The sequence below is a fragment of the Paracoccus yeei ATCC BAA-599 genome (assembly GCF_000622145.1).
GTDB classification, from domain to species: Bacteria; Pseudomonadota; Alphaproteobacteria; order Rhodobacterales; family Rhodobacteraceae; genus Paracoccus; species Paracoccus yeei.
Window position 1 is genome coordinate 1 of sequence record NZ_JHWH01000008.1, and the last position, 57,196, is coordinate 57,196.

A 57,196-nucleotide genomic window follows, 5' to 3' on the forward strand; every position below is an offset into this window, starting at 1 on the left:
GCTTGACGTTATCACGATTGGCCGTGCGGGGGTTGATTTGTATGGCCAGCAGGTCGGGGGCCGGCTTGAGGACATGGGGTCGTTTGCGAAGTATATCGGGGGCAGTCCCACGAACATCGCCTGCGGGACGGCGCGGCTGGGGCTCAAGTCGGGGCTGATCACGCGGGTGGGCGACGAGCACATGGGCCGCTTCATCCGCGAGCAGCTGGTGCGCGAGGGGGTCGATGTGCGGGGCGTCAGGACCGACCCCGAGCGGCTGACCGCGCTGGTGATCCTGGGGATCCGCGACGAGGACAGCTTTCCGCTGATCTTCTATCGCGAGAACTGCGCCGACATGGCCTTGTGCGAGGACGACATCGACGAGGGGCTGATCGCCGAGACGCGCTCGGTGCTGGCGACGGGGACGCATCTGAGCCATCCGCGCACCGAGGCCGCGGTGATCCGGGCGCTGGAGCTGGCCCGCAAGCACGGGGCGCGGACGGCGCTGGATATCGACTATCGCCCGAACCTCTGGGGCGTGGCAGGCCACGGCGCGGGCGAGAGCCGCTTCGTCGAAAGCGCCGCGGTGACGGCGAAGCTGCAATCGACGCTGCATTTCTTCGACCTGATCGTCGGCACCGAGGAGGAGTTCCACATCGCCGGCGGCAGCACGGACACCATCGCGGCCTTGCGCGCGGTGCGGGCCGTGTCGGACGCCACGCTGGTCTGCAAGCGCGGCGCCAGGGGGGCGGTGGCCTTCGAAGGCGCGATCCCCGCGAGCCTGGACGACGGCGAGACCGGCCCCGGCTTTCCGATCGAGGTGTTCAACGTGCTGGGCGCCGGCGACGGGTTCTTTTCGGGGCTGCTGAAGGGCTGGCTGGACGGCGAGAGCTGGCCCCGGGCGCTGGAATACGCCAATGCCTGCGGCGCCTTCGCGGTCAGCCGCCACGGCTGCACGCCGGCTTATCCGAGCCTCGAGGAACTGCAGTTCTTCCTGCGGCGCGGGGTGGTGCGGCCGGACCTGCGCAACGATCCCGAGCTCGAGCAGATCCACTGGTCGACGAACCGCGCCCGCAACCACGGCGGCGACTGGTCCACGATGCGGGTGTTCGCCTTCGACCACCGCGCCCAGCTCGAGGCGATGCCGGGCTACAGCCCCGAGCAGGGCGGCGCCTTCAAGGAGCTGTGCCTGCAGGCGGCGCTGCGGGTGGCGGACGGTCGGCCGGGCTATGGGATCCTCTGCGACGACCGGATCGGGCGGCGCGCGCTGCATGCGGCCTCGGGCAGCGGGCTCTGGATCGGGCGGCCCTGCGAATGGCCGGGCTCGCGCCCGCTGGCGCTGGAGCCGGCGCTGGGGCCCGATTGCGGCGGGCTGGAGGCCTGGGCGCGCGAGAACGTGGTCAAGGTCCTGTGCTTCTGCCACCCGGACGACGACGCGGCCCTGCGCGCGGATCAGGAGGCGACGGTCAAGCGGCTGTTTGCGGCGGCGCGCCGGAACGGGCTGGAGTTCCTGCTGGAGATCATTCCCTCGAAGGTGGGCCCGGTCGATGACGACACGACCGCCACGCTGATCCGGCAGTTCTACGCCGCGGGGGTCTATCCCGACTGGTGGAAGCTCGAGCCGATGCGGACGCCGGCCGCCTGGGCCGAGGCGGTGGCCGCGATCGAGGATCACGACCGCCATACCCGCGGCATCGTGGTGCTGGGCCTGGATGCGCCCGAGGCGGAGCTGGCGGCGAGCTTTGCCGTCGCGGCGGCCTTTCCGCTGGTGCGCGGCTTTGCCGTCGGGCGCACGATCTTTGGCACGGTGGCGCGGGACTGGCTGGCGGGGAAGATCGGCGACGAGGCGGCGGTCGAGGAGATGGCGGCGCGCTTTGCCCGGCTGAGCGGCCTTTGGGACAAGGCCCGGGCCGGGGCGCGGGTGGCCGCGTGACGGACGGGGGGCGCTGCCCCCCGCACCCCCCGGGGTATTTGGGAAACGATGAAGGACAGGGGCGCCGCGCGCGTCCGGGAGGCAAGGCATGAATGGCGGGACGATCCGGCTGACGGCGGCGCAGGCGATGGTGCGCTGGCTGTCGATGCAGATGACCGACGAGGGCGAGCGCTTCGTCGAGGGCTGTTGGGCGATCTTCGGCCATGGCAACGTGGCCGGCATCGGCGAGGCGCTGCACCAGGGCCAGCACGGCACGCTGTGCGGCAACACGCCCTTTCCGACCTGGCGCGGCCAGAACGAGCAGAGCATGGCCCATGCCGCCATCGCCTGGGCCAAGGCCAAGGCGCGGCGGCGGGCCCATGCGGTGACCAGTTCCATCGGCCCGGGCGCCACGAACATGGTGACGGCGGCGGCGCTGGCGCATGTGAACCGGCTGCCGGTGCTGTTCATCGCGGGCGATGTCTTCGCCAACCGCCGGCCCGACCCGGTCTTGCAGCAAGTCGAGGATTTCGGCGACGGCACGGTCAGCGCCAATGACTGCTTCCGCCCGGTGGTGCGCTATTTCGACCGCATCCAGCGGCCCGAGCAGCTGCTGTCGGCGCTGCCGCGCGCGCTGCGGGTGATGACCGATCCGGCGGACTGCGGGCCGGTCTGCCTGGCCTTTTGCCAGGACGTGCAGGCCGAGGCGTTCGACTGGCCCGAGGATTTCTTTGCCGAGCGGGTCTGGCGCATCCGCCGGCCCGAGCCGGATGCGGCCGAACTGGCCGAGGTCGCCGGGCTGATCCGGGCGGCGACGGCGCCGGTCATCGTCTGCGGCGGCGGCGTGATCTATTCCGGGGCCGAGGACGTGCTGGCGGCGTTTGCCACCCGCCATGGCATTCCCGTCACCGAGACCCAGGCCGGCAAGTCGGCCCTTGCCCAGGCCCATCCGCTGAACCTGGGCGCGGCGGGGGTCGACGGCTCGGCCGCGGCCAATGCGGCGCTCGCCGCGGCGGATCTGGTGATCGGGGTGGGCACAAGGATGCAGGACTTCACCACCGGCTCGCGCACGCTGTTTTCCGGGCGGCTGGTGTCGGTGAACGTGCAGGGCTATGACGCGGCCAAGCATGGCGCGGTGACGCTGGTCTCGGATGCCAGGGTGGCGCTGGAGAAGCTGTCGGCGGCCTTGGGCGATCATCGCGTCGCTTTCGACGGCGCGGGTCGCGCGGCCTGGCTGGCGGCGGTCGATGCCCATTGCGCGGCGCCCGCCGGCGAGGGTGCCCTGCCGACCGACGCCCAGGTGATCGGCGCCGTGCAGCGCGCCGCCCCCGAGGCCATCGCGATGTGCGCGGCGGGCACCATGCCGGGCGCGTTGAAGCTGCTGTGGCAGCCCGCCCAGGGCGGCTATCACATGGAATACGGCTATTCCTGCATGGGCTACGAGATCGCCGGGGCCCTGGGGCTGAAGCTGGCGCGACCGGACCGCGAGGTGGTCTGCTTTGTCGGCGACGGCAGCTACATGATGGCCAACAGCGAGCTGGCGACGGCGGTGATGCGGCGGGTGCCCTTTACCGTGGTCCTGACCGACAACCGCGGCTATGGCTGCATCAACCGCCTGCAGGCCGGGACCGGCGGCGCGGCCTTCAACAACATGTATGTCGACTGCGCCGTCGAGGCGCAGCCGCAGATCGACTATGTCGCCCATGCCGCATCCATGGGCGCCCATGCGGTCAAGGCCGGCAGCATCGCCGACCTGGAGGCCGAGATCGCCGAGGCGCGCTCTCGCGCCATCCCCACGGTCATCGTCATCGACACCACCGCCGCCCCCGGCCCGGGCGACGGGCTGGAGGGCGCCGGCCACTGGTGGGATGTCGCCGTGCCCGAGGTGGGCGATCACGACAGCCTGCGCGACGCCCATGCCAAATATATCGAAAACGCCAGGAAACAGGCGACCGCGAATTGAAAGGAAATCCCATGATCCGCTATGGCACCAATCCCATCGCCTGGGCCAATGACGACGATCCGTCGATCGGCGCCCATATCCCGACCGAACAGATCCTGCACGAGGCGGGCGAGGTCATCGGCTTCGACGGCATCGAGAACGGCCATCGCTGGCCCGACGACCCGCAGGCGCTCAAGGCGCTGCTGGGCCGCTATGGGCTGGTCTTCGTCTCGGGCTGGTATTCGACGGAATTGCTGACCCGCTCGGTCGAGGAGGAGATCGCCGCCGTGCAGGGGCATCTGGCCAAGCTCAAGGCCAATGGCTGCACGGTCTGCATCGCCTGCGAATGTTCGAACACGGTGCACGGGCGTCCCGATGTGGCGGTGAACGACCGGCCCCGGCTGACCGCGGCCGAGATGGCGGACTTCGGCGCGAAGGTCGAGGCCTTCGCGGCCTATCTGGCGGGGCAGGGGATCCGGCTCGCCTATCACCACCACATGGGCACCGTGGTGGAAAGCCCCGAGGAGATCGACGCCTTCATGGCCGCGACCGGCCCGGCCACGCATCTGCTGTTCGACGCCGGCCATTGCACCTTCGGCGGCGGCGACCCCGCGGCGGTGCTGGCGCGCCACGCGTCCCGGGTCGCGCATTTCCATGCCAAGAACATCCGCCCTGAAGTGACGGCGCGGGTGCGGGCCGAGGGGCTGTCGTTCCTGCAGGGCGTCCTGGCCGGGGCCTTTACCGTGCCGGGCGATCCCGAAGGGGCCATCGACTTCGTGCCCCTGCTGCGGATCCTGGCCGGGGCGGGCTATGACGGCTGGCTGGTGATCGAGGCCGAGCAGGACCCCGATCTGCGCAACCCGCTGGAGTATCAGTCGATGGGCCTGAAGGCGCTGAAGGCCGCGGCGCGCGAGGCCGGGCTGGACCAGACCGTGGCTGCCTGAGGGCCGCGGCGGGCGGGGAGGCGCTGCCTCCCCACGGCATCGCGCGATGCGCGACGCCTCCCCTCCGGGGTATTTCGACAACGAGGAAGGACCGGACGATGAACACGCTGTTGCGAAAACCCTTCGGCAGCCACGGCAAGGTGCACGAGATCACCCCGCAATCGGCGGGCTGGCGCTATGTCGGCTTTTCGCTTTACCGGTTGCGGGCGGGCGAGGTTGCGGCCGAGGCGACCGGCGGGCGCGAGGTCATCCTGGTCATGGTCGAGGGCAAGGCCGGTGTCCATGCCGCGGGGCAGGACTGGGGCGTCTTGGGAGACCGCATGGATGTCTTCGAAAGGACGCCGCCGCATTGCCTGTATGTGCCCCCCGGCCAGGACTGGCGCGCCGAGGCCCGGACCGACTGCGTGATCGCGGTCTGCTCGGCCCCCGGCACGGGCGGGCATGCCGCGCGCCGCATCGGCCCGGACGGCATCAGCCTGACCCAGCGCGGCGAGGGGCCGAACACCCGCTTCATCAACAACATCGCCATGGAGGCGGAGGATGTCTGCGACAGCCTGCTGGTGACCGAGGTCTTCACCCCCGCGGGCAACTGGTCGTCCTATCCGAGCCACCGCCATGACGAGGACGATTTCCCCCGCATCACCTATCTGGAGGAGACCTACTACCATCGCCTGAACCCGAGGGACGGCTGGGCGGTGCAGCGCGTCTATACCGACGACGGGTCCCTGGACGAGGTGATGGCGGTCAGGGACGGCGACGTCGCCCTGGTGCCGCGCGGCCATCACCCCTGCGGCGCCCCCCATGGCTTCGAGCTTTACTACCTCAACGTCATGGCAGGACCGAAAAGGGCCTGGCGCTTCGTCCCGGCCCCGGAGGTCGAGCACATGATGAGGTGAGCGCCTAGGGGGCCGGAGGCCGCAGGACCTTGCGGGTGAAGACCGACATCGCCTTGCGCGCGCCGGTGCGGGCGTCGTGGTCGGGCAGCCAGCGTTGCAGATCGCCGGACAGCATCCGGCTGGCCGCGCCATAGGCGCAGACGTGGGCAAGGGCGACCAGCATCTCGAGATCCTCGTCGGGGGCGAGCAGGTCCAGCGCCTGCGCCTGGCGCAGCAGCCGCAGCATCAGGTCGTGGATGGACTGTTCATACCGGGCCAGCCCCGCGTCCCGGCTGAATTCCCCGGCCGGCATCATGGCAATGATGTGGAAGGCGGCGGGATGGTCGCAGGCCCATTCGACATAGGCATCGGCAATCGCCTCGAACTGGCCCAGGACGTCGGATTCGCCCACCTGGACGACCTTGCGCACCAGTTGGTCGTTCAGCAGCACGAAGGCGTTCTGCGCGATGGCCCGATGAAGCTGATCTTCGGAGCCGACCACGGCCAGAAGCGCGGCGGTCTGCATCCCGAGGTCGGCGGCGATCCGATCCAGCGAGGGAATGTTGCCATCCTGCGCGGCAAGTCGGCCTGCCGCCTCGATGGCATGGGCAAAGGCCGTGCCACTGGCTGGGTCATGGGCCCTGTCGGTCGGGGCCCTGTCCTGTTGGGTCATCATCTCTCCACGGGTCGCTTGCGCCGGGGACGGGAGAACGGACGACGGTGAAACAGAGCGCGTCGGTATTGATATAATAACCCATCGCCCTGCTCAAGGCCCGACTGCGTGGCATTTGAACTGCCCGGTCCAGATTCTGAAAGACGGTTGATCGCAAGCGCCAGAACATTTATAGAACATGTATGAAACGGGATCTGCAGCAGCGACTGGCGATTCTGGCCGACGCGGCCAAATACGACGCCTCTTGCGCCTCGAGCGGGAGCGAGCGGCGCGATGCGCGGCAAGGTGGCATCGGCTCGACCGAGGGGATGGGGATCTGCCATGCCTATGCGCCGGACGGGCGCTGCATCTCGCTGCTGAAAATCCTGCTGACGAATTTCTGCATCTATGATTGCGCCTATTGCATCAATCGCAGTTCCAGCAATGTGGCGCGGGCGCGCTTCACCCCGGACGAGGTGGTCTGGCTGGTGCTGGAGTTCTATCGCCGCAACTACATCGAGGGGCTGTTCCTAAGCTCGGGGATCGCGCGCTCGCCCGATCACACGATGGAACAGATGGTGCGCATCGCCCGCGACTTGCGGCAAAAGCACGGGTTCAAGGGCTATATCCACCTGAAGACCATCCCCGAGGCCTCGGGCGCACTGATCGACGAGGCGGGGCTTTACGCCGACCGGCTGTCGATCAACATCGAACTGCCGACAGATGCGGGCATTGCCGACTTCGCGCCGGAAAAGCAGCCGGGCCAGATCCGCCGCGCCATGGGCGACCTGCGTCTGCGCATCGAGGCGGGGGCCGAGCCGACCCACACCGGACGGCGCAAGCGCTTTGCCCCGGCGGGCCAGTCGACGCAGATGATCGTCGGCGCGGATGGGGCGAGCGATTCGACGATCCTGGGGTCCAGCGCGCGGCTTTACAGCAGCTATGGGTTAAAGCGGGTCTATTATTCGGCGTTCAGCCCGATCCCGGATGCCTCGACCCGGCTGCCGCCGCAAAAGCCGCCGCTGATGCGCGAACACCGCCTGTATCAGGCCGACTGGCTGTACCGCTTCTACGGCTTCTCCATCGACGAGATCACCTCGGCCCGGCCCGATGGGATGCTGGACCTGGACCTGGACCCAAAGCTTGCCTGGGCGCTGGCGCATCGCGCGGATTTCCCCGTCGACGTGAACCGCGCCCCGCGCGAGATGCTGCTGCGGGTGCCGGGGCTGGGCACCAGGACCGTCGATGCCATCCTGGCCGCGCGCCGCCACCGCAGCCTGACGCTGGACGACCTGGGGCGGATGCGGGTCTCGGTGAAGAAGCTGCGTCCGTTCGTCTCGGCCGCGGGCTGGTCGCCCTTGCGGCTGATCGACCGCGCCGACCTGCGGACGCTGTTCGCGCCGCCGCCCCGGCAGCTTGCGTTGCTGTGATGCTGCGCGTCGCGCTGTCCTCGCAGGCCGATGCGCGGGAATGGCGCGATGCGGCACGGGCGCTGGTGCTGGCGGGCGTGGCCCCGGGGGATGTCGATTGGAGCGTGGCGGGCGAAAGCGACCTCTTCGGCGCCGGCGATGCGCTGCCGCGGCCAGGCGCCGGCGCGGTCCCCGCGCGGGTTCCGCGCCGCTTTCCCGACCTGCTGGAGGCTGCGCTGTGTCACAGCGACCCCGGCCGGTTCGCGATGCTCTACCGCCTGCTCTGGCGCCTGCAGGATCAGCCGCATCTGCTGGAGGTCGCGCCCGACCCCGATGTGCAATGGCTGCATCGGGCGGTGAAATCCGTGCGGCGCGATGTCCACAAGATGCACGCCTTTGTGCGGTTTCGCGAGATCCCCTCGGACGGGCGGCGCAGCTTTGTCGCCTGGTTCGAGCCGGACCACCATATCGTCGCCCGCGCCGCGCCCTTTTTCGCGCGCCGCTTTGCCGACATGGACTGGCTGATCCTGACGCCGCGCGGCCGCGCGGGCTTTGCCGATGGGCAGCTGCGGACCGACGAGGTTCTCGCCGAAAAGCCTGCGTTGGAGGACCCGACCGAAAACCTGTGGCGGACCTATTTCGGGGCCATCTTCAACCCCGCCCGGCTGAAGGTTCGCGCCATGCAATCCGAGATGCCGCGCAAATACTGGAAGAACCTGCCCGAGGCCGCGCTGATCCCGCAGATGATCGCGGGGGCGGGCGAGGCCGTGGCGCGGATGGAGGCGCAGGCGGATCGCGCGCCGCCGGCCTTTCACGCGGCCATCCGGGCCCGGCGTGCGGTGCCGGCCGAGCCCCTCGCACCAGACGGCTGGCGGGGCTTGCGTGCGGGGGTGCTGGGCTGCAAGCGCTGCACGCTTCACGCCCAGGCCACGGGCGCAGTGCCGGGCGAAGGGCCGCAGGATGCGGCCCTGATGATCGTGGGCGAACAGCCCGGCGATCTCGAGGATCTGGCTGGCCGGCCGTTCGTCGGCCCGGCGGGACAGGTGCTGGACCGGGCGCTGGCCGGGGCCGGGATCGACCGAAGCCGGAGCTATCTGACGAACGCGGTCAAGCACTTCAAGTTCACCCCGCGCGGCAAGCGGCGCATTCACCAAAGACCCGACGCGGGCGAGGTGTCGCATTGCCGCTGGTGGCTGACGCAGGAAATCGGGATGGTGCGCCCCCGCCTGATCGTCGCCATGGGGGCGACAGCCATGCTGGGCCTGACCGGGCGCAGCGGCAAGATGGGCGAATTGCGCGGCCGGATCATCGAGCGGGGGCAGGGCCCGGCCATTCTGCCGACGTGGCATCCGGCCTATCTGCTGCGCTTGCCGGATGCCGTGCAGGCCGTCGTCGCCACGCGCCAGTTCGAGGACGACCTGACGCTGGCGGCAGCCTTTCTTAGCGGCGCAGGAACGCTATCAGCGCCGCGTTGAATTCGTCGGGGTGACTGACGTTCAGGCCGTGGGGCGCATCCTCGATCACCACCAGCTCGCTGCCGGGGATCGCCTCGTGCGTGCGCTGGCCCGAGCCCTCGAGCGGCACGATGCCGTCGGCGTCGCCGTGCAGCACCAGCACCGGCACCTGGATCTGCCGCAGGTCGTCGCGGAAATCGGTGGTGCCGAAGGCCTTCATGCAGCCAAGCGCCGCGACCTGGGACGACTGATGCGCCAGTTCGATGGCCTTTTGCCGGTCGCTTTCGGTAACTTTCAGCTCTTCATTCGCGGTGAAGAAATCCTGGGTGAAGCTGTCGAAGAAGGTGTCGCGGTCGTCCTTCAGCGCGTCCTCCATGGCCTTGGCCTGCTCGGGCGTCAGCGGGCCTTCGGGGTTGTCGTCGGTCTGCATCAGATAGGGCGGCACGGCGGCGGCAAAGACGAGGCTGTGAACGCGGTCCGCGCCGTGGTTCGGGATATAGCGTGCGGCCTCGCCCCCGCCCATGGAAAAGCCGACGATGGTCACGTCCCGCAGGTCGCGATCCAGAATCACCTGATGCAGGTCGGCGGTCAGTGTATCGTAGTCATAGCCCGTGGCGGGCTTCGAGGACCGACCAAAGCCGCGCCGGTCGTACGTCAGGACACGAAAGCCCGCGTCGCGCAGGACGGGCACCTGCTTTTCCCATGCCGCCCCGGACAGGGGCCAGCCGTGAATCAGGATGACGGGGCGCCCGGCACCTCCGCTGTCCTCGACGTGCAGTTCGACTTTCTCGGCCATGGCAGATCCCCGGTTGGCGCCTCGCGCGTTGAGCCGGGGGAACGCCAGGTCGGGGGCGCTGGTTTCGCGACGCTTCTGTGACAGCCCGGCTGTCCGGTGTTTCGGCGGGGCGGCAGAGCGCCCGACTTGTCGCGCTAATGCAGGATGCGCACCTGGCGGGCAGTGCCGAACCCTCGGGCAGCAACTGGCCGAGCAGGGATCACGCCACTGGGCGCGGGATCGCAGACAAAAAGAACATATGTTTCCTTAACCCAATCAATATCCCGAACAGCGCAAACATAATGATCTTTCCCACGCGAAATAGGCACCGATGTCACAAATATGTCGGCGGATTCTTGCGTTAACCAGTGTTGACGGACCATTTTGAGGGCGCTATCAGCCTTGCAGCGGATCGTGGAAATAGCCGAAACGTCGAAAAAGATAATTTGTTCCAGATTACCGAGTAGCGCGTCGCATTGCGCTGGCAAATGGCCGGAAATGCGAGGGCGTCTGTCAGCCGACACATTCAAGCCGTCGATCCCGAAAGGGGTCTGAAACCCGATTTTGAAGGTCATCAGCCATGCGCGCCGTGTTTTTCGTCCAGGAGGGTCTGCGCGACCAGATCGCCGCGATCATGCCTGCCGATTGCGTTGAATGTGTTGGATTGTCGGACGGAATGGCCGCGATTCGACGTCTGGACGGCCGCCGTCCCGCGGGCGTCATCACGGGAAAGGGCGCGGCCGCCAAGATGCCCGCGCTGCCGGCCGCCTTGCAGATGCTGCCCCGGCTGGAATTCGATCCCCGCAATCAGAAGAAACTGGCCGCCGATATTATCGGCCTGCTGCTGGATCAGATGAATTCGGTCGAAAGCGATGCCGGATCGGCCCGACTCGCCGCCTCGATTCTGCGGAACGAGAATAACGCGCTGGAGGAAAGCCTGAAAGCGGTCGAGGATTTCATGTATAGCCTGGGCAATCCCCGCTATATGAAATCCCTGTCGTGGGAGCCGGTCGGCCAAATCGCCCGGATCGAGCCGCGCTCGGTGGCCGAACAGGTTCTGCCGCTCAGCATCGCCTGCATCGCGGCGGTCGATCTGTGGCTGCCGCAGGGCACGAACGCCCAGGGGTTGCAGGCGGCGCTGGTCGATGCGGCCGGCGTGTCCCATGCGCTGCGCCCGGCCGAGGGCGGGGCCGGCGCGGGCTGGCTGCGCTTGCAGCCCGACCAGCCGATCGGCGGGGTCGAGCGCGACTGCATGCTGCGGCTGGACTGGAAGGATTCGGCGCCGCTGTCGCTTGGCCTGGGCCATGCCGTCCCCGATCAGCGCTTCGCCCTGCGGCTTCCCAAGGGTCCGGCGTGCGAACAGCTGCTTGCGCTGCGGGTCTGGAAGGGCCTGCCCGGTGTCCGTCTGCCGGCCGAGGTGCAAGGCGCCGCCCTGGTCGACGAGGCGGGCTTCGTTTCGCCCGCGCTGCTGCCTCGGCCCGAACTGTTCGCGGTTCCGCCGCAGGCCCAGGACCACATCTCGGCCGCCTTCTGGGAAAACGAGGACGCGGTCATGGTCCACCCCTCGCGCCAGGGGCCGGTCTGCGCCATCATCCGCGACGTGGACCTGCCGTCGATGTCCCATATCTCGGCCCTGGTCAACGTCGGCCATCCGCGCGCGCCCAGTCTGAACTTTGCCGTCGGCGTTGCCCCGCATGGCCGGGTGGACGAAGACGGTTTCTGGCAGCGCCGCATGGGCCCCTGGGTGCATGGCCTGCCGCCGCACGGCTGGGCGCAGGCCCATTGCATCCCGCAGGAGCGGATCGAGGGGCGGGCCGATATCCTGCTGGCGGCCTCGCTGGCGACGGACGGCCCGAACGACATGAGCTGGGGGCTGTTCCGCGGCTTTCGCATTGCCAGCCGCGGCGGAAACGCGGCGCTGCTGCAATGAGCCCGCGCGACCAGGTCAGCGTCGTCATCCCGGTCTGGGGCCATCCCGTTCTGCTGGACGACGCCATCGGCGCGGTGCATCGCGAAATGGCCAGCGGCACCATCCGTCGGCTGGTGGTGGTCAATGACGGCTGCGAGCATGACGAGACCATGGCCAGCATCGCAAGCTGGCAGGCGCTGCTGGGCGAACGCATGGCGGCGCTGCATGTGCCGAACGGCGGGCTCAGCGCCGCGCGCAACTGCGGGATCGACGCCGCGCTGGCGCTGGATCAGGACATCGCGGCCGTGCTGCTGCTGGATGCCGACAACGTCCTGGCGGCGGGCGCGGGCGCCGCGTTCGGCCGTGCGCTGGCGCGCCACCCCGACCGGGACTGGTTCTATCCCGATTTCGACTTCTTCGGCCAAAAGGGCCATTACGTCACCGACCGCGAACCGGACCTGCTGTTTCACGCCCATGTCAACCTGTGCGAGGCCGGCAGCCTGATCCGCCGCCGGGTGCTGGACGCCGGGCTGCGCTTTGACGAGACGATGAAGCAGGGCTACGAGGACTGGGATTTCTGGCTGTCGGCCGCCAGCCGCGGGTTCCGGGGCCAGCCCTTTGCCGAGCCGGTGCTGCTGTACCGCAAGCGTCCCGCCAGCATGCTGGCCGGTTCCCACGACCGCGACGGCGAACTGCGTCGCTTTCTGGAACAAAAGCACCGCTGGTTGTTTTCCTGCCCCGCGCTTCTGGCGCTCGAAGCGGCGCGCTTTCCCCGCTATGCGCTGGTCGAGGGCGGACAGGCCTTTCTGTGCACGGACCCCGACCAAGGCGAAAGCGTTCCCCTGGCCGAGCTTGAGCGCCGGATCTTTGCCCATCTGGCCGATCCCCACCGCAACCACGCGCCCGCCGTCCTGATCTTTCTGCGCGACGGCACCCGTGCCCGGCTGGCCCAGGCTCGGTTGCTGCACGGCTTCCTGTGGAACTGCGAACGGCGGCAGGCGCGGCTGGAATGGCCGGGCGACGTGGACCTGTTCTTCCTGGACGCCTCGGACGCGGGCCATGCGGTCCACGGCGACCTGGGCAATCCCGACCGCCCGTCGGACGGGGCGGTCCTGTCGATGCAGGGCCTGCGCCGCATCCTGCTGGAAACCGATGCCGCCTGGGCGCGCGAGATCGACCGGACACCCTGTCCCCATCCCGTGACAAGCTGGGGGCTCGAGGTGGCGGACGGGCGCGCCGCCCGTCCCGACAGCGACAGCGCCGCCGAGGTGATGCGCGGCGTTCTGGTCGCGCTGCACCGCAGCCGCTATCGTCCGGCGCTGGACCAAAGCTGGAACTGGCGCGAGACCGGCGGCGCGGCAAGCCGCGCGATGGCGGTCGAGATCCCGCGCAAGGCCGTTTCGGGCGGCATCGTCTTTCCGCTGCTGAAACAGCCCGGCCGCAAGGACATCGGGATGGTCCTGCCGATCTTCGACTTCGGCGGAGTGGAAAAGGTCGCGGCAAGCCTGGCGCGCGAATTGGCGGCGGCGGGGCACCGGCTGCACCTGTTCATCGCCAGCGACCGCCCGATCCATTCCGACGCCTGGGCGCTTGAGCCCTTCGCCACGGTCAGCTGGCTGCCCGACGCCTCGACCCTGGACTGGTCGGGCCCCGAATACCTGGGCACGGCCGAGCCCAGCTGGGGCAACGGCACCGAGCGCGCCGACCTTGCGGGGCTGCTGTCGTCGATGGATGCGGTCATCAACGCCCATTCGGCGGCGCTGCACAAGGTCGCCGGCCGGCTGCGCCAGCAGGGCATCCTGATGATCGACCACGAGCATCTGGTCGAGCGCAGCACCTATGGCCGCAACTATGGCCCGCCCAAGCTGGCGCTGGCCTATGAGCACGCCTACGACCTGGTGCTGACCTGTTCGAGGACGCTGGCCCACTGGCTGAACGCCCAGGGGATGCCGCGCCGCAAGCTGTGCCCGCTGGTCAATGCGCCCGGCTATCCGCTGAAGGCGGATCGGCTTGCGAAGGCCTTGGACGACCGTGCCACCCGACCGGGCGACGGGCCGCTGCGCGTGCTGTTCATGGGCCGGCTGGACCCGCAAAAGGGCGTTCACCGGCTGGCCGCGATCCTGGGCGATCTGGCGCGGCATGCCCCGGACATGCGGCTTTCCGTCGCGGGTCAGGCGGTCGTCGATGCGCCCGCCGACCTGGCCTTTCCGCCGCAGGTGCGGATGCTGGGCGCCGTGCGCGGCCCCGATGCGCTGACCGCGCTTCTGGCGGACACCGACGTGATGATCCTGCCTTCGCATTACGAAGGGCTGCCGCTGTCGGTTCTCGAGGCGCAGCGGCTGGGGGTGGTGGTGCTGGCGACCGATGTCGGCGCCATGCGCGAGGCGATCCGCGACGGCGTCGATGGTTTCATCCTGCCCGAGGATGGCTGCGAGGACGCCTTCGTGCGCCTTGTTCTGGATCTCGACCGGGACCGCGCGCGGCTGCGGGCGGTGTCGGCCGGTGCCTTGGCCTCGGGATCGCGCGACTGGGCCGATGCCGCCGCCCCGCTGCTGGCCTGGCTCGGCACGAAATGGGAGGCGCCTGTCTGCGGCGATCAGCAGACTTTTCCTGAAACGCATGGAAGGAAATCAAATTGACGACGATCTACGCTGCTGCGGTTCGCAATTACGAAGCCGCCGCCGCGGTCCTGACCGCGTTGCAATCCAACCGGCTGGACCTCGTGGCCGAGGTCCATGCCGCCATGGTCGGCCGGCCCAAGCTTAGCCTGTCGGGCGGCTACAACACCGTCACCTCCGCCTTTGGCGCCTGCGTTCCCGGCGGGACGCGCTGCGACGTGCTGCCCGTGGCCAGCGACGCCCATGCCGTCGAACTGCGCAGCGCCGGCCTGCAGTGGATGACGCTGGAAGCGCCGCTGCCCGATGGCGTCATCGCGCGCAAATGCTTCATCGAATGTCAGGCCCATGGCGAGGTGCCGCTGGTCGCCGATGTCTTCCTGCGCAGCTTCGATGCCGAGGGCGAGGCGCAGGACAGCGGCCATGTCGAATGGCGCATCCAGCAGGATTCCGTGTCGCTGTGCAGCCTGGACCTGCCCGCCGCGGACGAGGAGGCGACCGGCCGCCGCGTCATCATCCACCTGCGCCAACCGGCCCAGCGGCTGGTCCTGAGCGGGCTGGCGCTGACCCTGATCTGAACCCGGCGCGGCCATGCCCCGGCATGGCCTTGCCCGACGGAAGGAGCCTGGACATGGGCCTTAACATGGATTTCTGCTTTGCCGACGCCCGGGCCATCCTTGTCCTGGCAGGCTGGAGCGCGGACCCCTGGCTTGACCTCGAACTTCATGCCGAGGATGCGCGGCTGTCGCCCGTGCTGGTCACGCGCCATGCGCGGCGCGACCTGCGCACGGCCGAGCCGATGGGGTATCTGGCGGTCTTCGACCTTGGCGGGCTGGACCTGCCCGGAAACGCCGCGATCCATCTCAGGACCGGGCACGAGTTCACCGAGCTTTCGCCCGAACGGCTGGTGACGGACGAGCTGCGCCTGATCGAGGTCGGCGTGGACGAGGTCTTCTTCGCCTGGCTGCGCCTTGTCGGGCAGGGCACGCTGACCGCGCCCAAGGGCGAGACGGCGCAGGCGGTGATGACCCGGCTGCGCTTTGCGCCGCTGCTCGCGCGCGAAAGCGACGATTTCGGTCTGGGTACCGACCGCTGCCTGGTGGGCGAGGCGGGGCAGGGGCTGGTTTCGGGCTGGTTCATGCCGGCCCAGGGCCAGACCGAGGCGCTGACCGCCCTGGCCATGGACGACCGGCAGCTGTGCCGGGTCGAACTGATGCCCGGTGCGCTGCCGCGCGCGGACCTGCAACCCTATGCCACGCGCTATCGCTTCAGCGGAACGGACGGGTTCTGCGGCAGCTTCCTTCTGGCCGAGCCTGCCAGCGGCCCGGTGCGCGTGCTGTTCCTGATCCCCGGCCAGCATGCCGCCGCGGGCGTCCTTGTCGCCGCCGAACCCACCCCCGCGGCCGCGCTGGCGGTCCAGACCTGTCAGGTCCAGCTGGAACTGCCCGACCCCACCCGCCAGACGCGCCTGCGCCGCGCCATGCTGGAGCCTCTGCCCGCCTGGCAGCCGCCGTCCGGGGTGGCGCCGGTTCGGGCGGGTCGGGTGCTGCTGGTCCTGGACCACGATCTGCCCGATGCGGACCTGCGCGACGTGCTGCGCCGCGTGGGCCTGCGGCTGGACCGGCCGCTCGAACTGTTCCTGCTGCGCCCCGGCCTGACCCGTCCCCTGGCCGCCGCGGTCGAGGGCGCGCAGCGCGACCTGCCCCAAGGACTGGTCCTGCGCGGCACCGGCATGGCGCTGGACCGCGAGGTGCCGATGGCCGAACTGGCGCTTTACGGCCGCAGTTCGACCCTGTTCCAGCTGGACGAGGATGCGCGCGTGTTCGACGCGACCCTGCGGCGCCAGCCGGTGCAACTGTCGATCCTGGACCCGATCTTTGCCGTGGCGGGGGGCGATCCCGGGCAGCGCTTCCTGCGCGACCAGCTGGCCTTCGCGCTCAGCGCGCCGACCGCCCTGCTGCGGCCGCTGCTGGCCCAGGCCCCGCGCGCCTACCTGACCGAGGAGGCGCGTCTGCGCGACATCGCGCGCCACCTGCTGGGCGCCGGCGCGGCCCATGCCGAGGGGCTCGCCCCGACGCGGCATTTCGCGGGCAAGTCCGGCCCCCTGAACCAGCCCCTGCCCGGCGGGCTGGACCTGCACACGTTCGACGCGGAAAGCCGCGCTTTGATGGAGGCGTTGTCTGCCGCATGACCCGGATCGTCGTTGTATCCCATTCCCACCCGAACCTGCGCTACGGCGGCGGCGAAGTCGCGGCCTATCGCCAGTTCCAGCACCTGCTGTCCCTGGGCGAGGACGCCTATTTCGTCGGCTCGACCATCGGTCCCGAGGACAGCGCCAAGTTCTTCGGCCCCGGCCAGCAGGTCATCAGCTTCGACCCGCGCGACTTCTGCCTGCAGGGGCGCGGCATGGACGCCTTCCAGATGGAGCAGGCCCGGATCGAGGACGAGGACTGGATCGTCGAATTCCTGTCCGCCTTCCAGGCCGAGGTCTATCACTTTCATCATTTCTGGAACATCGGCGCGGGCACCATCCGGCGGCTTCGCGCGGCCCTGCCCAAGGCGCGGTTCATCTGCACCCTGCACGAGTTGACGGCGATCTGCGCCAATCACGGCCAGATGGTCAAGCGTTCGGGCGAACTGTGCCATGCCTCGGCCGAGGTGGCCTGCGCAGCCTGCCTCGGCCGGCCGCCGGTCGATTTCGTGCTGCGCAAGGCGCGCATGATCGAGATGCTGGATCTGTTCGACCACCTGTTGTCGCCCAGCGAGTTCCTGCGCGACCGTTTCGAGGACTGGGGCATCGCGCCCGGCCGCATCGCGGTGATCGAGAACGGCCTGGACCACCACGCCGAATACCCCCCCGAGACCGAGGCCGAACTGCTGGCCAAGTCCGGCCGCTTCGCCTTCTTCGGCCAGGCCACGCCGACCAAGGGCCTGGACGTGCTGATCCGGGCTGCCGCCCTGATCGAGGCCCGCATGCCCGAGACCGAGGTGCCCCTGGACATCGATATCCACGGCGTCGACGAAGAAGGCTTCACCCGGCTCTGGCCCAAGCTGGAAATTCCCGACTGCGTGCGCTTTCGCGGCCGCTATCGCCCGCAGGATTGCGTCGACATCATGCGGGGCTACGGCTGGATCGTCATTCCCTCGGTGTGGTGGGAGAACAGCCCCGTGGTGATCCAGGAGGCGCGCGCGGCGTTCACGCCCATGATCGCCTCGGACATCGGCGGCATGGCCGAGAAGACCGCAGGCTGGGGCATCCCGTTCCGCACCGCCGACCCCGCGTCGCTGGCCCAGGCGATTTTGTCGGTCCACGCCCGGCCCGACGTGCTGCGCGACCACAAGGCCCGGATCACCCCGCCGCTGGACCTTGCTGGCTTCCACGCCGAATGGGTGGAGGCCTGCGGCATGACCCCGGCGCGCGTCCTGCGCGAGGGGGCGGCGTAGTGACGGTCGGCGAGACCGTCGCCCCTGATACATTTCCGGCAACGCCCGCCACGGACACGAACACCGCAATCTATAAGGAGATGCGATAATGAAAATTGGACTTTTGTGGGAAAGCGCAAACTGTGGGCTTTATTCCAATTCGGATTTTGACAAGCTTTACAGGCAGGTTGGACATAACAACGGCAACCTTGCCTTCGTGCATGCCGTGCGAACCCAGATCGATGCCGAAGTACTGTATTTTCCGTGGCATACCCGGCCCGAGGTTCTGAACAAGGCCGTTGATTTCGTTGTCATCCCCTGCGCCAACCAGTTGGGCAAGCACACGGATCTGGGCGGGCTCGCCAAGAACCTTTCGCAGGTCGAAAAGCCCATCGTGGCCATCGGGCTCGGTGCCCAGGCGCGCGAATTCGGCGCAGACGTCGAGCTGACCGAGGGCACCCGCGCTTGGCTTGACGTTCTGATCGAGAACGGGCGCAAGCACGGCATCCAGAACATCTATACCCGCGGCCCCTACACCTCGGAACAGATCAAGAAGCTGACCGGCGCCGATACTCTGGCGAACGGCTGCCCTTCCCATTTCATCAACCCCCGGCCCGACCTGGGACGCCGCATCCAGGCGAACTGGGAGGCGAACCCCCTGCCGCAGCGGATCGCCGTCGCAGGTGGGCACGAAAGCTGGCGCGACACGCGTGAGATCGAGCAGCAGCTGATCGCCATGATGATGGACCCGCAGTTCCCCGGCGTCTACATCGTCCAGTCGATGGGCAACATGATCAAGATCTCGCGCGGGCTGTTCGACGAGATCGAGCCCGATGCGCTGGCCCGCATCCACCGCCACACCGTCCCCCATTACACCCTCGACCAGTTCAAGGACTGGGCGCGGAACTATGCGCGTTCTTATTACGACGTGGCGGCCTGGATGGACGAGCTGCGCCGCCATGACCTGCTGATCGGCCCGCGCTTCCACGGGGCGCAGCTGGCGATCCAGGCGGAACGCATGGCCTGCACCGTCACCATCGACACCCGCACCGAAGAGATGTGCCGCGAAACCGGGGTGCCCTATCTGCGGGCCCAGGACCTCAAGCAGCCCCTGACCCGTGCGCGGCTCAAGCAGCTCGTCAAGTTCGACGGCGCGGAATACGACCGTTTCCGGGCCATGAAATGCGCCCGCTACATCGAATTCCTGCGCGGTACCGGCCTCAAGCCCGTGGCTTGGCTCGAGGACATTGCAGCGGCGGCACAACCCGCGCCGAAGCCTGCCGAAGTCGCCTGACGTCCGGGACAGTCTTGGCCTCGACCCTCGGGACTATCCCGGGGGTCACGCAAACCTGATAAACATTTGATAGCTTCAGGGAACAGGCGGTTCACACAGGGGTTGCGCGGTTGTCCGTCGGTTCGCCGGCGGTTCAGCCCCAAGCCAAAGGAATTCGCCGGTGACCGATTCATTTGCCTGTCTGCCTGCCACCCGTTCCCGTCTTTCCCAGAACTCTACGGCGACCGTCCTGCTGGCCGGAGGGCAGGGGTCCCGGCTGCATGAGCTGACGACGAACGAAAGCAAGCCCGCCGTGCCCTTTGCGGGCCGCAACCGGATCGTCGATTTCGTCATGGCCAATGTGGTGCGCTCGGGGCTGGAACGCCTGGTGGTCGCCACGCAATTCGCCCCTGCGACGCTGCATCGTCACCTGCTTGAGCGCTGGGGCCGCCATTTCCCGGCCGGAGGGATCGAACTGAGCGACGGGCGCGGGCTTTATCGCGGCATGGCCGACGCCGTGCGCTGCAACTGGTCCCGGATCGAGGCCTGCGGGCCGGACCACGTCCTGGTGCTGGCCGCCGATCATATCTATGACATGGACTATGGCGCGCTCGTGCAGGCCCACGAACGCTCGGGCGCCGCCGTCACCATCGCCGTCGACGTCGTTCCCCGACTCGACGCGCAGGGCTTTGGCGTGATGCAGGTCGATGACGGCGGGCGCGTCACCGCCTTCCTGGAAAAGCCTGCCGATCCGCCGGCCATGCCGGGTCAGTCCGACAGCGCGCTGGTGTCGATGGGGATCTATCTGTTCGACGCGGCCTGGTTGCGCGACCGCCTGAGCGGTCAGCCGGAGGCGCTGGATTTCGGCCACGATCTGATCCCCGAGGCCGTGGCCCGGGGCGAGGCCGCGGCCTTTCGCCTGCCCCCCGGCCCGTCGGGCGAAAGCTATTGGCGCGACGTGGGCACGCTGACGGCGCTGCGCTGCGCGCATCTGGATTTTCTGGACCGGGCACCCGCCCGGCTGCCGCAGGATGCGCCTCAGGCGGAATGGTCCCTGGGACGGGGCAGCATCATGATGCCCGGGGGCGTGGGTCCCCGCCTCGGCCCGGCTGGTCAACTGCATCGTCGCGCCCGGAACGCGCATCCCGCCGGGGCTGGTGGCGGGCGAGGACCCGGACGACGACCTGCCCTGGTTTCGCCGCGATGCACAGGGCACCACCCTTGTCACCCAGGCCATGCTGGACCGGCGCGAGGCGACGCGACGGCTGATGGCGCCGGTCGCCGTCCCGACCCGCCGCATCGTGGCTTGAACGGAGTGACAGGAATGCGCGACACCAACCGCCCCGCCGATTTCGATCTGGGCGCCGGCCGTTCCGATCTGCTGGGGGCCGAGTTCCTTGGCGAGGGCACGAACTTCGCCCTGTTCTCGGATCATGCGACCCGCGTCGAACTGTGCCTGTTCGACGAGACAGGCCAGCAGGAACTGCATCGCGTCGACCTGCCCGAGATGGAGGGCGGCGTCTGGTTCGGCTATCTGCCGGGCGTCATGCCGGGGCAGGTCTATGGCTATCGGGTGCATGGGCCCTATGCGCCCGAACAGGGCCACCGATTCAACCCGAACAAGCTGCTGCTGGACCCCTATGCCCGCGAATTGCGCGGCGCGATCCGCTGGGACGATGCGCTGCACGGCTATGTCGTGGGCCAGGACGACCTGAGCTTTGACGAACGCGACAGCGCGCCCTTCATGCCGAAAGGGGTGGTGGTCGATGCCGATTTCGACTGGGACAGCGACCGCGCGCTGCGCACGCCCTGGCAACAGGCCGTCATCTATGAAGCCCATGTCAAGGGGCTGACCCAACGCCTGTCCGCCGTCCCCGAGGCCGAGCGCGGCACGTTTCGCGGGCTGGCCAGCGATGCGGTGATCGACCACCTGCACCGGCTGGGCGTGACCACGCTGGAGCTGCTGCCGATCCACGCCTTTGCCAACGACCGCTATCTGGTCGAAAAGAACCTGTCGAACTACTGGGGTTATTCGACCCTGTCGTTCTTTGCGCCCCATGCCCCCTATCTGCAATCCGGCCAGATCCGCGAGATCAAGCAGGCGATCCGCCGCCTGCATGCCGCCGGGATCGAGGTGATCCTGGACGTGGTCTACAACCACACCTGCGAAGGCAACGAACTGGGCCAGACCCTGTCGTTCCGGGGCATCGACAACGCCTCGTACTATTTGCTCTCGCCCGACGATCCGCGCCACAGCTTCGACACCACCGGCACCGGCAACACGCTGAACGTGGCCCATCCGATGGTGTTGCGCATGGTCATGGACAGCCTGCGCTACTGGGTCCAGACCATGCATGTGGACGGGTTCCGCTTTGACCTGGCCTCGACGCTCGGGCGCGAGGCCGAGGGGTTCGAGCGCGACGGGTCGTTCTTCAACGCGATCCGGCAGGACCCGGTGCTGAACGGCATCAAGCTGATCGCCGAACCCTGGGACGTGGGCGACGGCGGCTATCAGGTGGGCGGCTATCGCTGGCCGTTCCGGGAATGGAACGACAAGTTCCGCGACGACGTGCGCGGATTCTGGCGGCGCGATCCGGGGTTGCTGCCGGCGCTGTCCGAGCGCCTGCTGGGTTCGCCCGTGCAGTTCAACCACAGCCACCGGCCCGCGACCTCCAGCGTGAACTTCGTCGCCGCACATGACGGCTTCACCCTGTGGGACACGGTCAGCTACAACGACAAGCACAACGAGGCCAATGGCGAGGACAACCGCGACGGCCACGACAACAATCTGTCCGACAACCTGGGGGCCGAGGGGCCCAGCGACGATCCCGGCATCCTGGCTGCGCGCCTGCGCCGGGTGCGGGCGATGCTGGCCACGATGCTTCTGTCCCAAGGCGTGCCGATGATCCTGGCGGGCGACGAACTGGGCCATTCCCAGCAGGGCAACAACAACGCCTATTGCCAGGACAACGAACTGTCCTGGATCGACTGGGACGCGGCCCGCCCCGAAATCCGCGATGCCGTGGCTGCCCTGACGGCCTTCCGCCAGGAAATCGGCCTAGCCCAGTCTCGCTTCGTTGCCGGAGAGGAAGGCCAGCCCACCGCCACCTGGCTGCACCCCGAGGGGCGCGAGATGACCGAAGGCGACTGGCAGGACGCCGAACTGCGCTGCATGGGCCTGGTGTTCACTCCGCCGGGCGGCGTGCCTGTCCTGCTGCTGGTCAACGCGGGCGATGATACAAGCTTTACCCTGCCTTCCGGCGACTGGGTGCGGCGCATCGATACCGCGGCCCCCGACATCGCCTGCAACGACACGGTGCAGGGCACCATCCCCTTGCCTTGGCAGGGCGTCGTCGCCCTGACCGGCGCATCCGTTCCCTAACCCCGAGGAGGAGAGACCATGGATCAGGAAGAAGACAGGATCCGCCAGCGCGCCCATCAGCTTTGGGAAGAGGAGGGGCGCCCCGAGGGCCGCGCCGAGGAGCATTGGAGCCGCGCCCGACAGGAGTTGCAGGGCGGGTCGGACCCGGCGCAATCCGACAGCACCGCCGAGGATCCGGCCGCTGCCGCATCGGCCGCCGCCGTCAGCGGCATCGACCTTGCCAGCGGCTCCGAACCCTCGCCCGACGAGGTCGAGCAGTCGATGCTCAAGGGCGACGACGGCCCGACCCCCTATCTGAACGCCGAAACGGGTCGCGCCAAGCGCGGCTGAGTCGGAACAGGAGCAAAGCCATGCCCGCCAAATCCAAGGCCCAGCAAAAGGCCGCAGGGGCCGCCCTGTCGGCCAAGCGCGGGGACACGCCCAAAAGCGAACTGCGCTGCGCGTCCAGGGAAATGGAGAAGTCCATGACCGAGCAGGAGCTGAAGGACATGGCCCATACCAAGCGCGAGGGCAAGCCCGAGCACAAGGGCGACTGACCGCTCAGGTCGCGGGCGGCAGCGTCATCGTAACCCGGGGCGGGGTCGTCCCGGGTGGCGTGTTGCGGTCCACAATGTCCTGCAGGCGGTGGGTTTCGTGGATTGTCCGCCATCCGGGTTTCGAAAAGGTGGCCGACGTGAACACGCATTCCGCCATCAAGGGATTGGTCAGCGCCTGCGAAAATGCATCCAGAGCCACCATTCGCCCGATCAGCGGCGGCACCGCCGAGCGGGGCGAGATGTCCTCGGCGAACAGTCCCACCATGAACTCGACCTGATCCACGTCGCCGTAAAGCGCCTGAAGTGCCTCGATCCGGCGCGGATCCCCGGTGATCTGGTCGAACCGCCTGACCCGACCATAGCCAAAGGCCTGCCGGTAGTCGTTATACGAGGCCAGCCGCTGGTCTCGGGATTGCTGCAGGGTGCTCGCCTCGACGGGGATCAGGAAATCGGGCGTGTTGAACAGCCCGATCTGGCGGGCGCGCTGGTTGCTTGCCGCCTGCATCATTGCATTCAGCCCATGCTGCACCAGCGGCTGGTGATTGAACAGCAGGTCAGTTGCCGGGATCTCCTGACCGGCTATAGCAAAGCGGTCCGGCGTCAGGCTGTGCCAGCGATAAAGCATGTTGAATTCCAAAGGAATCCAGTTCTGCCGGTTCCAGTACTTGCGCCAGCAGACGGCCGGATCGGCGGTCAGCTGGAAATGATAGGGCGAGATATGGTTGATGTATTCCTCGATCACGATCTTGATCAGCAGGACGATGGTCACGTTGCGCGCGGTCTGGAACACGCGCTCGTCGTCCCAGCCGCTGTGGGCCGTCTCGATCACGCCGGCCAGACGGTTGTGTTCGCGCAGGAACAGCGTGTTCAGCATGGCGGTATAGGGCGTGCTGTTCGCCCGCTCGCCCGCGAAGGCGAACAGGGTTGCCTTGACCGCCTCGTCCCGGTCCGGTGGCGCCTTGGATCGCCATTCGTCCAGACGCAGCGGCTTGCGCAGCGCGGCGAATTCGGCGCGAGGGTTGCCGGCGTCGTCGTAATACCGGGGCGCGAAGTCCTCGCCGTTGATCCGCTCGACCTTCAGCCGGCCGCGGCGCCCCCGTTCCTCGGAGCGCAGGCGCACCGCATCGGTTTCGGCCCGCGTCAGGCCGTAAAGCGGATTCAGGTCGATCTGGTGGCTGCTGTGGGTGCGGCGCCGGTCCACCGCGTCCGTCATCAGGAAGCCGTCGGTGAACCATTGCGCAAAGGACATGAAAAGGACGCTGCTGTCCTCGGACGGGACGCCGCCGCCCGGATCGGTCCGAAACAGCGCGACCACGTCGTCAAGCGGCGGGTCCGTGCGCAGGGGAACCTGCGGCAGGTGGCGCTTGTACCAGCCAAGGTCGGTCAGCATTTCCCACGAGGTGTATTCGGCGCTGCAACTGGCCGCGCTGTCTGCGCGCGCGGTCATCGCGCCGAAGGCCATGGGGCGGGCGGGCGCACGGCGCACGGCCATGTCTACGATCTTGTCGTTGGCCAGGCGCCGCAGCGGCGGCACTGCCATGACGCCGCGCCACAGCGCCGGAAAATGGCTTAGCGCATAGGCTTGCAGGCGGTTGCCCCAGCCATCGGCCGAGGTGTCGCGCGGGGGGTGAGGCCGGGCGGTGGCGGTCATGACGCGGCCTTCCCGCTGCTGGCGGCGCGCAGCGCCTGGCTGGCCGGATAGACCACGCGCCGCACGGCGTTGATCTCTCCGAGGGGACGATGCGCCGCCAGGGCGTGCCAGGGCGAAAAGCGCAGGCCCTCGCCCCGGACGCGGCGTTCGGGCGTATCGAACTCCTGCGGCGGAATGGTCAGCGTGCCGACGGTCACGAAGGGGGTGTCCCATTCGACGGTCGGGTTCTCGATCACCGCCGCATCGGCGTCCTGGCGCAGTTGCACCTGAAGGTCATAGACCACCGGCGACGCCTCGGGCGCCAGCCGCGCCACCATCCGCTCGCGCAGGTAATCGGGCGTGGCGCCGGGGCTGTCGTCCGGGGCGGGCACGCGCGGCACCGCGCGATAGCGGCAGGCGGTGGCGGGGTCCGGTCCCAGCGCATAGGGCACCTGTCCCCAATAGGTCGCCGACAGCGGGTCGGCCTGGATGTGCTGCGCGAATGACGTCAGCACGGCAACATCCTCGGGGTGGGTCTGGTGAAGATAGGCCAGGAACTCCGCCTTCCTGTCGGCAGCGACCAGAGCCATGAAGCGGGCATAATCCGCCGCGTTGCGAATGAAGAACACCGGGTTGTCCACCAGGATGAAATCCTGTTCGCCCTCGGGCGCCTCGGGCATGGCCTTTTCGCCCGCAACGCCCAGCAGCTTGATCGCCATGCCATGCGCATCCGGCTTGCGGTCGTCCCTTTCCCTGCCGTTGGAAAGGCGCACCAGCGCGTCGAACCGGGCGGGCCGGGCGAACAGGCCCTGGTCCAGCGGCGGCGGCAGCGGCAGGACCTCGAACAGGGCGGCGACGCAGCCGTGCATCTTGGGATGCTGCCCGCGCAAATGCGGGGCCGTGGCTTGCATGATCTGGATCTGGATATCGGCGACGGTCTGGGCATCTTGCTGGATCACGGCGGGCCTCGTGCCTGGCGGGGGAAGGGTCAAAGGGTCTTGAGGTATTCCATCAGCATCTCGAACTCGGCCGCATGGGCGGGGTCGGACCAGTCGAGCCGGTGCAGGCGGCCGTCGATCATCAGGTCGGTGTCGTGGCCGCCGTTGCCCAGCCCGTCCCGCCCCGTGTCGTGGACCCACAGCGTCGGATGACGCGGCGCCAGCCGCTCGCGCTGGTCGGGCTGCCAGACCCAGCCCATGCCCGCGCCATCATAGGCGATGGCGCCGCGCAGGAAGCGCGCGGGCCTTGTCGCGGGCTGCAAAAGCTGCGCCAGCGTCGGGACCGATCCGTTGTGCAGATAGGGCGCGCGCAGCCAGATCCCGTCCAGCGGCGGGGCCAGGTAGCCCTGGTTCGCCGGCCGGACCGTGTCGCGCAGAACGCGGTAATCGGGCATGGCGCAGGGCGCCACGCGGCGGCCCAGCCGGTCCTGATAGTGGAAATCCGGGTCGTGGCAGGCGGCGCGGAACCCCTGCAACAGCACCTGGCTGGCGGCAGCGTTCAGCACGCGGGCGCGGTTCGCATCGGTGCCGATCTGGGGATAGCGGCTGTCGTTGCGCGGCCGGTGGCAGGTGCCGCAGTTCCGGGCAAAGATCGCCTCGCCCTGCGCAGCCTTGGGCAGGTCCACGTCAAAGGGCCAGGGCGGCGAGGGCAGGGTGGTCAGGTATTCCCCGGCCAGCGCGGCGTTCCACAGGTCCAGCCTGCCGGGCTTGCCGACGATGGGCAACTGGGCCGCGATGTTGCGCCAGAATCGGTCCAGCACGCTGCCGTCCCATTGCCCGGTCGTGCGGTCCGCCTGGTTCCAGACCGCCGGCATGTCCGTCACCGTGGCAAAGCGCGGCAGCGCTTCGGGCAGGGGGTCGGCCTGCAGGGCGTCAAGCCGGTCGGCCGCCTGCGCGGCCAGCAGGTCTGCCAGAAGATCGCCGCTGCCGTCCGACTGGCCGGCGCTTTCGCCGGCAAGGCCGGGCGAATCCGGGTGGCCATAGCTTGACCCCGCGCGTTGTTGCAGCGCGACGGCCGCCGCCCGAATCTCGCTGCCTTTGGCTAAGGCGGACAGGATCTGCGGGGCCGCGGCGGCAAAGATGGCGCGCTGCCCCGCGTCCACGGGGGCCACGCGGTCCTCGGGGATGCCGGGCAGTCCCCGGGCAAAGAAACCGGCGGGCTTGGCGGCGACCAGCGTCAGAAGCCGGCGGGTGGTCTCGCCCGGCTTGTCCCGGGTGCCGATCTGTTCGTCGGACAGATAGTCCTGGCGCAGCGCGCTGAAGGCGGCCCGCCACTTGCGCACGTCGAACCGGGTGTTCGGCGCGCCGTCATAGACGATGCGGCGGCCGTCGATCTCGGCCTCTCCGCTGTGGCAGGCGCCGCAGGCCAGCGTGACGAACAGCGGCTTTCCCTTTGCGCCATAGTCGATTTCGCCCAGGGGCCGCCCCTGGTCGTCCAGGGGGCGGCCGTCCCCCGCGACCCCCAGGCCGCGCGGCAGGATGCGGTCGGGAATGTCCGGGTCGGGAAACAGGCCGAAACCGGAAAAGAAGTCCTCGGGCCGGCCCCAGATTTCAGGGGCGAGGTCGGGCAGCACCTTCAGCAGGACCAGGGGAACGCCTTCGAACCCGTTCGCCGCATTGGCAAACCAGGCGCGTCCCACGGGGTCGGCGGCCCGCGCCTCGGCGATCCGCTGGTTGCAGGCGGCGCGGATCTGGGGCCAGCGCAGGTCGGGGTTGCGGGCCAGCGCATGGGCCAGTGCCTCGCGCGCCTCGCAAGGGGGGGTGTCGTTTTCGGGCTGGGCCGCCACCGGGCCAGCCAGCAGGACCGCGATGGCCAGGCCGGCCGCAAGGCAAGATGCTTTCCCCGTGCGCATGGAACCGTTCCGAACAAGGGTCAAATTGTCGGCCAGCCTGCCCGGCCGGCCGACGGATACTGAGTAAGGCTGGGAAGAAGCGTAACCGTTGAAGAAGGATCGGCAAAGCACTTGCTGAATGAAATCGGGCCGTGACCATACCCTAGCGCGGCCGTCCCCTGTCCCGCATCACCAGTTCGGGGGATTTTTGCTCTGCAACGGGCGCCGACGCTTTTCTTTTGCAAGGACCGCGAACTGGACTACCATAGGGGGCCGGGCGGATAGGGATCGGCGATGCAAGAGCCCGACGAACAGGTCATCCTGGACATCTACGACACCGTGCTGGACGCCGGTCGGTGGCCTGGGGTGCTTGACCGGATCGCGCGGGCCGTGGGCGCGCGGGGCTGCATCATCTTTGAACTGGACGAGGCCGATCCGCGCGCACGTCAACTGCGGGCGCCCCATTTCTCGGCCGCCTACGACCCGGTGCTGGTCGATGGCTACATCCATCGCTTTGCCGAGGAGGAGTTCGCCGACCAGGAGATCATCGCCCGCCATTCCGCGCGCGGCGACCGGATCGAGATCGTGGGCGACGATGTCCTGGCGCCCGAGCACAGCGCCCTGGCCCTGCGACCCAATGCGCAAGAGATGGCCCGGCACGGCGTCCATTACCGGGCCGGCGCCGTCCTGAACAAGGACGACCTGTCGCGCGACCGCTTCTCGGTCCAGTTCTCGCGCCGGCACGGGCCGATGAGCGGGGCCGAGCGCGCGGCCCTGGCCACGATCCTGCCCCATGTCGCCAAGGCCCTGCACCTGGGCCGTCCGCTGCGTCAGTTGAGCACCGCCTATGCGGGCCTGGCCGAAGCCATGGACCGGCTGCGCATCGGCGTCTGCCTGATCCGAGGCGATCGCCAGATCATCTGCGAGAACGTCGAATTCGCCCGCCAGCGCGAAGCGGCGGGGGTGTTCTTTCGCGATGGGGCGGGGCGGCTGGAGATGCGGGCCGCGCCCGACCGGCAATGGCTGCACGCGATGACGGCGGATGCGCGCGACCACGGCCGCTGCGGCGCCCGGCCCCGGAAAGAGGCGCTTGGCGGGCGTCAGGCCAGTTGCGGGCGGCTTGCGGTGGAAATCTCTCCGCTGACTTCGGCCGATGCCTTTGGCGAGCGGCGGCTGGACGGCTATGCGATCTACAGCCTGGATACCGGGCGGGAGCTGCCGCTGGACCTGGACCTGCTGGCCAAGGTGCTGACGCTGACGCAATCGGAAACCCGACTGGTCGGGCTGCTGGCCGAGGGGCTGACCAACCGCCAGATCTCGGACCGGCGCAACCGCTCGGTCGAGACGATCAATTCGCAGGTCAAGTCGCTGCTCGCCAAGGCCGATTGCGCGAATCGGACGCAGCTGATCCGGCTGGCGTCCAGCATCGGCGCCAGCTTTGTGATGGACCCGCTGGACTAGGCCGCCGCCGCGATCCGCATGGCCTGGCCGTCGATCTGCCGGGGCGACAGCACGCCGCGGTCTGCAAGCGTGCGCGATTCCGCTGCGGCCTCGACGATCTGGTAGCAGGCCGCGAGCACATCGTCGAAGGCACGCGACGCATCGGCCCCCAGCTGTTCGCGGATCAGGTCGGACGCCTCGGCCGAGGCGCCCCCCAGGTCGTGCAGCGCATTGCGCAGGTCTGCGATCAGGTCGTTCGGAATTCTTGCCATGCTGAGCCCCCATTCTGTTTGCGACAGAACACCAGGATGCCCGGCGGGGTTCACCGCTCGCAATTATTTCAACGCGGGCGCCCGCACCGCTCCGAAACGGCGGAAGATCCCGGCCATGGCGAAGCCTGCGAGGACCGTGGCAAGCCCGCCTTGCAGATGCGCGCCGAAGCCATGCCCAGCGGTGCCCGCCTCGGCCGCCAGCAGGAAGCACATGTTGGCGTCCAGTCCCAGCGGGGCGGTGCGGGGATGGCTGCGCAGGCTGGCGCCCGCCGCGATGAAGGGCAGCGCCAGCCACAGCGCGGTTCCCGCCGGATCGGGCAGCGCCATGTCAAGCGCCCGATAGGCCAGCGCGGCCAGCACCCCCACGGCGGCCCCGGGCGGCATATAGGCCAGGATCGGCGCGGGGTTGCGCGAGGTTCCCAGAATCAGGCTGAAGATCGTCAGGGACAGGGCTGCCGCGATCCCCGCAGGTCCGCCCACCGCATGCAGGATCGCCCCGCCCGCCAAGGCGGCCGCTGCGGCGATCAGCCCCTGGCGGATCACATCGCCCAGCGGCGGGACGGTGCGCGGCGGCAGCGGGCCGCTGCGATGGGGGGTGAACAGGAAGGTGATGACCGTCACCGCGACGACACCGATCAGCGTGCACCAGATCCGGTCCAGCGCCAGATGGGCCGCATCGACCGGATGATCCATCGCCGGCACCACCAGCACCACCGCCAGCGTGATCGCGGCCAGGATCACGCCATAGCTGTAGACCGTGCCGATCCAGAAGGCGACCGAGGCCCCGAGCCCGACCCCCAGCGCAAGGACCGCGACCCGGGCCGCGTCGCCCGGCACCGACATCAGCACAAGCCAGCCGATCCATGCGCCGAATGCCGTTCCCAAAACCCGCAGCACGGCGCGCAGCAGCAGGTCCTGCCGGTTCGGCTGGGCCACGACCCAGACCGGCATGGCCGCCCAGAACGGGTTCTGCAGCCCAAGCTGCACCGCAAGGATCAACGAGATCGCCGCGGCCGCGAAAAGCTGCAGGGCCCGCGCGGTCCAGGGAGAGGATGGGTTCATGGCCGGCCCGATGGCAAGGATTTGGCTGGGTTCTGCGCCAGCAGGCCCCGGAATGCAATCGCGCTGCCCCGCGTTTCAGCCGAAATGCGCCGCCATCCGGTCCGGCGGGACGCCGTTCGCGATCAGCGCCGCCAGCAGGATGCGGGCCTGTCCGGGGCGCAGGATGCGGGCGTGAATGGCCCCGGCCCGCATCAGGTCGTGGCCGCCGCCGCCGCCGCCATAGGCAGGGGTCAGAACCCCCTCCGGCACCCGGCTGGAGACGACCACGGGCACGCCGGCCGCATGGGCGCGGGCGACCGCCTCGGCCACGGGGGCCGAGGCATTGCCCGATCCCAGCGCGACAAGCACGATCCCTTGCGCCCCGGCGGCCAGGCTGGCGTCCAGATGCAGCGCGTCCGCGCCGGGATGGATCGCGACCAGATCGACGCGCTGCGGCCCCAGCGACGCGGGCAGGTGCGGCACCGGATGGTCGCCCGGCACCGCCAGGCGAAAGGCGTCGGCCCGGTCGGACGCGGCCTTGTAAAGCCCCCAGACCGGCAACAGCCGGCCGCCGAAGGCCAGCCGCACGCCCGCCGGCCCCGCCAGCACCGCGCGCAGGGCATCGGCCAGGTTGCCGGGCCCGTCGGGCCGGTCGCTGTCGGCGGAAAACTGCGCCCCGGTCAGCACGACCGGGCCGCGCGCACCATGCTGCAGGGCGATCAGCAGCGCGGTTTCCTCCATCGCGTCGGTGCCGTGCAGGACCACGACGCCCGCGACCGCAGGATCGGCCAGGGCCGCGCCCACCGCGTCGCTGATCGCCTGCATGTCGGCCAGCGTCAGGGCAGAGCTGTCCTTGGCGGGCAGTTCCACCGCGCGCAGGCGCAGGTCCAGGGGTGGCAGCAGGTCCAGCAGGTCCTGCCCGCGCAGCACGGGTTGGGCGGCCCCGCTTGCGTCCTTGCGGCTGGCGATGGTGCCCCCGGTCGCTATGACCGCGACCAGGGGCTTGCCGGCATCTGCGGTCACTGGCCCGCCTCGCTTGCGGCGGCGATGGCCGCGATGCGGCCCCGCGCCAGATGCCAGCCCAGGATCAGCGCCGGCACGATCACCAGAAGCGAGGCGACGGTCCAGGTTCCGACCGGATAGTCGAAGGCCATCAGCACCACGACTCCCAGCAGGAAGGCCAGCGTCAGGATGCCGGTGAAGGGCGCGCCGAACATGCGGAACTCGGGGCGCTGGATCAGGCCCTGGCGCGACAGGTGCCACAACTTCAGCTGGCACAGGACGATGGTGCCCCAGGCGCAGATCAGGCCAAGCGCGGCCACGTTGATCGCGATCTCGAAGGCATCCGAGGGCATGAAGGCGTTCAGCACCACCCCCAGCACGGTGACGGCCGCCGTGACGCCGATCCCCATATAGGGCACGCCCGCCTTGTTCATCCGCGCCAGCGCCGCCGGGGCCGAGCCCGAGATCGCCATGGAATGCAGGATGCGGCCCGTCGAATAAAGCCCCGCGTTCAGCGACGACAGCACGGCGGTCAGCACGACCAGGTTCATCACGATATCCGCGCCCTCGACGCCGATGGCGCCGAAGAAGGTGACGAAGGGGCTCTCGCCCGCCTTGTAGGCGGTATAAGGCAGCAGCAGCGACAGCAGCAGGACCGAGCCGACATAGAACACCACCAGCCGCAGCACGACGGTGCGGATGGCGCGCGGCATGACCTTGCGCGGGTCTTCGGTCTCGCCCGCGGCGGTGCCGATCAGCTCGATCGAGGCATAGGCAAAGACCACCCCCTGCGTCAGCACCAGCGCCGGCAGGATGCCATGCGGGAACAGGCCGCCGCCTTCGGAAATCAGGTGGATGCCGGGGGTGTGGCCGGCGATGGGCGTGCCGGTCGCGACGAACCAGATGCCGACCAGCAGAAAGCCCACCAGCGCCAGCACCTTGATCAGGCTGAACCAGAATTCAAGCTCGCCAAAGACCTTGACCGACAGCATGTTCATCGCCAGCACGACGACCAGTGCGCCCAGGGCGAACATCCACTGGTCGACGCCCGCGAGCCAGGGCACATAGGCCTTGAAGAAGTTCATGTAGACCGCCACCGCCGTCACATCGGCGACCGAGGTCATGGCCCAGTTGATCCAGTACATCCAGCCCGCCGCGAAGGCGAGCTTTTCGCCATAGAATTCCCTGGCATAGCTGACGAATGACCCCGAACTGGGCCGATGCATGATCAGCTCGCCCAGGGCGCGCAGGACCAGAAAGCCGAAAAAGCCGCAAAGCGCATAGACCAGAACCAGCGAGGGCCCGGCGACGGCCAGCCGCCCGCCCGCGCCCAGGAAAAGCCCGGTGCCGATCGCGCCGCCGATGGCGATCATCTGGATCTGGCGCGGCTTGAGTTCCTTGTGAAAGCCCGCCTCCTCGGCGGCAAAGACATGCCCTTCGGCGGATGTCGAATGATGGTGCTGCAAGATGATCTCCGTCCCCTTGACGATCCCGGCTCTTGGGCCTCCTCGCCCGCAAGCTGCTAAGCTGTATGACAGATCGGGCGGATAGGGTGCGGAATGCCCCGGCGTCAAGGAAAAAACGCCCCCTCCGGCCGGACCGAGGGGGCGCGATTTTCGGCGTTTTTCCAGAAGTCCGGGGCAAGCGGTTGCGCCGGAAGGGAAAAGCGGCGGGCCCTACACCCGCTCCAGTGCCACGGCGATGCCCTGGCCGACGCCGATGCACATGGTCGAGAGCGACCGCTTGCCGCCGGTCCGCGCCAGTTCCAGCGCCGCCGTGCCGGTGATGCGGGCGCCGGACATGCCCAAGGGATGCCCCAGAGCGATGGCGCCGCCGTTCGGATTGACGCGCGGGTCGTCGTCGGCGATGCCCAGTTGGCGCAGCGTGGCCAGACCCTGGGCGGCAAAGGCCTCATTGAGTTCGATCACGTCGAAATCGGCGGCAGTCAGGCCCAGCCGGTCCATCAGCTTCTGGCTTGCCGGCGCCGGACCGATGCCCATGATGCGCGGGGCCACCCCGGCCGTCGCCCCGCCCAGAATGCGGGCGATGGGGGTCAGGCCGTGCCGTTTCGCCGCCGCCTCGGTCGCCAGGATCAGCGCCGCCGCCCCGTCGTTCACGCCCGAGGCATTGCCGGCGGTGACCGAGCCGCCCTCGAACAGCGGCTTCAGCTTGGCCAGCGCCTCGGGCGTGGTGGCCCGGGGATGTTCGTCGGTGTCCACGACGACCGGCTCGCCCTTGCGCTGGGGGATCGTGACCGGGGTGATCTCCTGCGCCAGCCGGCCATTGGCGATGGCGGCCGCCGCCTTGGCCTGGCTGGCCAGCGCCATCGCGTCCTGCGCCTCACGCGAGATGCCATAGTCGTCGGCGACGTTCTGGCCGGTCTGCGGCATGGAATCGACGCCGTACTGCTTTTTCATAGCCGGGTTGACGAAGCGCCAGCCGATGGTGGTGTCGTGGATCTCGGCATGGCGCGAGAAGGCGGTTTCCGCCTTGGGCAGCACGAAGGGCGCGCGTGACATCGACTCGACGCCGCCGGCGATCATCAGATCGGCCTCTCCGGCGGCGATCTGGCGGGCGGCTGTCAGCACCGCGTCCATTCCCGAGCCGCAGAGCCGGTTGATCGTGGTCCCCGTCACCTCGATCGGCAGGCCCGCCAGCAGCAGCGACATGCGGGCGACGTTGCGGTTGTCCTCGCCCGCCTGGTTGGCGCAGCCATAGACCACGTCGCCGACAGCCTGCCAGTCGAGGTTCGCGTGCCGCGCCATCAGCGCGCGCAAGGGGATCGCGCCCAGGTCGTCGGCCCGCACCGAGGCCAATGCGCCGCCAAAGCGTCCGATTGGGGTTCGGATATAGTCGCAGATGAAAACGTCGGTCATGTCACAGCTCCGGCACGGTCAGCTCGGCGACGGCGCCGTCCACATGCAGCGTGGCGCCGGTCAGGGATTGCAACTCGTCCATCGAGATCGAGGACAGCTTCTCGCGCAGCACGAAATGGCCGTCCTGAACATCGACGACAGCCAGCGAGGTATAGACCCGCGTCACGCAGCCGACGCCGGTCAGGGGCAGGGTGCAGGCGTCCAGAAGCTTTGGCTTGCCGTCCTTGGTCACATGTTCGGTGATGACGGCGACGCGCTTGGCGCCGTGAACCAGGTCCATCGCGCCGCCGACCGCCGGGACGCCCTTGGGCCCGGTCGACCAGTTCGCCAGGTCGCCGTTCTGCGCGACCTGATAGGCGCCCAGGATTGCCACGTCCAGATGGCCGCCGCGCACCATGGCAAAGCTGTCGGCATGGTGGAAGAAGGCGGTCCCCGGCTTGATCGTCACGGCCTTCTTGCCGGCGTTGATCAGGTCCCAGTCCTCATCCCCCGGGGCTGGTGCTTCGCCAAAGCCCAGGATGCCGTTTTCGGTGTGAAAGATCGCCTGCCGGCCGGGCGGCTGGAATTTCGCCACCATCTCGGGAAAGCCGATGCCCAGGTTCACATAGGCGCCATCCTGGATGTCCTGCGCCGCGCGCCAGGCAATCTGGGTCGAGGTCAGTTTCTGAGTCATGCTGCGGTCTCCGGATAGACGGCATTGGCGCGGTTCAGGTCCTCTTCCTGCGCCGGGTTTTCGACCTCGACCAGGCCCTGGACAAAGATGCCGGGGGTGACGACGGCCTCGGGGTCGATGGCGCCGGGCTGGACCAGTTCGCGCACCTGCACGATGGTGGTCGCGGTGGCCAAGGCCATCAGCGGGCCGAAGTTGCGCGCCGCCATGCGAAAGGTCAGGTTGCCGAGGGTGTCGCCGCGCTCGGCCTTGATCAGGGCGACATCGGCCTTGAGCCAGCGTTCCCGGACATAGGGGCGGCCGTCGAATTCCTCGACCGGCTTGCCCTTGGCCAGATCGGTGCCATAGCTGGTCGGGGTGTAGAAGGCCGGGATGCCCGCGCCGCCGGCCCGGATGCGTTCGGCCAGCGTGCCCTGCGGGACCAGCTCGAGCTCGATCTTTCCGGCCAGGTAAAGTTCGGTAAAGACGCGCGGATCGGCGGACCGCGGGAAGGAACAGATCAGCTTGGCGACCATGCCCTGTTCGATCAGCGCGGCCAAGCCGACGTGGCCATTGCCCGCATTGTTGTTCACGACCGTCAGGTTCTTCGGATGCCCGGTGGCGAGGAAGCGGTCGATCAGGGCGTGGATCAGTTCGATCGGCGCGCCCGAGCCGCCGAACCCGCCGATCATCACGGTCATCCCGTCTTCGATCCCGGCCACCGCCGCGGCCAGATCGGGAAGCGTCTTGTCCATGCTCATCCTCCGTGAATGGGACAGCTTGCGGGTGCCGGGCTACACCCAGCCACGGGCTTCCGTAAACCGGGATTGTGCGATATGATAGATTTGTTCGCATATCGCACATGGCTGGCCGGGGATCATGAGTTTCAACGAGCGCGACATGATGGGCGGGCTGGCCAAGGGCTTGCGGGTGATCGAGACCTTCACCGCCGACTGCCCACGCCAGTCCATCGGCGCGGTTTCGGCCGCTTCGGGGCTGGACCGGGCGACGGCGCGGCGCTGCTTGCTGACGCTGGCCCATCACGGCTATGCGGATTACGACGGCAAGTTCTTTACCCTGACGCCGCGCATCCTGCGGCTGGGGACGGCCTGCCTTGCGACCATGCCGCTGCCGCAGATCGTCCAGCCCTGGCTGGACCGCCTGTCCGAAGAGATCGGGGAAAGCAGCTCCGTCTCGATCCTTGACGGGGCCGAGATCGTCTATGTGGCGCGCGCGGCGCAGCAGAAGGTCATGTCGATTTCGCTGATGGCAGGGTCGCGTCTGCCAGCCTATTGCACCTCGATGGGCCGCGTCCTGCTGGCGGCCTTGCCCGAGCCCGATCTGCTGGCCTTGCTGGCCGGCGCGCCCTTTCCCGCGCGCACGCCCCATACCCTGACCAATGCCGAGGCCCTGTTCGACGAGATTGCCCGTGTCCGTCGCGATGGCCACGCCATCATCGACCAGGAGGTCGAGATCGGCCTGCGCTCCATTGCGGTGCCGCTTCTGAACGCACGCGGCAGGGTGGTCGCCGCGCTGAACATCGGCCTTGCCGCCGCCCATGCCACGGTCGAGGAACTGCCCGTCCGCTTCCTGCCCCACCTGCAGCGCATCCAGGGCGAGCTGCGCGGGCTGCTGCGTTAGGTCGGGGCATCTGGGTGCGCGGCAGCTTGGCGGTCGTGATGCCAACAATTCATGCCGAAGTGATTCGAAGTAGCCCGTAAAGCATGCGTTCAGATTGCTGACCACACATGCTGCACAGGGGAATATTCAGCGAGCAAGACGATATCTAGAGCGTTGTAGAGAACGAAAAATTAAATTTGCCTAATATGCATGATTGCGATGCGGCAAGGCAACGGCAGTGACCTCTTATTTGATTTGCCTGCCTTTCAAGCACTAATATGGCTACCGAATACTCAACCGATGCGTTAATGTGCATCAAGATAACAGCCGAGGAGTCTGGCCGCGGTGGTCGATCCACCTTTGACTTTGATTGCGTAGTGTAAATAGACAAAATAAAGAACAGCGCAGATGCGCGTGGGGCAACCTCGAGAGCCTCGTCTCGGCTCAATCGAGTGACGCTAAAAGCGACGGCGGCTTTGGCGCCAGTGTCAAAAACTTACCAGAGAAGATCTGAAACATGAAAATCGCGACGAATACGCCTTTATCCTTTCCGTTGAAAGATGGATACGAGTTTTTTCCCTTGGGGGATGCGGTCTCTAACGCGGACATGATCGTACTCATGCTGCAAAAGAATTGGGGAGGAAAGAACGTCGACCAAATCAAGGCCATGACTCGCTGGATATCGATGTATCCAAAAGACGTCCCTTGCTATATTATTGGTTGCGAAACTACGATACCTGGAAAGGAGTTAGAGCGTTATCTGCACAGGGAGCGCGAGGATGCAGTTCGTGGCCTATGTGATGAGGTGCTGTCAAGGTCGAACTCCATCGGCGTCCGCGGTGAGATCACCTATCGATACCTAACTGAAATTTTGGAGTATAATCAAGATCAAGTGGATCTGATCTACACTTCCGATTCAAAGGAATCGGCAGAGAGAATCAGGGACTTCCTCAGGAAGAACGGATGCAAGCTCCAGTCGTATATTTCCAGCATGGCTGCATTTCAAGCTGCACCCAGAAAGTTTGCGTATGAGCGGAATCCAGAATTTCAGAAAGAAATCATTATCAACCCTCCTTATGTCACCAAATCAGATACCGGTGTGCGGTTAAATGCCGATGTGGAGATTGACGGACAAGTAAAAACTCTCTGGTGCGAAACTGACGAGGCATATCGCCAATATCTCCTTTCGGAGCGCGTCGACGCCTTTCTGTGTGTCATGGTTCCACTCGCCATGCGAAGTGGCCGGGATATTATTTGCCGGGCACCCGTGACCGAACAGTTCTTGCACAATCTTACGGAAATTCTTATTCCACAACTTAGTGCTCATGATCCAAGGCTTCACAGAACCACAATCGTTGCTGCCGGCGATGCTTCTGCCCTTATCGCTGGCAATGCGGTTGCGACTGGAATGTCTTGCGGTGTTGACAGTTTTTACACGGCCAGTCTTTATAAGTCCTCACCTCTCAAGTCAATGAACCTGACGCATCTTTATGTCGGAAACTATCTTTATGGCAATAAGGGAGAGATATATGACCGTGCGGAACTTGTCGCACAAGACATGGGGATTCCGCTAGTCCGGACGTCGACTAACATCAATCACGAACTTTCCCTGCCTCATTTGCCGACGCATTTTTTCAAGACGATGTTCGGCGTGCTGTCCCTAAGAAAACTGTTTAGGGTCTATTATTACTCCACTACTGAAGACTTCAGCCACTTCAACCTGATCGCAAACGGTACTGCAGACACAAGTCACATCGAGTTGTTACTGCTCTACACCTTCACCTGCTCTGATCTTCAAATCATTACAGGCGGAGTGAAAAGCGAGCGTGCTGAGAAAACTCGGGAGCTATGCAAGTTTGACACTGCAACCAAGTTCCTGAACGTCTGCTTGAACCCATTCGGAAGTATGAACTGCGGCAAATGCGGCAAGTGTAGGCGAACGTTGCTGACGTTGGATATGCTCGATTCTCTTGATCGTTTTCGGGATGTGTTCCCGATTGATGAATACAGAGAGGCTCGCTTCGAAAGCCTCGTTTACTTGTTCTCTCACAAAAGATCGAGCTATTTGGCAGGAGTGTTCCAGCACTTCATGGAAACTGAGCCCCTGCTGATGAAGAAGGCGGAAAAGGAGTTTATGCGCAGATCTGGCAAGGAAAAGGTTCCTGTCCTCCAGAGCGATGGCATTGACGCATAGGGTAATTCTGCTACCTGAGGTCCCGCTGGCGCGGGGCCTTTAATTATGTGACCTTGATGGCGGAACGGCAGGATGGTGGCGGTTCGGCGGCGTCGTCAAATTGAGCTGTTGGTGAGCGTATTCTTCCGGAGCAGGTCATTGCACTGCACCTCACGTCACCGAAGTGCCTCCATCAGTTCAAAAGCGTTCTGCGTGGCCGCGCCGTAGGTGGTGTTGTCATAGACCGTCCAGACATCGATACCGCGCTGAACGAGGGAGGCGACGCGCTCTGCTTGGGCTTCGATGGCGTCCTGTCCATAGGTTGATTCATACATCCGCGGTGATCCGTGCAGTCGGAAATAGACGAGCCCGCTCCAGCCACCGGGCTGCGCGGCAGCTGGCGGTTTTGCCGGGTCCGCGGCCACCCGCGACACCCGCCGTCGCTCCAGCATGTGGTCGATGTCCGGCTGGAACCAGCTGGCATGTCTCGGCTCCAGCACGATGGGCCCGGTGATTGCGGTCTGCAGCTCGTCAAAGAAACGTTCCGCGCGCTCGCCGGGATAGGCGAAGCTCGGGGGAAGCTGAACCAGGATCGGACCGCGTTTGTCGCCCAGGCCGCCCGTTTCCTCGGCGAAGCGCTCGACCAGCGCCGTGCAGTCCTCCAGCCGGCGCTCATGCGTGATGGCTTTCGGCAGCTTGACCGAGAAGCGGAACCCGGGTGGCACGCTTGCCGCCCAGCGTTCGTATGTCGCGCGCCGGTGCGGCCGGTAGAAGCTGCTGTTGATCTCGACGGCCGAAAGGCATGCGCCGTAGCGTTCGAGATGCGTGCCTTCCGACGGAAACCGCCCGGCAAGCGCGGAGGGTATGGACCAGCCGGCGACACCGACACGAATGGACATGAGCGGTTCTTCCTGTACGTGGGCGACAATGAAGCGCGGTACTCTGGCCTGCTGCCGGTTCGGCAGGCTAGCATGGCGCTGGCCCGGAACTCCATCGGATTGACACAGCCAGCCTGGCCGCGCGCCCACCGGGACAAGCCAAGACGCCCTTGCCACCGACATTCCTGTTTTCGCGAGCCCGCAAGCGGCGGTAGAACGGTTGCGGGCGCTGTTGGGACAGGGGGGCGGATCATGCTGATCGGGGTCATTGCGGACGATTTCACGGGGGCCAGCGACATCGCGAACACGCTGGCGCGGGGCCATGGCGCGAGCCCCGGGCTGCATGTGGTGCAATACCTGGGCGTGCCGGACCGGCCCGCCGAGCCCTCGGTGCAGGCCGGGGTGGTGGCGCTGAAAAGCCGCTCCATCCCGGCGGACCGGGCGGTGGCGCAGTCGCTGGCGGCGCTCGACTGGCTGCTGGCGCAGGGCTGCAAGCAGGTGGTGTTCAAATACTGCTCGACCTTCGATTCGACGCCGCAGGGCAACATCGGCCCGGTGGCGATGGCCCTGGCCGACCGGCTGGGCGCGCGCGGCGTGGTGGTCTGCCCGGCCTTTCCGACCATGGGGCGCACGATCTATCAGGGCCACCTGTTCGTCGGCGACCGGCTGCTGTCGGAAAGCGGCATGCAGGACCACCCGCTGACGCCCATGACCGACCCCGACCTGCGCCGCTGGCTGGGCCGGCAGGGCACGGGGCCGGTCGGGCTGGTGCCGCTCTGCGTGGTCCGGCAGGGCGCGGCGGCGATCCGGGCGGCGCTGGAGGCAAGCGATGCCACGCTGGTCGTCACCGATGCGACTTCGGACGAGGACCTGATGGCGATCGGCGCCGCGCTCGCAGGGGCGCGGCTGGTCACGGGCGGCTCGGGCATCGCGCTGGGGCTGGCGCAGAACCTGGACGTGGCGGGACCGGGGGTCGCGGCGCCGCGGCGCACCGCGCCGGGGCCGGGGGTGGTGCTGGCGGGCAGCTGCTCGGGCATGACCCGGCGCCAGATCGAGCATCATCGCGCGGCCCATCCGGTGATCGAGATCGACGTGCCTGCCGTCATGGCCGGGACGCTGACGCCAGAGGCGGTGGCGCGGCAGCTGCTGGCGCTGGTGGCGCAGGCGCCGCTGGCGTTCTCCTCGGGCAGCCCCGAGCAGGTGGCGCGGATGCAGGCCGAGTACGGGCGCGAGGCGGTGGCGGCGCGGCTCGAGGGGTTCTTCGGCGACCTGGCCCGCGCGCTGGTCGCGGCCGGCGTGACCCGGCTGGTGGTCGCGGGGGGCGAGACCTCGGGCGCGGTCGTCTCGGCGCTCGCCCCCGGCGCGCTGGAGGTGGGGGCCGAGATCGACCCGGGCGTGCCGGTGCTGCGCGCGGCATCCGGCCTTGCGCTGGCGCTGAAATCGGGCAACTTCGGGGCCGAGGATTTCCTGGCGCGCGCGCTGGACGGGATGGAGGACCGGCCATGACCGAGGACGAGTTGCGCGCCGAACTGGTGCGGCTGGCGGCCTCGCTGTTCCAGCGCGGCTTTTCGGTCGGCACGGCCGGCAACATCAGCGTGGCGCTGCCGGACGGCTGGCTGATGACGCCGACGAACTCCAGCCTGGGCCACCTGGACGCCGGGCGCATTTCGAAGCTGGACCGCGACTGGTCCCATGTCGGCGGCGACAGGCCCTCGAAAGAGGTGTTCCTGCACCGCGCCTTTTACGAGACGCGGCCCGGCACCGGGGCGGTGGTGCACCTGCATTCGACCCATGCGACGGCGCTGTCCTGCCTTGTCGCCCAGGACCCCGAGGACTGCGTTCCGCCCCTGACCCCCTATGTGGTCATGCGCGTGGGCCGGGTGCCGCTGCTGGACTACGTGCCGCCGGGCGACCCGGCGATGGGGGACCTGATCCGGGCGCGTGGGGGGCGGAATGCCGCCGTCCTGCTGGCCAACCACGGCCCGGTGGTGGCGGGCCGCGACCTGGCCTCGGCCGTCCACGCCGCCGAGGAACTCGAGGAAACGGCGCGCCTGGCGATCCTGCTGCGCGGACTGCCCGTCCGCCTGCTCTTGCCCGACCAGGTGGCAGTGCTGGAACGACGCTTCGGCGGGGTATCGCGGTAAAAGCGCCGTGGGCCTCCGGCGCATGCATGCGGCAGGTTTGGGCTTAGCCTGTGTGGAAACTCGCCGCATCGGGAGGGGGTGGTTCTTCGGACTGGGCGCAGCACTTCACGAGCGCGGCCAGAAAAGAGGCGAGCTTTCCTTCCTTTTCATGCCCGCATCGCGGTCATCAAGTTCCGGATGCCGATCAAGGCCACCATTCGCTTGATGTTGTAGGCCAGCACGTTCAGCGCCATTTCCGTCTTCACGTTGGGCAGCCGTCTGGTCAGAAAATGGGTCGCCCCCATCCATGCCTTGATCGTGCCGAACGGGTGCTCGACGGTGGATCGGCGCGCCGTCATCGGCTCTGATGCACCCCGCAACCTGATCTGCGCTTCTTCGATCAGGTGCTCATGCTCCCATCGCGTAATCCGGCGTTCTTTGCCGGTCGTGCAGCGGGACTTGATGGGGCAGCTGCCACATTCGCCGGTCCAGTAGCGCCGCAGCTGGAGGCCGTCTTCCTCGGCAGTATAGCGATAGCTCAGCGCCTCGCCAGCAGGGCAGCGATAAACATCCGCGTCTGGTTCGTAAGCGAAGTCGGCCTTCACATACATGCCTTTGCCGCGATTGCCCGAGGTCTCAGGGCGCGGCACGGTTGTGATGGATGGCTGCGTCAAAGCAGGTCAGGATCTCGCGGCTGCTGAAGTAGCCCTTGTCGGCCAGAACATGCAGCTCGTCGCGGGCCAACACCTCTTTGGCCGCTGTGGTCATTGGTGCCAGAAGATCACGATCATGCACCTGGTTGGTGACGTCATGGGCCACGATCAGGTGAGTTTCTGCGTCCACCGCCGTCTGCACATTGTAGCCGACCATTCCGCTGTTGCGGGCGCTGGTGGCCATGGCGCGGGCATCAGGATCAGTCAACGAGATCTGACCGTCAGGTGCGTCGGCCAAGGCTTTGTCCATTGCCTTCAGCCGCTCGATTTCCTGTTTGATGCGTCCATATAGCCCGTCATGCGCAGGAACACCTCATTGGCGCTCAGCATCGTGCCGGCATGGTCGAAGAAGATCACGCCCAAGGCCTCGGTTTCCAGCACGCGTTGAAGGCGCTGCTCGCTTTGCCGCAGGGCGGCCTCGGCGCTGGAGATGGCAGTCAGGTCGGTGAAGGTGACGACGGCGCCGCTGATATAGTTGTCCACGCTGCGATAAGGCAGTACGCGGGCCGCGTACTGGCGGTCGCCGGAATGCGCGCTGACCTGCCGTTCCGCCGGGGCAAGCGATTTCAGGACGCGGCGGATGTCGTCAGGCAGTTCCGGATAGGCCACCCGAGAGACGACATGATCCAGCGGACGCCCGACATCGGTGTCCAACAGATGGAATATCTCGGTCGCCGCAGGGGTGAAGTTGCGGACCCGCAGATCGTTGTCCAGAAACACCGTGGCGATCTGCGTGGCTTCCAGCAGGTTCTTCAGGTCGGAATTGGCCCGGTCGAGTTCGGAGACGCGGTGGGTCAGCTCTCCGTTGACGGTCTGCAATTCCTCGTTGACCGATTGCAGTTCCTCCTTCGAGGTTTCCAGCTCTTCGTTGGCGGATTGCAGCTCCTCATTGATGGACTGGGTATTCCTCGTTCGAGGACTTCAGCTCTTCGCTGGTGGATTCAAGCTCCTCGATGGTGGCCTGAAGCCGGTCGCGCGTCACCCGCAGCTCGTTTTCCAGCCGCTGGACATGTTCGTCGATGGTCAGGCGGCCGCCGGCAGCGGCGCTGCCCTCGGCAATGACGCCTGCTTCGTGAAACAGCACCATCAGCGAGGAGATGTCGTCCGATCCAAGGGGCTCGACGATGATGTTGACGGCGTGCGTCTTGTCGTCACGCCGCATCAGCACGCCCGGCACTTCGACCCGCTCGCCCTCGGCCACGGCGCGCTGCAAGGCGGACCGCATGTCAAGGCGCAGGTCGCGGTGAACAAGGCTCATCAGGTTCAGGCTCGCGGCCCCTGCCGCGGGTTCGAAATACCGGCCCGTGCGCCCCGAGAAATGCAGCACGTCCCCCTGCATGTCCACGACGACATAGCTGGGGGCATGGCGTTCGGCCACGGCTTCGGCCTGGCGGCTGACTGTATGGGCAAGGCGGGCGGGCGACATCATCGGCTCGGGCATGAAGCCGGCCGGACCGACGCCCTTGACGCGCGAGCTTAGCGGAAAATCGGGAATGACCCGCGCCGCGGTTTCCAACCTGCGGAACACGCGGTTCCTGCGGTCCACGGGCGCGAAAAGCTTGCCGTGCCGGGTGACGTTCTCGGACGAGCCGAGGAACAGGACGCCGCCGGGTCGCAGGACAAAGTGGAAGATCGGCATGACCCGGTCCTGCAATTCGCTGGTCAGATAGATCAGCAGGTTGCGGCAGGACAGAACGTCGGTCCTGGAGAACGGCGCATCCTTCCACGTTGTGGGGCGAGAAGATGCACATCTCGCGCAGTTCCTTGGACACGCAATAGGTGTCGCCTTCGCGGATGAACCAGCGCGCAAGCCGGTCGGGGTGGATATGGGTGGCGATGCTGGCGGAATACCGGCCCGCCCGCGCCATCCCCAAGGCCCGCGCGTTGAGGTCAGTGGCGAAGATCTGCACTTCGGGCGGGTGATCCATCTGCGCCATGTGTTCGCGCAAGAGGATTGCGATGGAATAGGCTTCCTCGCCCGTGGCGCATCCCACCACCCCCCCAGACCCGCAAGTGATCCTGCGGCCCCTTGCCCTCGAACAACCGGGACATCTCGGCGTCCAGCGCATCGAACTCGGCCGGGTCGCGGAAGAACTGGGTGACGCCGATCAGCAGATCCTGGAACAGGTTCTGCACCTCTTCGCGGTCGCCGCGCAACCGCTCCACATAGGCCTCGATCGTGTCGATCTCCAGCACCTGCATGCGGCGCTGCACCCGGCGGGTGAAGGTGCCGCGCTTGTAGCCGTGAAAATCGTTGCCGGTGACATTGCGCAGGACGGCGGTGATCTGCGTCAGATGCGCCTCAAGATCGGAGGGCACCTCGTCTTCGGCGGCCGGCTCCAGGCTGGACACATAGCGCCTGATCTGTCCGACGATCGCATCGGCGGGCAGGTGCAGGTCGACCACGCCGAAGGGGCCCGCGCCATTGATCGACTGGTGCTGCGCGGACCCCAGTTCGGCAATCGACAGGCCGCCGAACCTCTTGGTCGCCGTTACCCCGGCGGTGCCGTCGCTTCCAAGGCCGGAAAGGATGACGACGACCGCACGTTCATGGGCATGCTCGGCCAGCGAGATCAGCAGCGTGTCGATGGTGCCGCGATGGCCGACCGGCTCGGTCGAGGGCCTGACATGAAGATGGCCGTCCACGATCGTCATCATGTCGTCGGGCCCGCAGACATAGACATGATCCGGGGCCAGCGCCTCGCCGTCCTGCGCGATGCTGACCTGCAGCGCCGGATGTCCTTGCAGCGCGTCCATCACGGTTGCCACGTCCAGCCCTTCGTTCTGGCGCACCGCGACCAGAAAGGCTGCGCCCATCGGCTTGGTCAATTCCTCGAAGATCGTCCGGAAGGTCGGCGATCTTCTGCAGTTCCGAACTGCCCAGACGGCGCCCTGCCGCGATCTCGACTTCCAGCCGCAAAGCGTCCGAGGGATGATGCTCGGCGGTCGTGACGGTGCCGACAATGTCGACGATGGTGGATGCAAGATCATCGGCGCGCGCGACATGATCCACCTCGGTCGCCTGAAGCGCAGCCAGCGGCATCTCGTCCGAGGCGGCGTCCAGGGGATGCTGCACGACCGTGGTGCCGCCGCAGGACTTGATCGCGTGCAGACCGGGGGCGCCATCGTCGAGCATCCCCGAGAGCACCAGCCCCACGGCGCGCGGGCCAAAGGACAGGGCCACGGACCGGAACATCGGGTCGATGGCCGGGCGGGCCATGTTCTCGCGCGGGCCCACACCCAGGCGGATCGTGTCGCCAATCACCAGAAGATGTCCGTCGGGCGGTGCCACATAGACATGGCCGGGTTCGACCGGCTGTCCGTCGATGGCGGTAGAGACCGGCAATGCGCTCCGGCTGCTGAGGGTCGCGGAGAGAATGCCGGTCGAATGGGCAGGGACATGGGTCGTGATGAAGATGCTTGCCGGAAGGTTGGACGGCAGGTTCTTCAGGATCGTCCGAAGCACCTCTCCGCTTCGGCCGAACCATCGATGGCAACGATGTCCTTGTGCTGCTGGTCCATCGTTCGCCTGCCTCTGTTGGATCTTTATGCGCTTTGGGAGGCCATATCCACCCTGGACAACCCCCTTGTCCGGGATTGTTCCGGCCCAGGGTCAAGATCGGTCCGCCAGGGTGTCCCGGCGGGCATACCGGCTGCGGCGCGGCAGCCCGCGCGCGGCGAAGTCCCGCGCCAGCCGGTCGAGCGCCGCCCGGAAATCCGGCCCCGCCAGGGCCGGGCCGTGCCCCGGGATCATGCGGTCCGGCCGCAGCGCGGCAAGCCGGCGCAGCGACTGCCCGGCCGCGTCCCAATCGGTGGTGAAATAGGCGGGCGGGCCTTGCAGATGCGGGATCTGCAGGGCGGCGCTGCACAGCGATTCCTGCCGCGTGGCGCTGATCGCATCGCCCGCGATCAGGGTGCCGGTCGCGGCGTTCCAGAACGACACATGCCCCGGCGCATGGCCGGGCGTATGGATCCATTGCCAGCCGTCCAGACCGGGGATGGTCCCGTCGCCGGGCAGGTCGGAAAGCCGGTCAGACATGTCGATCGGCCCGCGCGGGAACAGGGGCGACAGTTCCGCCATGCTGCCGCCCCCCACTTCGGGCGCGGGCGGCGGATAGGACCGCGTGCCGTCCAGAAAGCCGCGTTCGGCCGGGTGGGCAAGGATCGGCGCATCCCAGTCACGGGCCAGGTCCGCAAGCGCGCCGACATGATCGAAATGGCCGTGGGTCAAAAGGATCGCCGCTGGGCGGGCATCGCCGAAACGGCTCCGGGCCGCCGCCCGGATGGCGGGGCCAAAGCCTGCGATGCCGGCATCGACCAGGAACCACCCCCGGTCCCCCGCGCCAGCCGGGCCGATGAAGGCGACGTTCACGATGCCGCAGCGCAGCCGGGCCACATCGGGCCCGCAATCCTGCGTCACCGCCGCAGGGGGCAACGGGACGCCCGGTGGTCCCGGCGGCTGGGTCAGGACGGGGGCGGCCAGCGAAAAGGCACCGTATCCGGTCAGAAAGGCGCGCGGCCCAAGGGCGCTTTCCCGCAGTCCGGCCGCCAGGCAGGCCGCCCCCTGCGCGGCGTCCAGCATCCGGTGCTGGTCCAGGTCGATGCCGCCGCCCGGTCCGGGGCGATAGCGCGTCGCCAGCGAATAGGCCGCCACCCTCAGCCCTGCCAAGGCCAGCGGCCGCGTCAGCCTGCCGGGCCAGCCCAATGCGCGGGGCAGCGCAAGCAGGGCCAGGGCGGATGCGGCGTCAAGCCGGGCGTGAAGACGGGGCGGGATCATCGGACGCATTCTCCATCGGGGGTTTTGCGGACGCGGCAGGGGTCGTGCCGCTCGGGTCGGCCAGCGCGCGGGCGGTCAGCAGCCTGCCCAGCTCGACCCGGCGCTCCAGGTTCGAGCGGCTGAAATCGAAGGCCTTGCCGGCGAATTCGTCCTGGGGATCGGACAGGACGACATGGCGGAAATTGCGGCCCGCCAGGTCCGCGCATTGGATGATCCGCTCCGACTGCCCGGCAAAGAACAGTTCCTGCGCGCGGGTGCCGATGCCGTCCATCGTCTCGGTCAGCGTGCCCTGTCGTGCGAACAGATCCAGCGCGATGATGACCCCGTCGCCCGGCCGGTCCAGAAGGGGGCGAAGCGGCAGGTTTTCGCAAAGTCCCGGATCCAGCAGGCAGCGCCCGTCGATCCGGACGGGCCGGAACAGGACCGGCAGGGCGGTGCTGGCCATGATGTGATCGACGCTCAGCGCCATGTCCCGGTTGCGGAAGTCCACGACCGTCCCGGTTTCGGCATCAAGCGCGGTCATCGTCACCTCGATCTCGGCATCGTTGAGGCGGTCGAAGTCGATCGTTCGTTCCAGCAGGCGCCGCATCGGCCCGCGCCGGAATTGCGAGCGGTCGGCGGGCATTCCGGGCAGGATTTCCCACAGCCCCGGCCAGGACGGCACGAACAGGGACGGATGGCCGCGCATCAGCATCGCCGTGACCGCCGCCCGCCGGCCGGTCATCCGCCGTTCCTGCCGGACCTGGGCCAGAAACGCGTGCAGCACCTCGGTCCGACGGTCCGGGGGGTTGCCCGCGATGACCGCCGCGACCACCGCCCCGATCGAGGCGCCCGACATGCGCGTGACGCGCAGGCCGGACTGTTCGATCGCAGCCCAGGCGCCGACGTGGAACGCGCCAAGCGCATTCCCGCCGGCAAAGCAAAGCCAGGCCTCCATGTGCGATCAGCCCATGCGCTCGCTGATGGCGCGCAGCATGGACATGTGGCTGTCGATTGCCGGAACGCCGACGATGGACGCGCCGCGCGCCATCGGATTCTGGCCGTTTTCGGCATAGGCCGCATGCAGGGCGCGCAGCTGCTCGTGGCCCTGCATCTGTGCCGCCAGATACTGCCGGTCGAATTCGGCCCCTGCCTCCATGGCGGTCATCTGCTCCAGCAGGGCCGCGTGTTCCGGCGTCACCTGATCCGAGGGCGTCGCCCCAAAGGCGCGGGCCACGGCCTCCTGTTCGGCCACCTCAAGCGCGGCGAAGGCCTTGACGGCGGGGTCCGTGCCCTTGTCGGCGGCGGCCCGGCTGCTCAGCAGCGAAAAGTTCCCGCCCATCAGGATCGCCTGCATGTCCGCATCGGGCGCGGACTGGGCGAACGACATTCGGGCGACCGGCAGGACGGCGGCGACCGCTCCGGCTGCGAAAAGGGTTCTGCGCTTCATCTGCATTCTCCTGCTTGGGGGGTCCGGGGATCGGACCTTGGAAACCGCCGGGCCGGTCATCGGCCGGGCGGGAAGGGGGTCATTCGTCCTCGGGCTTCGCCATCCGCCGATGCGCCTTGGCCACCAGCCCCGCGGGCAGGACTTCGGCCAGGGTGGCCTGCATCTTGTTCTTCAGGCCCGGCGTCATCTGCGCCTGTCCCGCCATCATGGCGTCATAGCCCGCGCGGGCGACCATGGCGGGATCGTCCTTGTTCTTCATCTGGCCGATGGGCGTGTCCAGAAGGCCCGCGCGTTCGAAGAAACCCGTGTCCGTCGGGCCGGGCATCAGGCAGGTGACGGTGACGCCGGTGTCCTTCAGTTCCTCGTTCCAGCCCAGGGCGAAATTGTTCAGGAACGCCTTGGAGGCGTTGTAGATCGCCTGGAACGTCCCCGGCATGAAGCCCGCGATGGAGCCGGTGATCAGGATCCGCCCCTGGCCCCGGGCCTGCATCCTGCGGCCCAGGGGATGCGCCAGCCGCAGCACGCCCAGGATGTTGGTCATCACCACATGGTCGATGCGCTGTGGATCCTGGTCCAGAAAGGCGTGGCCCAGCCCGGTGCCCGCGTTCAGCATCAGCAGCTCGACCTCGCGTCCGCCCAGATGGGCCAGGACCGCAGCGACCCCATCGGACGTGGCCAGATCGGCCTCGACAGCCTCGGCATCCAAGCCTGCGGCGGCCTGATGAATGGCGGGTTCATCGGCGACCATGATGGTCTGGTGTCCGTCGGCCCGGGCGATGCGGGCCAGTTCCAGCCCGATTCCCGTCGATGCGCCGGTGACAAGGGCAAGGGTCATCGTCATCTCCTGCAAGGGTGTCGCGTGTTGCGTAAGGAAAGGCCCGCCGGTTCCGGCCGGCGGGCCGCAGGATCATCCGATCTGTTCGGCCTGCGCGCCGCTGTCGGGGCGCGCCATGCCCAGATCGGGCTTCTGATCGGACGGCTGCAGCTTGCCCGTGACGAAGGTACCCTTGCCGTCGATGGACGGACCTTCGCCCCAGCGGCCCGAAACCGGCGCGCTGCCATCGGCCTGGAAGCCCAGGTAGGCATAGCTGAAGTCGGTATTTTCCTGCGCCTGCGGAAAGCTGTTCGGGATCGGGAAGGCCCCGGTCATGCCGCCCAGTTCCTCAAGCGCGGCAAGCCACTGGTTCTGGTGCATGGTGTCGCGCGCGATCAGATAGGACAGCATGTCCTTCATGCCGGCGTCGTCGGTCATGTTATAAAGCCGCACGGCCAGGGTGCGCCCCGTGGATTCGGCGGCGACATTGGCGGTCATGTCGGCGGCGATATTGCCGCTGGCATAGATGTGGGACATGTCGAAGGGCACGCCGTCGCTGTCCACCGGCATCGCCGACAGGCCGGACGACAGCAGGTTCTTCAGGTTCATGCCGCCCATCGCCGCGCCCACCACGCGGTCGGTCGCGGCCATCTCCTCCTGCATCGACAGAGGCGCGCCATCCAGGTTCATCGCGACGGCGGTCGCCAGCATCTCGATATGGCCCAGCTCCTCGGCGGCGGTGTTCATCAGCAGGTCGCGGAACTTGGGGTTGCCGCGCGCGCCGCAGGCCTGGAAGAAATATTGCATCGCCACGCGGATCTCGCCTTCGACCCCGCCGATGGCCTGCTGCAGCGCCCTGGCGAACAGCGGGTTCGGGGCGTCGACGCGAACGGGATATTGCAGCTTGTTGTCGGTATAAAACATCGGAAGTCCTCGGATGATCGTGGAGGGAAGCCGGGCATCCAGACGGCGTACACGCATCGGCGTCAGCACGGGCACCCGGTCCTACAACCGTCCCGTACCTGGGATGTTCCCGAAGATCGGCCCGGCAATCCTTTATCAACCGGATCAGCGCCGGTCCCCGGCCCGGTGTCCCGAAGCCTTTCTCGCGCAGCCAGCCCGTGTCCTTGCGCGGATCGGCGGCGGGCCGGGGATCGTCCTGGTCGCGCCGGCGGTTCTCAGGAAAAGAATGCGATTTATTTCGGGAACAATTGCCGCCTATCCCGGTTCCGGCCGCCATGAACAGACCGTCGAGAGAGCATTGTGGTGGGCGCGCCGGAGCGTGGTCTTTCATGGGCCCCGCTTGACCTGACCCATGGTGATGTGGCGGCCCCTTGCCGAGGAGACAAGATGGTGACCCCAAGACGACGAGGCTGCGGCGCAAGGCGCTTGATCGACCAGGACGATCATGGGCGGTGTGCATTCCGAAGGCCCGAGCGGGGCCGCCGCCCTGCATCTTCCGGAGCGACGGGATGAGCCCGCCCTGTTCACCCGTCATGGGTGGCGGCGGACCGCCCGTCGGGATGCCCCGATGCGGGACCCGATCCCTCTGGCCCCGACTGCGGCCTGGGCGAGGATGTCCTGCAGCATCTGCCGGCGCTGCGCGCCTATGCCCGGTCGCTGTGCCGCAGGACGCAGGACCCCGACGACCTGGTTCAGGAAACGCTGCTGCGCGCCATCGAATTCGCGCACAGCTATCAGCCGGGCACAAAGCTCCGGGCTTGGCTGTTTACCATCATGCGCAGCCGCTTCTACAACGACTGCCGCAGGCGAGACCGCGAACGGACCGGGGATGCCGATTGCGTTTCCTCTCTGCCCCGCAGCCCGCCGTCGCAGGATTGGCATCTGCGCCAGAAGGAGATGCTGGCAGCGCTGGACGCTGTGCCGGTCCATTGTCGGGAAGCCCTGGTCCTGGTCGCGGTGCTGGGGGAAAGCTATAGTGCCGCCGCCCGCGGTCCTTGGCTGCGACATCGGCACGATCAAAAGCCGCGTCGGCCGCGCCCGAGGACAGTTGCGGCGTGTCCTCGACCCCGATTTCTGAAGACAGGCAAGTTGTCTGCGCGACGATGCTCTCAGGAAAGGAAGAAGAATGGCATCCATGAAACCCGGCGGGACGAAATTTGGCCGGGATATCGACAACGACCTGCTGGAATGGGGATCTCGTTCGGAACGCGAGGTCATCCCCGACCGGCTGCGCGAGCTGGCGATGCAGTTGCGCGAAGCCCTGATCAAGGCCCGGTCGAACGACCGGCCTCCAGCCGGGGATTGACCGCTTTCGGCCTGCGGGGCAGCGGGGCCAAGGCGAATGCCACCCGGCCTTAGTGCAACCGAAGCCGCCCGCGCTGGCGGTATTCGTCCTGGAACAGGGCAAACAGGCGGGCGCGGATGTCGTCCCCCTTCGGCTCGTCCTGGGGCGCTTCGGTGATGGCGCGCATCAGCGCTCCTTCGACCAGACGTTCGGCCGAGGCTTCGTCCGGCATCATCTCCCGCGCCCGGCAAAGCATCTCGATCACGACGGCCTCGACACTGTCGGCCGCCTCGGACGCGGCCCGGTGGCGTTCGTGCAGGTCGTGCAGAAGCGGGGCCGCATGGCTGGGCTTGGCGTAGATGTGCCGCCGGGCGAAGCGGGACGGCACCACCTGGGGGTCATAACCGGTCAGGAAAATGAACGGGACGTCGTGATGGATCAGCGAATCCGCGACTTGAAACGAGGTCTCGTCCTGGACCTTCACGTCCAGAATGGCCGCCTGCACCACACAGGCCAGGTCGAGCGCATCATGAACATCCGCGACCGGCCCGACGACGATATCGCCATTGGCGCGGATTTCGCGCGAAAGCCGTTCGGCCATGAAATAGTCATCGTCGACTACAAGGATGCGAAGAGATTCGGATGTCATCATGCCCTCCCGGAACTGAGATGCGGCACGCCAAACCTGATCGACCTGGCCCCGCCTCTCCATGCCACTGCGAACCTGCCCCTGTCCAAGCGGTAACGCCGCGTGACCTGCCACCACAACCGAGGCCTGAATTATCTATAATAAATTAGCCCGATGGGGCAGAAAGCGCGGCGCTGTCCCGGTGCTTGCCTGCACGTCATGGCAAGCGCCATCATGTGTCGCACGCCAGAATTCCGTCATGGTCCGACACAGAACCTCCAGCTGCAACGGCCTTTCGCATCACACGGTGGCCTTGAACCGCTCGGGGATGACCGATTGATCGTATCCGGTCATGAACAGGAACGGCACCGAACGCTCCAGCAACAGGTGGGCCACGGGAAAGATCATCTGGCCTTGAAGGTTACGTCCAGGATGGCGCTATCAAGATGCGTCCCCGACGGGATCAGCACGATCGCCTTCTCGACGGATGGCACCGAGCCTATGACGGTGGCGCCGCGCTCTGCCAGCCCCTGTCGAAGATCGGTCGCGATGATGTATTCGCCATCGACGACCAGCACGTCTTTTTCCGAAAGCGAAGCGTTGGTCATTGGCCGGCGGGCCGACAGCAGATGCCGCCTTGTGGTCCGGGCCAAAGCTGCCGCCGGAAAGACCTCATCGCCCAACCTCCCTTCTGCGCATCCTGCGCAGCCAACCGCCGGGAAACGCGGTTGTTACCGGTCACAGCGCGAAACTGACCACCGCAACGATGACAAGGATGCAGATCAAACCGGCGATGATCATGATCATCCCCTTGTCGGCTGCAGGGCCGCGGGTCTGGTCGTGCAGATACGCACCGCTGGGCGGAGAGGTCTTGGAGGTTGCGCTTGCCTGTCCAAGGCCGTCGGCCGGCCCGGATTGCGTGTTCCACACACCCTGCGAAGGAACCGGGGGCTCTGACGCGTGTTGTGCGGGCGCGGCTTCGTCCGCCTTTTCAAGGTGCTCTGCCCCTGCGCGCAGCGCAGGGCCTTGATGAGCAGAGCGATCCGCCGCATCGTCTTCTTTGCTGGAACTGGTCATTGAACACTCGCTGCAGGGCTTGGAGGGGGGCAGTTCATGTTCAACAGGGACCGGCAGGATATGTTCCTGCCTCTCTGAATGATCCGTAGGCGGAGAACCGCGCATCTCGTGTCGCGGCGTGGCGGCCACTGCGCCGACGGACCTTGCCCGCCCCTGTGCCGTCCTTTCATCGTTCCACGCGGCAGCACCTTGGGGCGGTTCAGGACCCCGTCCTGCTCTGCCTTTGCCGGCCGGGTGCAGGGCGCGGCGTCACGGGCTCCAGTCACGCAGCGGCTTGCGGGAACAGGACCGTGTCCTCCAGATACAGATGCGCGACCACGTCGTCGCACAGCTTGCGCAAACCGGTATAAAGCGCCGTCCACGACCCGCAGGCGCCCAGGGGCATGTGCAGCGAATGCGTCACGTCGGCGATCCGGCCCAGGATGGCGGCGGTCTGGCTGCGGTCGGCCGGTGCTGCGTCCTCGCCCCGGAGGATTGCCGGGAACAGCGCGCTCTCCTCGGCCGACATCTGCGTGTCCAGGTCGTCGCGCAGCGCCATCAGGGCCTGGGTCAGCCCCAGCGGCGCCTCGTCATGATCGCCATGGACGGTTTCGACCCGGTGCGCCAGGGGGATCAGGAAGCCCAGTTCCTCGCGATGCGTGTCGTGATAGCGTCGGACGATATGCGCGATCAGGTCCGGGGTTTCGGAGGGCGCCTCCTGCGCGGCGGCGTCGATCAGGTCTTGCAGCCGCGTGGTCAGGACGGTCAGGTTCAGTCCCGCCTTTTCGGCTGCCTCGCGCAGGCTCCGCTCTCCGCCGCAGCAGAAGCTGATATCGGCCTCGCGGAAGATCCGGGCGGCGCCGGGCAGCTTGGCGGCGATGTCGCGCACGGTGTTTTTGGGGGCAAGAAGGGGATCGGTCACAGGTCTTCTCCAACAGGGTCGGGGGTCCAGGCACGCGCCAGGGGCGGCGCAAGATGCAGCAGATCGACGGCGCGCGCGGCGATCTGGGCGGTGGCTTCGGCAAGGCTTGCCGGGCGCAGGTAGAAGGCCGGAACGGGCGGCAGGATCACCGCCCCCATTTCCGCCGCCGCCTGCATGTTCTTCAGATGCGCCAGCGTCAGCGGCGCCTCGCGCGCCAGCAGAACCAGCGGGCGGCGTTCCTTCAGCTGCACCCCGGCGGCGCGGGTCAGCAGGTTGTCGTCCAGTCCGTGCGCGATGGCCGCAAGGCTGCGCATGGAACAGGGCGCGACGATCATGCCCGCGACGGGGCAGGAACCCGAGGCGATCGCCGCGCCCAGGTCGCCCAGCGGATGCACGCGCGCGGCCAGGGCGCGCAGCCGGTCCGCCGCATCCGGCCCGATCTCGGCCGAAAGGGTCCGCTCGGCCATGGCGGACAGGACCAGATCGACCCCGGCCCCCGCCCGCCGCAGCGCCGCGGCGCAATCCATCGCCAGCGCCGCCCCGGATGCGCTGGACACGCCCAGAACCACCCTCATGGCAGGATCCCCGCCAGCAGCGCCTCGGCCCGCGCCTCATGCGCCGGGTCCAGCGCCATGACCGTGCCCCAGTCGCGGGCGGTCTCGGTCCCGATCTTGGTGGTCGCATCCAGCCCGATCTTGCCCGCCAGCCCTTCCAGCGGCGAGGCGAAGTCGAGGTAATCCATCGGGGTGCGGTCGATCACCATCACGTCGCGCGCCGGATCCATGCGCGTGGCCAGCGCCCAGGCGATATCGTCCCAGTTGCGGATGTCGATGTCGCCGTCCACCACCACGATCATCTTGGTATAGCAGAACTGCGGCAGCATCCCCCACAGCGCCATCATCACCCGCCGGGCCTGGCCGGGATAGCGCTTGTCGATGCCGACCACGGCCATGCGATAGGAACAGGCGGCGGCGGGCAGCCACAGGTCGCGGACCTCGGGGATCTGGGCGCGGATCACCGGCAGGGCCAGGTCGTTGAACACCTCGCCGATGACCGAGGGTTCGTCGGGCGGACGGCCCGTCACGGTGGACAGATAGATCGGATCGCGGCGGCAGGTGATCGCGCCGACGCGCATGACCGGGAAGGGCTCGACCGCGTTGTAATAGCCGGTGTGATCGCCGAAGGGGCCTTCGGGCGCGGTCTCGCCGGGATGGATCCAGCCTTCGATGACGATCTCGGCATGGGCGGGCACCATCAGCGGCACGGTCCGGGCCGCGACCAGGTCCGTCCGCCGGCCGCGCAGCACGCCGGAAAAGCCCAGTTCCGAGACGGTTTCCGGCAGCGGCAGGGCAGCGGCCAGCAGCAGCGCCGGATCGGCGCCAAGCGCGATGGCGACCGGCATCGGTTCGCCCGCGCGCAGCCATGTGCGGTGATGCGCCGCGCCGCCGCGATGGGCCAGCCAGCGCATGATCAGCCGGTCGGGGCCCAGCACCTGCGCGCGATAGACGCCCAGGTTGTAATCCGCCGTATCCTCGGCGCCGGTCCCGTGCGGGCGGGTCAGCACCACCGGCCAGGTGATCAGCGGACCGGCATCGCCGGGCCAGGGCGTCTGCACGGGCAGCGCGTCAAGCCCCGGCAGGTCGTCCTGCTGCACGGGGGCGTGGCGCAGGATGGCGGGCCGTGCGGACAGCGCCGCGCGCACCATGGGCCAGCGCGACCAGGCATCGCGCATCCCCCGGGGCGGCATGGGACTGCGCAGGTCCGCGAGGAAATCCCCGAAGGCCGGAATCTGATCGGGCGTCAGGCCAAGGCCTGCGGCGACGCGTTCGCGCGTGCCGAACAGATTGCCGATCACCGGGATCGCGGGCCCGTCGTCATGCGCGTCGAACCGCAAGACCGGACCCCTGCGGCGCAGGGCGGCAAGCTGGACGGCCGTCATCTCGTGCCGCAGGGACACCGGCGCATCGATGCGCGCCAGATCGCCACGGCCCTGCACAAAGGCCAGAAAGGCTCGCAGGTCGGGAAACGGGGGAAGACTGCGCAGGGACGGCTGGGACAGGATCATGGGGCGCTTCCTAATCCCGGAAATCGGCGCGAGTCTTGACGATGGTCAAGTGACGGAGGTTTTTGCCGGGCTAGACCCTTGGCATGAACCCTCCGCGTCCCCTTCCGCCGCTGCTGAGGCGGCTGCCCGTGCCGCCGTTTTCCCCGTCCCTTGCGGGTCTTGCCTTGACCGCGCTTCTGCGCCGGATCGCCCGGCAGAACCCCACGATCCTGTCGCGCCTTGGCCCGCACGGGGCCGCGCGCTTTCTGATCGACGTGACGGACGGCCCCTTCCTGCTGCTGATGGAGCCGCAGCGGCGGCGGCTGACCGCCACTGCGCGCGGCGCGCCCCCGCCCGCCCATGACGCGGCGATCCGGGGCCGGCTTGCCGCCTTCCTGGCGATGCTGCACGGCGCGGATGACGGCGATGCGCTGTTCTTCTCGGGCGATCTGGCGATTGCCGGGGACACGTCGGCCGTGCTGGCGCTGCGCAATGCGCTGGACGATGCCGAACTGGACCTGACGGGGGAACTGGCGGCGCTGTTTTCCCCTCCGCTGGACGGATGGCTGCGGCGCGCCCTGGCTCTGGCCGCCCGTCGCAGCGGATACGTGCTTTCCCGACAAGAGGTGTGACGATGATGGAGCTGGTCTGCCCGGCGGGCACGCCCGCGGCCTTGCGCGCGGCGGTGGATGCGGGGGCGCATACCGTCTATTGCGGCTTTGCCGACGAGACGAATGCGCGGAACTTTCCCGGCCTGAACTTCTCTCGCCCCGAGATGGCAGAGGGCGTTGCCTATGCCCGGTCGCGGGGCGCGCGCGTGCTGGTCGCCATCAACACATTCCCCCGCGCGGGCGAACAGACGCTGTGGCATCGCGCGGTCGCCGACGCCCGTCGGGCGGGCGCCCATGCGGTGATCCTGGCCGATCCCGGCCTGCTGGCGCACGCCGCCGA

50 protein-coding genes and 5 pseudogenes (1 of these 55 cut by a window edge) are annotated in these 57,196 nt (G+C 67.6%); 25 read left to right on the forward strand and 30 right to left on the reverse strand.

The features are described from left to right. The 4 genes from BU28_RS0105240 to iolB form a co-directional block, all read left to right on the forward strand. On the forward strand, positions 1-1,912 hold a 1,912-nt coding region (locus BU28_RS0105240), incomplete at its 5' end, for a bifunctional 5-dehydro-2-deoxygluconokinase/5-dehydro-2-deoxyphosphogluconate aldolase (RefSeq protein ID WP_036762101.1). Positions 1,913-2,000: 88 nt separating this feature from the next. After that, the gene (gene iolD / locus BU28_RS0105245) at positions 2,001-3,854 is read left to right on the forward strand and encodes a 3D-(3,5/4)-trihydroxycyclohexane-1,2-dione acylhydrolase (decyclizing) (protein WP_028718539.1); all 1,854 of its coding nucleotides are present in this window, start codon (positions 2,001-2,003) and stop codon (positions 3,852-3,854) included. 11 nt (positions 3,855-3,865) lie between these two features. Continuing rightward, complete coding sequence (gene iolE, locus BU28_RS0105250; protein WP_028718540.1) at positions 3,866-4,777, forward strand: myo-inosose-2 dehydratase; 912 nt, start codon at positions 3,866-3,868, stop codon at positions 4,775-4,777. A 98-nt stretch (positions 4,778-4,875) separates the two neighbouring features. Continuing rightward, the gene (gene iolB / locus BU28_RS0105255) at positions 4,876-5,673 is read left to right on the forward strand and encodes a 5-deoxy-glucuronate isomerase (protein ID WP_028718541.1); all 798 of its coding nucleotides are present in this window, start codon (positions 4,876-4,878) and stop codon (positions 5,671-5,673) included. A 4-nt stretch (positions 5,674-5,677) separates the two neighbouring features. On the opposite strand, the gene BU28_RS0105260 is transcribed toward iolB, so the two are convergent. Next, positions 5,678-6,325, reverse strand: a complete 648-nt coding sequence (locus BU28_RS0105260) for a TetR-like C-terminal domain-containing protein (protein ID WP_143809752.1) — start codon at positions 6,323-6,325, stop codon at positions 5,678-5,680. Between the two features lie 182 nt (positions 6,326-6,507). Here BU28_RS0105260 and BU28_RS0105265 point away from each other — a divergent pair, with 182 nt between their 5' ends. Next, a complete protein-coding gene (locus tag BU28_RS0105265) occupies positions 6,508-7,734 on the forward strand; it encodes a putative DNA modification/repair radical SAM protein (protein WP_028718543.1) in 1,227 nt (408 codons plus the stop codon). Further along, positions 7,734-9,188, forward strand: coding sequence for a UdgX family uracil-DNA binding protein (locus tag BU28_RS22040; RefSeq protein WP_051577758.1), 1,455 nt, complete (start codon positions 7,734-7,736; stop codon positions 9,186-9,188). Before BU28_RS0105265 ends, BU28_RS22040 begins: the two co-directional genes overlap by 1 nt. Here BU28_RS22040 and BU28_RS0105275 read toward each other — a convergent pair. Both BU28_RS0105275 and BU28_RS25245 read right to left on the reverse strand, forming a co-directional pair. Continuing rightward, complete coding sequence (locus tag BU28_RS0105275) at positions 9,154-9,963, reverse strand: alpha/beta fold hydrolase (protein ID WP_028718544.1); 810 nt, start codon at positions 9,961-9,963, stop codon at positions 9,154-9,156. The genes BU28_RS22040 and BU28_RS0105275 overlap by 35 nt on opposite strands. 134 nt (positions 9,964-10,097) lie before the next feature. Beyond that, positions 10,098-10,517 (reverse strand): hypothetical protein, encoded by a 420-nt coding sequence (locus BU28_RS25245; RefSeq protein WP_143809751.1) that lies wholly within the window; start codon positions 10,515-10,517, stop codon positions 10,098-10,100. A 5-nt stretch (positions 10,518-10,522) separates the two neighbouring features. On the opposite strand from BU28_RS25245, the gene BU28_RS22045 reads away from it, so the two are divergent. From BU28_RS22045 to BU28_RS0105320, 10 genes and pseudogenes are all read left to right on the forward strand, one after another. Next, complete coding sequence (locus BU28_RS22045) at positions 10,523-11,872, forward strand: DUF6212 domain-containing protein (RefSeq protein WP_051577760.1); 1,350 nt, start codon at positions 10,523-10,525, stop codon at positions 11,870-11,872. Continuing rightward, complete coding sequence (locus tag BU28_RS22050) at positions 11,869-14,490, forward strand: glycosyltransferase (RefSeq protein ID WP_051577762.1); 2,622 nt, start codon at positions 11,869-11,871, stop codon at positions 14,488-14,490. Before BU28_RS22045 ends, BU28_RS22050 begins: the two co-directional genes overlap by 4 nt. Beyond that, positions 14,487-15,044, forward strand: a complete 558-nt coding sequence (locus tag BU28_RS0105290; protein ID WP_028718545.1) for a hypothetical protein — start codon at positions 14,487-14,489, stop codon at positions 15,042-15,044. The genes BU28_RS22050 and BU28_RS0105290 overlap by 4 nt, the downstream gene beginning before the upstream one ends. Before the next feature lie 53 nt (positions 15,045-15,097). Continuing rightward, entirely contained in the window at positions 15,098-16,657 is a 1,560-nt protein-coding gene (locus BU28_RS0105295; RefSeq protein WP_028718546.1) for a hypothetical protein, read from the forward strand. Next, on the forward strand, positions 16,654-17,910 hold the full coding sequence (locus BU28_RS22055; protein WP_051577765.1) for a glycosyltransferase: 1,257 nt from the start codon (positions 16,654-16,656) through the stop codon (positions 17,908-17,910). The genes BU28_RS0105295 and BU28_RS22055 overlap by 4 nt, the downstream gene beginning before the upstream one ends. Positions 17,911-17,998: 88 nt before the next feature. Continuing rightward, on the forward strand, positions 17,999-19,183 hold the full coding sequence (locus tag BU28_RS22060) for a polysaccharide pyruvyl transferase family protein (protein WP_051577767.1): 1,185 nt from the start codon (positions 17,999-18,001) through the stop codon (positions 19,181-19,183). Positions 19,184-19,343: 160 nt separating this feature from the next. Beyond that, positions 19,344-20,102: pseudogene (locus BU28_RS24480) on the forward strand (sugar phosphate nucleotidyltransferase); the annotation flags it as partial. Between the two features lie 384 nt (positions 20,103-20,486). Continuing rightward, positions 20,487-22,544, forward strand: a complete 2,058-nt coding sequence (glgX, locus tag BU28_RS0105310; protein ID WP_028718547.1) for a glycogen debranching protein GlgX — start codon at positions 20,487-20,489, stop codon at positions 22,542-22,544. Positions 22,545-22,562: 18 nt separating this feature from the next. Then, a complete protein-coding gene (locus tag BU28_RS22065; RefSeq protein ID WP_036762057.1) occupies positions 22,563-22,874 on the forward strand; it encodes a DUF2934 domain-containing protein in 312 nt (103 codons plus the stop codon). A gap of 20 nt (positions 22,875-22,894) precedes the next feature. Beyond that, positions 22,895-23,080, forward strand: coding sequence for a DUF3008 family protein (locus BU28_RS0105320; protein ID WP_028718548.1), 186 nt, complete (start codon positions 22,895-22,897; stop codon positions 23,078-23,080). Positions 23,081-23,084: 4 nt separating this feature from the next. On the opposite strand, the gene BU28_RS0105325 is transcribed toward BU28_RS0105320, so the two are convergent. The 3 genes from BU28_RS0105325 to BU28_RS25250 are packed head-to-tail and all read right to left on the reverse strand — an operon-like array spanning position 23,085 to position 27,561. Continuing rightward, positions 23,085-24,731 (reverse strand): peroxidase family protein, encoded by a 1,647-nt coding sequence (locus tag BU28_RS0105325; RefSeq protein WP_028718549.1) that lies wholly within the window; start codon positions 24,729-24,731, stop codon positions 23,085-23,087. Continuing rightward, a complete protein-coding gene (locus BU28_RS22070; protein ID WP_051577769.1) occupies positions 24,728-25,669 on the reverse strand; it encodes a catalase family protein in 942 nt (313 codons plus the stop codon). The genes BU28_RS0105325 and BU28_RS22070 overlap by 4 nt, the downstream gene beginning before the upstream one ends. Before the next feature lie 29 nt (positions 25,670-25,698). Beyond that, on the reverse strand, positions 25,699-27,561 hold the full coding sequence (locus tag BU28_RS25250; protein ID WP_028718550.1) for a c-type cytochrome: 1,863 nt from the start codon (positions 27,559-27,561) through the stop codon (positions 25,699-25,701). Between the two features lie 273 nt (positions 27,562-27,834). On the opposite strand from BU28_RS25250, the gene BU28_RS0105340 reads away from it, so the two are divergent. Further along, positions 27,835-29,001, forward strand: a complete 1,167-nt coding sequence (locus tag BU28_RS0105340) for a helix-turn-helix transcriptional regulator (protein WP_028718551.1) — start codon at positions 27,835-27,837, stop codon at positions 28,999-29,001. Here BU28_RS0105340 and BU28_RS0105345 read toward each other — a convergent pair. The 7 genes from BU28_RS0105345 to BU28_RS0105375 all read right to left on the reverse strand — a co-directional run bounded on the left by BU28_RS0105345 (position 28,998) and on the right by BU28_RS0105375 (position 35,575). Further along, complete coding sequence (locus BU28_RS0105345; RefSeq protein ID WP_028718552.1) at positions 28,998-29,252, reverse strand: hypothetical protein; 255 nt, start codon at positions 29,250-29,252, stop codon at positions 28,998-29,000. The two genes, BU28_RS0105340 and BU28_RS0105345, sit on opposite strands and share 4 nt — an antisense overlap. Before the next feature lie 63 nt (positions 29,253-29,315). Next, positions 29,316-30,314 carry an FUSC family protein gene (locus BU28_RS0105350; RefSeq protein ID WP_028718553.1) on the reverse strand — a complete coding sequence of 333 codons (999 nt, stop codon included), beginning with the start codon at positions 30,312-30,314 and terminating at the stop codon, positions 29,316-29,318. A 75-nt stretch (positions 30,315-30,389) separates the two neighbouring features. Next, complete coding sequence (locus BU28_RS0105355) at positions 30,390-31,316, reverse strand: asparaginase domain-containing protein (protein ID WP_028718554.1); 927 nt, start codon at positions 31,314-31,316, stop codon at positions 30,390-30,392. After that, positions 31,313-32,761, reverse strand: a complete 1,449-nt coding sequence (locus BU28_RS0105360; RefSeq protein ID WP_036762059.1) for an amino acid permease — start codon at positions 32,759-32,761, stop codon at positions 31,313-31,315. Before BU28_RS0105360 ends, BU28_RS0105355 begins: the two co-directional genes overlap by 4 nt. A 210-nt stretch (positions 32,762-32,971) precedes the next feature. Continuing rightward, entirely contained in the window at positions 32,972-34,171 is a 1,200-nt protein-coding gene (gene pcaF, locus BU28_RS0105365) for a 3-oxoadipyl-CoA thiolase (protein WP_028718556.1), read from the reverse strand. Between the two features lies 1 nt (position 34,172). Then, the gene (locus BU28_RS0105370; protein WP_028718557.1) at positions 34,173-34,844 is read right to left on the reverse strand and encodes a 3-oxoacid CoA-transferase subunit B; all 672 of its coding nucleotides are present in this window, start codon (positions 34,842-34,844) and stop codon (positions 34,173-34,175) included. After that, positions 34,841-35,575, reverse strand: coding sequence for a 3-oxoacid CoA-transferase subunit A (locus BU28_RS0105375; RefSeq protein ID WP_028718558.1), 735 nt, complete (start codon positions 35,573-35,575; stop codon positions 34,841-34,843). Before BU28_RS0105375 ends, BU28_RS0105370 begins: the two co-directional genes overlap by 4 nt. A 124-nt stretch (positions 35,576-35,699) precedes the next feature. On the opposite strand from BU28_RS0105375, the gene BU28_RS0105380 reads away from it, so the two are divergent. Both BU28_RS0105380 and BU28_RS25255 read left to right on the forward strand, forming a co-directional pair. Then, complete coding sequence (locus tag BU28_RS0105380; RefSeq protein WP_028718559.1) at positions 35,700-36,461, forward strand: IclR family transcriptional regulator; 762 nt, start codon at positions 35,700-35,702, stop codon at positions 36,459-36,461. Between the two features lie 496 nt (positions 36,462-36,957). Continuing rightward, positions 36,958-38,634 carry a hypothetical protein gene (locus tag BU28_RS25255; RefSeq protein WP_143809750.1) on the forward strand — a complete coding sequence of 559 codons (1,677 nt, stop codon included), beginning with the start codon at positions 36,958-36,960 and terminating at the stop codon, positions 38,632-38,634. Between the two features lie 155 nt (positions 38,635-38,789). On the opposite strand, the gene BU28_RS0105395 is transcribed toward BU28_RS25255, so the two are convergent. Then, positions 38,790-39,512 carry a DUF72 domain-containing protein gene (locus tag BU28_RS0105395; RefSeq protein ID WP_028718561.1) on the reverse strand — a complete coding sequence of 241 codons (723 nt, stop codon included), beginning with the start codon at positions 39,510-39,512 and terminating at the stop codon, positions 38,790-38,792. 231 nt (positions 39,513-39,743) lie between these two features. On the opposite strand from BU28_RS0105395, the gene otnK reads away from it, so the two are divergent. Both otnK and otnC read left to right on the forward strand, forming a co-directional pair. Beyond that, positions 39,744-40,997 carry a 3-oxo-tetronate kinase gene (gene otnK / locus BU28_RS0105400; protein WP_036762063.1) on the forward strand — a complete coding sequence of 418 codons (1,254 nt, stop codon included), beginning with the start codon at positions 39,744-39,746 and terminating at the stop codon, positions 40,995-40,997. Next, positions 40,994-41,635 carry a 3-oxo-tetronate 4-phosphate decarboxylase gene (gene otnC, locus BU28_RS0105405; RefSeq protein ID WP_028718563.1) on the forward strand — a complete coding sequence of 214 codons (642 nt, stop codon included), beginning with the start codon at positions 40,994-40,996 and terminating at the stop codon, positions 41,633-41,635. Before otnK ends, otnC begins: the two co-directional genes overlap by 4 nt. A 146-nt stretch (positions 41,636-41,781) precedes the next feature. Here otnC and BU28_RS22085 read toward each other — a convergent pair. From BU28_RS22085 to BU28_RS0105450, 10 genes and pseudogenes are all read right to left on the reverse strand, one after another. Continuing rightward, positions 41,782-42,616 (reverse strand): annotated as a pseudogene (locus BU28_RS22085) (transposase); the annotation flags it as partial. Next, entirely contained in the window at positions 42,583-43,146 is a 564-nt protein-coding gene (locus tag BU28_RS26010; protein ID WP_028718564.1) for a PAS domain-containing protein, read from the reverse strand. The gene BU28_RS26010 and the pseudogene BU28_RS22085, both read right to left, overlap by 34 nt. Positions 43,147-43,213: 67 nt before the next feature. Then, positions 43,214-44,264, reverse strand: a pseudogene (locus BU28_RS26015) (CheR family methyltransferase). After that, complete coding sequence (locus tag BU28_RS26020) at positions 44,218-45,333, reverse strand: chemotaxis protein CheB (RefSeq protein WP_415839814.1); 1,116 nt, start codon at positions 45,331-45,333, stop codon at positions 44,218-44,220. Before BU28_RS26020 ends, BU28_RS26015 begins: the two are co-directional and overlap by 47 nt. After that, positions 45,311-45,793 (reverse strand): annotated as a pseudogene (locus BU28_RS26765) (chemotaxis protein CheB); the annotation flags it as partial. The pseudogene BU28_RS26765 and the gene BU28_RS26020, both read right to left, overlap by 23 nt. 147 nt (positions 45,794-45,940) lie before the next feature. Further along, the gene (locus BU28_RS22095; RefSeq protein ID WP_051577771.1) at positions 45,941-47,104 is read right to left on the reverse strand and encodes an MBL fold metallo-hydrolase; all 1,164 of its coding nucleotides are present in this window, start codon (positions 47,102-47,104) and stop codon (positions 45,941-45,943) included. Next, a complete protein-coding gene (locus BU28_RS0105435; RefSeq protein WP_028718567.1) occupies positions 47,073-48,041 on the reverse strand; it encodes a patatin-like phospholipase family protein in 969 nt (322 codons plus the stop codon). The genes BU28_RS22095 and BU28_RS0105435 overlap by 32 nt, the downstream gene beginning before the upstream one ends. Positions 48,042-48,047: 6 nt before the next feature. Continuing rightward, positions 48,048-48,533, reverse strand: coding sequence for a DUF4142 domain-containing protein (locus tag BU28_RS0105440; protein WP_158212797.1), 486 nt, complete (start codon positions 48,531-48,533; stop codon positions 48,048-48,050). 79 nt (positions 48,534-48,612) lie between these two features. Continuing rightward, a complete protein-coding gene (locus BU28_RS0105445; protein WP_028718569.1) occupies positions 48,613-49,368 on the reverse strand; it encodes an SDR family NAD(P)-dependent oxidoreductase in 756 nt (251 codons plus the stop codon). A gap of 72 nt (positions 49,369-49,440) precedes the next feature. Next, positions 49,441-50,271, reverse strand: coding sequence for a manganese catalase family protein (locus BU28_RS0105450; RefSeq protein ID WP_028718570.1), 831 nt, complete (start codon positions 50,269-50,271; stop codon positions 49,441-49,443). A 576-nt stretch (positions 50,272-50,847) separates the two neighbouring features. On the opposite strand from BU28_RS0105450, the pseudogene BU28_RS24495 reads away from it, so the two are divergent. Then, positions 50,848-51,234: pseudogene (locus tag BU28_RS24495) on the forward strand (sigma-70 family RNA polymerase sigma factor); the annotation flags it as partial. A gap of 202 nt (positions 51,235-51,436) precedes the next feature. Continuing rightward, positions 51,437-51,616, forward strand: coding sequence for a hypothetical protein (locus BU28_RS0105460; RefSeq protein ID WP_028718572.1), 180 nt, complete (start codon positions 51,437-51,439; stop codon positions 51,614-51,616). 49 nt (positions 51,617-51,665) lie between these two features. Here the strand turns inward: BU28_RS0105460 and BU28_RS0105465 are convergent, their stop codons facing one another. From BU28_RS0105465 to BU28_RS0105490, 6 genes are all read right to left on the reverse strand, one after another. Further along, positions 51,666-52,244 (reverse strand): response regulator, encoded by a 579-nt coding sequence (locus BU28_RS0105465; protein WP_028718573.1) that lies wholly within the window; start codon positions 52,242-52,244, stop codon positions 51,666-51,668. 383 nt (positions 52,245-52,627) lie between these two features. After that, the gene (locus BU28_RS22100) at positions 52,628-52,906 is read right to left on the reverse strand and encodes a response regulator (RefSeq protein ID WP_143809749.1); all 279 of its coding nucleotides are present in this window, start codon (positions 52,904-52,906) and stop codon (positions 52,628-52,630) included. 55 nt (positions 52,907-52,961) lie between these two features. Continuing rightward, on the reverse strand, positions 52,962-53,300 hold the full coding sequence (locus BU28_RS25260) for a hypothetical protein (RefSeq protein ID WP_143809748.1): 339 nt from the start codon (positions 53,298-53,300) through the stop codon (positions 52,962-52,964). Between the two features lie 262 nt (positions 53,301-53,562). Next, positions 53,563-54,201: a DUF542 domain-containing protein gene (locus BU28_RS0105480; protein WP_028718575.1), complete on the reverse strand. Its 639-nt coding sequence runs from the start codon at positions 54,199-54,201 to the stop codon at positions 53,563-53,565. Continuing rightward, entirely contained in the window at positions 54,198-54,776 is a 579-nt protein-coding gene (locus tag BU28_RS0105485; protein WP_028718576.1) for a UbiX family flavin prenyltransferase, read from the reverse strand. The genes BU28_RS0105480 and BU28_RS0105485 overlap by 4 nt, the downstream gene beginning before the upstream one ends. Next, positions 54,773-56,245 (reverse strand): UbiD family decarboxylase, encoded by a 1,473-nt coding sequence (locus BU28_RS0105490; protein WP_028718577.1) that lies wholly within the window; start codon positions 56,243-56,245, stop codon positions 54,773-54,775. Before BU28_RS0105490 ends, BU28_RS0105485 begins: the two co-directional genes overlap by 4 nt. A gap of 185 nt (positions 56,246-56,430) precedes the next feature. Between BU28_RS0105490 and ubiT the strand changes: the two genes are divergently transcribed. After that, positions 56,431-56,877 carry a ubiquinone anaerobic biosynthesis accessory factor UbiT gene (ubiT, locus tag BU28_RS0105495; RefSeq protein WP_233145045.1) on the forward strand — a complete coding sequence of 149 codons (447 nt, stop codon included), beginning with the start codon at positions 56,431-56,433 and terminating at the stop codon, positions 56,875-56,877. Between the two features lie 5 nt (positions 56,878-56,882). Continuing rightward, on the forward strand, positions 56,883-57,196 hold the beginning of the coding sequence (gene ubiU, locus BU28_RS0105500; protein ID WP_028718579.1) for a ubiquinone anaerobic biosynthesis protein UbiU. 682 nt of this gene lie beyond the right edge of the window; only the first 314 of its 996 coding nucleotides appear in the window; the start codon lies at positions 56,883-56,885; its stop codon lies beyond the right edge, outside the window.

Bases quoted from the DNA above. Each gene is read 5' to 3' on its own strand.
- BU28_RS25250 (WP_028718550.1), bottom strand. From the start codon at position 27,561: ATGCGCACGGGGAAAGCATCTTGCCTTGCGGCCGGCCTGGCCATCGCG.
- otnC (WP_028718563.1), top strand. From the start codon at position 40,994: ATGACCGAGGACGAGTTGCGCGCCGAACTGGTGCGGCTGGCGGCCTCG.
- BU28_RS0105460 (WP_028718572.1), top strand. From the start codon at position 51,437: ATGGCATCCATGAAACCCGGCGGGACGAAATTTGGCCGGGATATCGAC.
- BU28_RS22060 (WP_051577767.1), top strand. From the start codon at position 17,999: ATGAAAATTGGACTTTTGTGGGAAAGCGCAAACTGTGGGCTTTATTCC.
- BU28_RS0105295 (WP_028718546.1), top strand. From the start codon at position 15,098: ATGGGCCTTAACATGGATTTCTGCTTTGCCGACGCCCGGGCCATCCTT.
- BU28_RS0105435 (WP_028718567.1), bottom strand. From the start codon at position 48,041: ATGGAGGCCTGGCTTTGCTTTGCCGGCGGGAATGCGCTTGGCGCGTTC.
- BU28_RS0105340 (WP_028718551.1), top strand. From the start codon at position 27,835: ATGCAAGAGCCCGACGAACAGGTCATCCTGGACATCTACGACACCGTG.
- BU28_RS25255 (WP_143809750.1), top strand. From the start codon at position 36,958: ATGAAAATCGCGACGAATACGCCTTTATCCTTTCCGTTGAAAGATGGA.
- BU28_RS0105260 (WP_143809752.1), bottom strand. From the start codon at position 6,325: ATGACCCAACAGGACAGGGCCCCGACCGACAGGGCCCATGACCCAGCC.
- BU28_RS22095 (WP_051577771.1), bottom strand. From the start codon at position 47,104: ATGATCCCGCCCCGTCTTCACGCCCGGCTTGACGCCGCATCCGCCCTG.
- otnK (WP_036762063.1), top strand. From the start codon at position 39,744: ATGCTGATCGGGGTCATTGCGGACGATTTCACGGGGGCCAGCGACATC.
- BU28_RS0105320 (WP_028718548.1), top strand. From the start codon at position 22,895: ATGCCCGCCAAATCCAAGGCCCAGCAAAAGGCCGCAGGGGCCGCCCTG.
- BU28_RS0105325 (WP_028718549.1), bottom strand. From the start codon at position 24,731: ATGACCGCCACCGCCCGGCCTCACCCCCCGCGCGACACCTCGGCCGAT.
- BU28_RS22040 (WP_051577758.1), top strand. From the start codon at position 7,734: ATGCTGCGCGTCGCGCTGTCCTCGCAGGCCGATGCGCGGGAATGGCGC.
- BU28_RS0105380 (WP_028718559.1), top strand. From the start codon at position 35,700: ATGAGTTTCAACGAGCGCGACATGATGGGCGGGCTGGCCAAGGGCTTG.
- iolE (WP_028718540.1), top strand. From the start codon at position 3,866: ATGATCCGCTATGGCACCAATCCCATCGCCTGGGCCAATGACGACGAT.
- BU28_RS0105345 (WP_028718552.1), bottom strand. From the start codon at position 29,252: ATGGCAAGAATTCCGAACGACCTGATCGCAGACCTGCGCAATGCGCTG.
- iolB (WP_028718541.1), top strand. From the start codon at position 4,876: ATGAACACGCTGTTGCGAAAACCCTTCGGCAGCCACGGCAAGGTGCAC.
- BU28_RS0105370 (WP_028718557.1), bottom strand. From the start codon at position 34,844: ATGACTCAGAAACTGACCTCGACCCAGATTGCCTGGCGCGCGGCGCAG.
- BU28_RS0105395 (WP_028718561.1), bottom strand. From the start codon at position 39,512: ATGTCCATTCGTGTCGGTGTCGCCGGCTGGTCCATACCCTCCGCGCTT.
- BU28_RS25245 (WP_143809751.1), bottom strand. From the start codon at position 10,517: ATGACCTTCAAAATCGGGTTTCAGACCCCTTTCGGGATCGACGGCTTG.
- BU28_RS0105350 (WP_028718553.1), bottom strand. From the start codon at position 30,314: ATGAACCCATCCTCTCCCTGGACCGCGCGGGCCCTGCAGCTTTTCGCG.
- BU28_RS0105265 (WP_028718543.1), top strand. From the start codon at position 6,508: ATGAAACGGGATCTGCAGCAGCGACTGGCGATTCTGGCCGACGCGGCC.
- pcaF (WP_028718556.1), bottom strand. From the start codon at position 34,171: ATGACCGACGTTTTCATCTGCGACTATATCCGAACCCCAATCGGACGC.
- glgX (WP_028718547.1), top strand. From the start codon at position 20,487: ATGCGCGACACCAACCGCCCCGCCGATTTCGATCTGGGCGCCGGCCGT.
- BU28_RS0105450 (WP_028718570.1), bottom strand. From the start codon at position 50,271: ATGTTTTATACCGACAACAAGCTGCAATATCCCGTTCGCGTCGACGCC.
- BU28_RS22045 (WP_051577760.1), top strand. From the start codon at position 10,523: ATGCGCGCCGTGTTTTTCGTCCAGGAGGGTCTGCGCGACCAGATCGCC.
- BU28_RS22050 (WP_051577762.1), top strand. From the start codon at position 11,869: ATGAGCCCGCGCGACCAGGTCAGCGTCGTCATCCCGGTCTGGGGCCAT.
- BU28_RS26020 (WP_415839814.1), bottom strand. From the start codon at position 45,333: ATGTCGCGCGCGCCGATGATCTTGCATCCACCATCGTCGACATTGTCG.
- BU28_RS0105465 (WP_028718573.1), bottom strand. From the start codon at position 52,244: ATGACATCCGAATCTCTTCGCATCCTTGTAGTCGACGATGACTATTTC.
- BU28_RS25260 (WP_143809748.1), bottom strand. From the start codon at position 53,300: ATGACCAGTTCCAGCAAAGAAGACGATGCGGCGGATCGCTCTGCTCAT.
- BU28_RS0105485 (WP_028718576.1), bottom strand. From the start codon at position 54,776: ATGAGGGTGGTTCTGGGCGTGTCCAGCGCATCCGGGGCGGCGCTGGCG.
- BU28_RS0105275 (WP_028718544.1), bottom strand. From the start codon at position 9,963: ATGGCCGAGAAAGTCGAACTGCACGTCGAGGACAGCGGAGGTGCCGGG.
- BU28_RS0105445 (WP_028718569.1), bottom strand. From the start codon at position 49,368: ATGACCCTTGCCCTTGTCACCGGCGCATCGACGGGAATCGGGCTGGAA.
- BU28_RS0105440 (WP_158212797.1), bottom strand. From the start codon at position 48,533: ATGAAGCGCAGAACCCTTTTCGCAGCCGGAGCGGTCGCCGCCGTCCTG.
- iolD (WP_028718539.1), top strand. From the start codon at position 2,001: ATGAATGGCGGGACGATCCGGCTGACGGCGGCGCAGGCGATGGTGCGC.
- BU28_RS22065 (WP_036762057.1), top strand. From the start codon at position 22,563: ATGGATCAGGAAGAAGACAGGATCCGCCAGCGCGCCCATCAGCTTTGG.
- BU28_RS22055 (WP_051577765.1), top strand. From the start codon at position 16,654: ATGACCCGGATCGTCGTTGTATCCCATTCCCACCCGAACCTGCGCTAC.
- BU28_RS0105375 (WP_028718558.1), bottom strand. From the start codon at position 35,575: ATGGACAAGACGCTTCCCGATCTGGCCGCGGCGGTGGCCGGGATCGAA.